This is a genomic window from Vibrio stylophorae (assembly GCF_921293875.1).
Taxonomy (GTDB): Bacteria; Pseudomonadota; Gammaproteobacteria; order Enterobacterales; family Vibrionaceae; genus Vibrio_A; species Vibrio_A stylophorae.
Genome location: NZ_CAKLDI010000001.1, coordinates 1,095,018 through 1,152,688 on the forward strand (window position 1 = coordinate 1,095,018; position 57,671 = coordinate 1,152,688).

The 57,671-nt window shown below is 47.2% G+C and carries 48 protein-coding genes, 1 tRNA gene and 1 other RNA gene (2 of these 50 cut by a window edge); 31 read left to right on the forward strand and 19 right to left on the reverse strand.

All coding sequences use genetic code 11. The annotated features are described in order from the left end of the window. Positions 1-495, forward strand: the 3' portion of a protein-coding gene (gene motY / locus L9P36_RS05035) for a flagellar protein MotY (RefSeq protein WP_435532729.1). Its footprint begins 381 nt before the window's first position; 495 of the gene's 876 nt are visible here — the last part of the coding sequence; its start codon lies beyond the left edge, outside the window; the stop codon is at positions 493-495. A 102-nt stretch (positions 496-597) separates the two neighbouring features. Here motY and L9P36_RS05040 read toward each other — a convergent pair whose 3' ends face one another. Continuing rightward, positions 598-1,023, reverse strand: a complete 426-nt coding sequence (locus L9P36_RS05040) for an HIT domain-containing protein (RefSeq protein ID WP_237465435.1) — start codon at positions 1,021-1,023, stop codon at positions 598-600. Between the two features lie 141 nt (positions 1,024-1,164). On the opposite strand from L9P36_RS05040, the gene L9P36_RS05045 reads away from it, so the two are divergent. Then, positions 1,165-1,779 (forward strand): DUF924 family protein, encoded by a 615-nt coding sequence (locus L9P36_RS05045; RefSeq protein ID WP_237465437.1) that lies wholly within the window; start codon positions 1,165-1,167, stop codon positions 1,777-1,779. An 88-nt stretch (positions 1,780-1,867) separates the two neighbouring features. On the opposite strand, the gene mnmH is transcribed toward L9P36_RS05045, so the two are convergent. Next, positions 1,868-2,971 carry a tRNA 2-selenouridine(34) synthase MnmH gene (gene mnmH / locus L9P36_RS05050; protein WP_237465438.1) on the reverse strand — a complete coding sequence of 368 codons (1,104 nt, stop codon included), beginning with the start codon at positions 2,969-2,971 and terminating at the stop codon, positions 1,868-1,870. A gap of 470 nt (positions 2,972-3,441) precedes the next feature. On the opposite strand from mnmH, the gene L9P36_RS05055 reads away from it, so the two are divergent. The 5 genes from L9P36_RS05055 (at position 3,442) to L9P36_RS05075 (ending at position 9,376) form a co-directional block, all read left to right on the forward strand. Then, the gene (locus L9P36_RS05055; protein ID WP_237465440.1) at positions 3,442-5,682 is read left to right on the forward strand and encodes an NADP-dependent isocitrate dehydrogenase; all 2,241 of its coding nucleotides are present in this window, start codon (positions 3,442-3,444) and stop codon (positions 5,680-5,682) included. A gap of 210 nt (positions 5,683-5,892) precedes the next feature. Then, on the forward strand, positions 5,893-6,294 hold the full coding sequence (locus L9P36_RS05060; RefSeq protein WP_237465442.1) for a hypothetical protein: 402 nt from the start codon (positions 5,893-5,895) through the stop codon (positions 6,292-6,294). A 243-nt stretch (positions 6,295-6,537) separates the two neighbouring features. Next, a complete protein-coding gene (locus tag L9P36_RS05065; protein ID WP_237465444.1) occupies positions 6,538-7,068 on the forward strand; it encodes a hypothetical protein in 531 nt (176 codons plus the stop codon). Positions 7,069-7,257: 189 nt separating this feature from the next. Then, positions 7,258-7,818 carry a hypothetical protein gene (locus L9P36_RS05070; protein ID WP_237465445.1) on the forward strand — a complete coding sequence of 187 codons (561 nt, stop codon included), beginning with the start codon at positions 7,258-7,260 and terminating at the stop codon, positions 7,816-7,818. A gap of 277 nt (positions 7,819-8,095) precedes the next feature. Further along, entirely contained in the window at positions 8,096-9,376 is a 1,281-nt protein-coding gene (locus tag L9P36_RS05075) for an MgtC/SapB family protein (protein ID WP_237465447.1), read from the forward strand. Between the two features lie 59 nt (positions 9,377-9,435). Here the strand turns inward: L9P36_RS05075 and trbK are convergent, their stop codons facing one another. Further along, on the reverse strand, positions 9,436-9,678 hold the full coding sequence (gene trbK, locus L9P36_RS05080; protein ID WP_237465449.1) for an entry exclusion lipoprotein TrbK: 243 nt from the start codon (positions 9,676-9,678) through the stop codon (positions 9,436-9,438). A gap of 423 nt (positions 9,679-10,101) precedes the next feature. On the opposite strand from trbK, the gene L9P36_RS05085 reads away from it, so the two are divergent. Then, complete coding sequence (locus L9P36_RS05085; protein ID WP_237465451.1) at positions 10,102-10,929, forward strand: hypothetical protein; 828 nt, start codon at positions 10,102-10,104, stop codon at positions 10,927-10,929. A 68-nt stretch (positions 10,930-10,997) separates the two neighbouring features. Here L9P36_RS05085 and argS read toward each other — a convergent pair whose 3' ends face one another. Continuing rightward, positions 10,998-12,731, reverse strand: a complete 1,734-nt coding sequence (argS, locus tag L9P36_RS05090; protein ID WP_237465452.1) for an arginine--tRNA ligase — start codon at positions 12,729-12,731, stop codon at positions 10,998-11,000. A gap of 289 nt (positions 12,732-13,020) precedes the next feature. Here argS and L9P36_RS05095 point away from each other — a divergent pair, with 289 nt between their 5' ends. Next, positions 13,021-13,605: a VOC family protein gene (locus tag L9P36_RS05095; RefSeq protein WP_237465454.1), complete on the forward strand. Its 585-nt coding sequence runs from the start codon at positions 13,021-13,023 to the stop codon at positions 13,603-13,605. Between the two features lie 292 nt (positions 13,606-13,897). Here L9P36_RS05095 and L9P36_RS05100 read toward each other — a convergent pair whose 3' ends face one another. The 6 genes from L9P36_RS05100 to cmoA all read right to left on the reverse strand — a co-directional run bounded on the left by L9P36_RS05100 (position 13,898) and on the right by cmoA (position 20,439). After that, on the reverse strand, positions 13,898-15,058 hold the full coding sequence (locus L9P36_RS05100; protein ID WP_237465456.1) for a MalY/PatB family protein: 1,161 nt from the start codon (positions 15,056-15,058) through the stop codon (positions 13,898-13,900). A gap of 231 nt (positions 15,059-15,289) precedes the next feature. Beyond that, complete coding sequence (locus tag L9P36_RS05105; RefSeq protein WP_237465458.1) at positions 15,290-16,288, reverse strand: alpha-L-glutamate ligase-like protein; 999 nt, start codon at positions 16,286-16,288, stop codon at positions 15,290-15,292. A 3-nt stretch (positions 16,289-16,291) separates the two neighbouring features. Then, positions 16,292-17,797 carry an inactive transglutaminase family protein gene (locus L9P36_RS05110; protein ID WP_237465460.1) on the reverse strand — a complete coding sequence of 502 codons (1,506 nt, stop codon included), beginning with the start codon at positions 17,795-17,797 and terminating at the stop codon, positions 16,292-16,294. Positions 17,798-17,805: 8 nt separating this feature from the next. Next, positions 17,806-18,597 (reverse strand): ATP-dependent zinc protease family protein, encoded by a 792-nt coding sequence (locus L9P36_RS05115; RefSeq protein WP_237465462.1) that lies wholly within the window; start codon positions 18,595-18,597, stop codon positions 17,806-17,808. A 69-nt stretch (positions 18,598-18,666) separates the two neighbouring features. After that, entirely contained in the window at positions 18,667-19,641 is a 975-nt protein-coding gene (gene cmoB, locus L9P36_RS05120; RefSeq protein ID WP_237465464.1) for a tRNA 5-methoxyuridine(34)/uridine 5-oxyacetic acid(34) synthase CmoB, read from the reverse strand. A 60-nt stretch (positions 19,642-19,701) separates the two neighbouring features. Then, a complete protein-coding gene (cmoA, locus tag L9P36_RS05125; protein ID WP_237465465.1) occupies positions 19,702-20,439 on the reverse strand; it encodes a carboxy-S-adenosyl-L-methionine synthase CmoA in 738 nt (245 codons plus the stop codon). Between the two features lie 320 nt (positions 20,440-20,759). On the opposite strand from cmoA, the gene aspS reads away from it, so the two are divergent. The 3 genes from aspS to ruvC all read left to right on the forward strand — a co-directional run bounded on the left by aspS (position 20,760) and on the right by ruvC (position 23,959). Then, positions 20,760-22,538: an aspartate--tRNA ligase gene (gene aspS, locus L9P36_RS05130; RefSeq protein WP_237465467.1), complete on the forward strand. Its 1,779-nt coding sequence runs from the start codon at positions 20,760-20,762 to the stop codon at positions 22,536-22,538. A 156-nt stretch (positions 22,539-22,694) separates the two neighbouring features. Continuing rightward, the gene (locus L9P36_RS05135; protein WP_237465469.1) at positions 22,695-23,441 is read left to right on the forward strand and encodes a YebC/PmpR family DNA-binding transcriptional regulator; all 747 of its coding nucleotides are present in this window, start codon (positions 22,695-22,697) and stop codon (positions 23,439-23,441) included. Further along, positions 23,438-23,959: a crossover junction endodeoxyribonuclease RuvC gene (ruvC, locus tag L9P36_RS05140; protein ID WP_237465471.1), complete on the forward strand. Its 522-nt coding sequence runs from the start codon at positions 23,438-23,440 to the stop codon at positions 23,957-23,959. Before L9P36_RS05135 ends, ruvC begins: the two co-directional genes overlap by 4 nt. A 118-nt stretch (positions 23,960-24,077) precedes the next feature. On the opposite strand, the gene L9P36_RS05145 is transcribed toward ruvC, so the two are convergent. After that, positions 24,078-24,836 carry a DNA repair protein gene (locus L9P36_RS05145; protein ID WP_237465473.1) on the reverse strand — a complete coding sequence of 253 codons (759 nt, stop codon included), beginning with the start codon at positions 24,834-24,836 and terminating at the stop codon, positions 24,078-24,080. Between the two features lie 278 nt (positions 24,837-25,114). Between L9P36_RS05145 and cysB the strand changes: the two genes are divergently transcribed. Next, a complete protein-coding gene (gene cysB / locus L9P36_RS05150) occupies positions 25,115-26,089 on the forward strand; it encodes an HTH-type transcriptional regulator CysB (RefSeq protein ID WP_237465475.1) in 975 nt (324 codons plus the stop codon). 185 nt (positions 26,090-26,274) lie between these two features. Beyond that, positions 26,275-27,489, forward strand: a complete 1,215-nt coding sequence (locus L9P36_RS05155) for a methyltransferase (RefSeq protein ID WP_237465477.1) — start codon at positions 26,275-26,277, stop codon at positions 27,487-27,489. A 116-nt stretch (positions 27,490-27,605) separates the two neighbouring features. Here L9P36_RS05155 and L9P36_RS05160 read toward each other — a convergent pair whose 3' ends face one another. Further along, complete coding sequence (locus L9P36_RS05160) at positions 27,606-29,477, reverse strand: MFS transporter (protein ID WP_237465478.1); 1,872 nt, start codon at positions 29,475-29,477, stop codon at positions 27,606-27,608. Positions 29,478-29,486: 9 nt separating this feature from the next. Further along, positions 29,487-30,083 carry a TetR/AcrR family transcriptional regulator gene (locus L9P36_RS05165; RefSeq protein ID WP_237465479.1) on the reverse strand — a complete coding sequence of 199 codons (597 nt, stop codon included), beginning with the start codon at positions 30,081-30,083 and terminating at the stop codon, positions 29,487-29,489. 382 nt (positions 30,084-30,465) lie between these two features. On the opposite strand from L9P36_RS05165, the gene cspE reads away from it, so the two are divergent. Together cspE and L9P36_RS05175 are read left to right on the forward strand one after the other, a co-directional pair. Further along, positions 30,466-30,675 (forward strand): transcription antiterminator/RNA stability regulator CspE, encoded by a 210-nt coding sequence (gene cspE / locus L9P36_RS05170; RefSeq protein ID WP_237465480.1) that lies wholly within the window; start codon positions 30,466-30,468, stop codon positions 30,673-30,675. Positions 30,676-30,877: 202 nt separating this feature from the next. Continuing rightward, positions 30,878-31,117, forward strand: a complete 240-nt coding sequence (locus L9P36_RS05175; RefSeq protein ID WP_237465481.1) for a TIGR02647 family protein — start codon at positions 30,878-30,880, stop codon at positions 31,115-31,117. On the opposite strand, the gene L9P36_RS05180 is transcribed toward L9P36_RS05175, so the two are convergent. Then, entirely contained in the window at positions 31,114-31,386 is a 273-nt protein-coding gene (locus tag L9P36_RS05180; RefSeq protein WP_237465482.1) for a YkgJ family cysteine cluster protein, read from the reverse strand. The two genes, L9P36_RS05175 and L9P36_RS05180, sit on opposite strands and share 4 nt — an antisense overlap. A gap of 149 nt (positions 31,387-31,535) precedes the next feature. On the opposite strand from L9P36_RS05180, the gene L9P36_RS05185 reads away from it, so the two are divergent. Beyond that, positions 31,536-31,979: a YcgN family cysteine cluster protein gene (locus tag L9P36_RS05185; protein WP_237465483.1), complete on the forward strand. Its 444-nt coding sequence runs from the start codon at positions 31,536-31,538 to the stop codon at positions 31,977-31,979. A 62-nt stretch (positions 31,980-32,041) separates the two neighbouring features. Here the strand turns inward: L9P36_RS05185 and L9P36_RS05190 are convergent, their stop codons facing one another. Next, positions 32,042-32,575 (reverse strand): hypothetical protein, encoded by a 534-nt coding sequence (locus L9P36_RS05190; protein ID WP_237465484.1) that lies wholly within the window; start codon positions 32,573-32,575, stop codon positions 32,042-32,044. Between the two features lie 261 nt (positions 32,576-32,836). Here L9P36_RS05190 and L9P36_RS05195 point away from each other — a divergent pair, with 261 nt between their 5' ends. The 6 genes from L9P36_RS05195 to L9P36_RS05220 all read left to right on the forward strand — a co-directional run bounded on the left by L9P36_RS05195 (position 32,837) and on the right by L9P36_RS05220 (position 45,235). Then, positions 32,837-34,678 carry a tetratricopeptide repeat protein gene (locus L9P36_RS05195; RefSeq protein ID WP_237465485.1) on the forward strand — a complete coding sequence of 614 codons (1,842 nt, stop codon included), beginning with the start codon at positions 32,837-32,839 and terminating at the stop codon, positions 34,676-34,678. 301 nt (positions 34,679-34,979) lie between these two features. Then, a complete protein-coding gene (locus L9P36_RS05200; RefSeq protein ID WP_237465486.1) occupies positions 34,980-37,403 on the forward strand; it encodes a TonB-dependent receptor plug domain-containing protein in 2,424 nt (807 codons plus the stop codon). Positions 37,404-37,469: 66 nt separating this feature from the next. Beyond that, positions 37,470-40,292 (forward strand): M16 family metallopeptidase, encoded by a 2,823-nt coding sequence (locus L9P36_RS05205; protein ID WP_237465488.1) that lies wholly within the window; start codon positions 37,470-37,472, stop codon positions 40,290-40,292. Between the two features lie 75 nt (positions 40,293-40,367). After that, complete coding sequence (locus L9P36_RS05210; protein ID WP_237465490.1) at positions 40,368-42,131, forward strand: ABC transporter ATP-binding protein/permease; 1,764 nt, start codon at positions 40,368-40,370, stop codon at positions 42,129-42,131. Positions 42,132-42,329: 198 nt separating this feature from the next. Next, positions 42,330-43,874, forward strand: a complete 1,545-nt coding sequence (locus tag L9P36_RS05215; RefSeq protein ID WP_237465492.1) for a winged helix-turn-helix domain-containing protein — start codon at positions 42,330-42,332, stop codon at positions 43,872-43,874. Positions 43,875-44,092: 218 nt separating this feature from the next. Then, complete coding sequence (locus tag L9P36_RS05220; protein ID WP_237465494.1) at positions 44,093-45,235, forward strand: outer membrane protein assembly factor BamB family protein; 1,143 nt, start codon at positions 44,093-44,095, stop codon at positions 45,233-45,235. 69 nt (positions 45,236-45,304) lie between these two features. Here the strand turns inward: L9P36_RS05220 and L9P36_RS05225 are convergent, their stop codons facing one another. Both L9P36_RS05225 and L9P36_RS05230 read right to left on the reverse strand, forming a co-directional pair. Next, positions 45,305-45,871 (reverse strand): redoxin domain-containing protein, encoded by a 567-nt coding sequence (locus L9P36_RS05225; RefSeq protein WP_237465496.1) that lies wholly within the window; start codon positions 45,869-45,871, stop codon positions 45,305-45,307. Between the two features lie 219 nt (positions 45,872-46,090). After that, positions 46,091-46,792 carry a pirin family protein gene (locus tag L9P36_RS05230; protein WP_237465498.1) on the reverse strand — a complete coding sequence of 234 codons (702 nt, stop codon included), beginning with the start codon at positions 46,790-46,792 and terminating at the stop codon, positions 46,091-46,093. A gap of 239 nt (positions 46,793-47,031) precedes the next feature. Between L9P36_RS05230 and L9P36_RS05235 the strand changes: the two genes are divergently transcribed. From L9P36_RS05235 to L9P36_RS05270, 8 genes are all read left to right on the forward strand, one after another. After that, positions 47,032-47,122, forward strand: a tRNA-Ser gene (locus tag L9P36_RS05235). A 49-nt stretch (positions 47,123-47,171) separates the two neighbouring features. Continuing rightward, positions 47,172-47,302: non-coding RNA, RtT sRNA (locus L9P36_RS05240), on the forward strand. Between the two features lie 241 nt (positions 47,303-47,543). Then, positions 47,544-49,949, forward strand: coding sequence for a hypothetical protein (locus L9P36_RS05245; protein ID WP_237465500.1), 2,406 nt, complete (start codon positions 47,544-47,546; stop codon positions 49,947-49,949). A gap of 17 nt (positions 49,950-49,966) precedes the next feature. Then, complete coding sequence (locus L9P36_RS05250; RefSeq protein WP_237465502.1) at positions 49,967-50,671, forward strand: hypothetical protein; 705 nt, start codon at positions 49,967-49,969, stop codon at positions 50,669-50,671. A 347-nt stretch (positions 50,672-51,018) separates the two neighbouring features. Beyond that, positions 51,019-51,645, forward strand: a complete 627-nt coding sequence (locus tag L9P36_RS05255; RefSeq protein ID WP_237465504.1) for a DUF305 domain-containing protein — start codon at positions 51,019-51,021, stop codon at positions 51,643-51,645. Positions 51,646-52,180: 535 nt separating this feature from the next. Next, entirely contained in the window at positions 52,181-52,918 is a 738-nt protein-coding gene (locus L9P36_RS05260) for a basic amino acid ABC transporter substrate-binding protein (RefSeq protein WP_237465505.1), read from the forward strand. A gap of 7 nt (positions 52,919-52,925) precedes the next feature. Continuing rightward, a complete protein-coding gene (locus tag L9P36_RS05265) occupies positions 52,926-53,606 on the forward strand; it encodes an amino acid ABC transporter permease (RefSeq protein WP_237465507.1) in 681 nt (226 codons plus the stop codon). Beyond that, positions 53,599-54,324 carry an amino acid ABC transporter ATP-binding protein gene (locus L9P36_RS05270; RefSeq protein WP_237465509.1) on the forward strand — a complete coding sequence of 242 codons (726 nt, stop codon included), beginning with the start codon at positions 53,599-53,601 and terminating at the stop codon, positions 54,322-54,324. The genes L9P36_RS05265 and L9P36_RS05270 overlap by 8 nt, the downstream gene beginning before the upstream one ends. A gap of 108 nt (positions 54,325-54,432) precedes the next feature. Here the strand turns inward: L9P36_RS05270 and L9P36_RS05275 are convergent, their stop codons facing one another. Both L9P36_RS05275 and L9P36_RS05280 read right to left on the reverse strand, forming a co-directional pair. Then, positions 54,433-55,356 (reverse strand): M14 family metallopeptidase, encoded by a 924-nt coding sequence (locus L9P36_RS05275; protein ID WP_237465511.1) that lies wholly within the window; start codon positions 55,354-55,356, stop codon positions 54,433-54,435. Between the two features lie 378 nt (positions 55,357-55,734). Next, positions 55,735-57,671 carry the 3' portion of a hypothetical protein gene (locus L9P36_RS05280; RefSeq protein ID WP_237465513.1) on the reverse strand. 1,231 nt of this gene lie beyond the right edge of the window, so 1,937 of the gene's 3,168 nt are visible here — the last part of the coding sequence; its start codon lies off the right edge, out of view — the gene reads right to left on this strand; the stop codon is at positions 55,735-55,737.

A 57,671-nucleotide genomic window follows, 5' to 3' on the forward strand; every position in this document is an offset into this window, starting at 1 on the left:
GAAAAAGGGCGCATTCCAACCTTTAGTTATCAAGACTGGCAGCATCGTAATGAGTTGGTGCAAGTGGGCCTGTCACATGTTGGCTTCGCTGCGCCTTATCAAGAATTTAGCCAGTGTATTCATAAGCTATTACCTTATTCTTTTGAAGATATCGCTTTTACTGTGTTGCACTATGGTGTGGATAGCGACGAGCTCAATCCCGCGTCACAAAAGCGTTTGGGTCAAATTGCTGAGTTTATTCGCCATAGCACGGATATCTCTTTGGTGCTGGTGGCCACATATACCGATAGTTCTGGTAGCAAGGGCAGTAACCAAGCACTTTCGGAGCGCCGCGCGAAGAAATTGCAGGACTATTTCTTATCACTGGGCTTAGCGCCTGATCGCATTGAAGTGCAAGCCTATGGTGAGCGCAGGCCGATTGCGCCGAACGATAATCCGATTGGTAAGAACAAAAACCGTCGCGTGGTGATCTCGCTAGGTCGTAGTTTGCCGTAACCGATTTCGTGAAATTCACCTCAGTTTTTGAGTTAAAACATAAAAACCGCCATTTTGGCGGTTTTTTTATAAATATTGCTTTGATTTTAACCACGTAAGCGTTTAAATGCCGATGTTAAGCGATTGTTCAAAATCTGTTTTTAAGCACTCAATCAATGTAACGATTGTCGCATCATCGCGTTTTTCCCCACGGGTATTTCCCCAGACTGGACCGGGCCACGCGACATCGCCCTGAAAGCGAGCAATATGATGGATGTGCAGCTGCGGCACCATGTTGCCAAGCGCGCCAATATTGATCTTATCTGCGTTAAATCGAGTGCTAAGAACTTGGCTGACCATACTGGACTCATCAATGAGTTGGTGTTGCTGCGCCGCTGTTAGTTCATGGATTTCGCGAATATCGTTGATTCGAGGGACAAGGATCACCCAATAAAAATCAGCATCAGGCATCAGTAATGCTCGGCACAATGGTAAATCCATAATCAGGTGAGTATCCGCAGTTAGCTGCGGGTGTAGTTTGAAATTCATGTAACAGCTACCTCGCTGGTTAGATTTTGCTCACAAGCTCACAAGCGCTACTGGCGAAAGTGAAGAGAAGGCATATCTTTTTTTCATTATTCAAAAAAAACATACGAATTTTATGCTTCGCTGCTAAAGGTGAAAAGTTTTATGTCACAAGCTTATCAAGTTGTACTCGATTATTGGTTTGGTGAACTCAATGGGGAGATCACCAAAGACGATCAAATGCAAAAATGGTTCGCCGCAGATAGCGATCTCGATGATGAAATCCGCCAGCGCTTTCAAACCTTAGTTAGCGCCGCTGGCTCTGGCCACTTGGCGGACTGGGCGCAATCCCCGAAAGGGACGCTGGCTTTGATTATTTTGCTCGACCAATTTCCTCGCAATCTTTATCGCGGTTTAAGTGCGGCCTTTCGTTTTGATGCGATGGCGCTGGCCTATTGCCGCCGTGGTTTGGCACAGGAATTTGATATGGCGCTCAGCCCGATTGAGCGCGTCTTTTTCTACTTGCCACTTGAGCACTCAGAGCAGGTTGAAGATCAAGAGGAGTCGATGTTTCGTTTTGACCAACTGCGCAAAGTGGTGTCCACGCGCAATCGTCCTCTGTTTGATAATTTTTATGCCTATGCGCAGCAGCACCAATCCATTATTGATGAGTTTGGTCGCTATCCGCATCGCAATGCCTGCTTGGGTCGTCTTTCTACCTCGGAAGAGCGTCATTGGTTAGCCAAGCACCAGGGCGGTTTTGGTCAAAGTGCCAATTAGTGCACTTGCTGAAATGAGCCACGCTTTAAACGAGAAAAGCCACGCATAGCGTGGCTTTTTTGCTGAGCAGCATCACGGGAGTTAGGTGTTACGCTGCGTCAGCTTGATGGGTGAAATAGGCTTTCACATCGGCATAGTTGCCTTGGAAAATGATGCGATCTTTTTTCTGGTTGAGCTGATAGTCATACATCGGGTCGTAGTAATCACGCACCATGGGCTCAAGCCATGCGTAGTGACCATCCACTTGTTCCGTTCTCGCCTGTGTTTTGAGCGCTTGATTGAGCGCCAATGAAAGCTGCTCGTAGCGCTCTAAGCCGAGGCGGCGACGTGTTTTAAACAAGCTTTGTTGCAGGTATTCACAATAGTGATGCCAGCCAGCTTCTTCGCCAAAGGCTTGCTGATATTGCTGGTGCATCTGTACCACATACTCTTGGCAAAGACGACCAAGGCGTACCCCGAGTGGATCGTCAATAACCACAATCTCGGCTTGTTCCATCTTATGATAGAGGCTCAGCGGTAGGTGGCTGGCGCCGATATTGCGGCCTTCATCCTCGACAATAAAGCTGCGAAAGCCTTGCGCATTGATCTTAAGTGCATCGATGGCCAGCTGGTTTTCAAAATTGATTTGGGTGCTTGGCGCATTGACAAATTGGCCAAAAGCAGAGCCACGGTGATGGGCTGCGCCTTCTAGATCCAATCCATTGGCAAGTTCGTTGAGCAAAATCGTTTTACCATTGCCACTATGCCCGCCAAGCACGACCAATGAATTTTGCTGCATTTGTCGCTCAAAATCATCAATCAAAAAGCGGCGCATCGCTTTATAGCCGCCAGGCACATAGCGATAGTCTAAGCCACTTTCTTTTAGCCAGCTTTGCGTGATTTGCGAGCGCATGCCGCCGCGAAAACAAAAGAGATAGCCCGTTGGGTGCTGCTCACAGAACTGACGCCATGCTTGGACACGCGCGGCTTTGATCTCGCCGTGTACCAATTGATGCCCCAAGGCAATCGCAGCTTCTTGCCCTTGCTGTTTATAGCAAGTGCCCACTTGCGCACGCTCGTCATCGGTCATCAGCGGTAAGTTGGTGGCGAGCGGAAAGCTGCCTTTTGAATATTCGATCGGTGCGCGGGTATCCATCAAAGGACGGTCATGCACAAAAATATCACGATAGATTTCAATCGGTTCGCAAGTCATGTTGTTGGGTTCACCATGGGTTGGTGCGCAATCAAAGGCGCAGGCATGAACAATAAAGCATGTCATGCAGAAAAACTGGGCAAGGATAGGGCGAAACGCACCTTGGCAATGTGACTTAGATCACAAAAAATGGGCATCTATGGCCAGCGGCGATAATTAGCGCTGCAATTCGCTGGTTGTGGTCAAAAATAATGGATGCGTGTGAATGCGATGTAGCGAGCTGTAATAAATATGTATGCAAAATGCGCAACTTAGCGGTAAAATTTGCCTCGATGAAATGACAGACGGCGGAAATGGGCGAATCTAATAGACTAATTTCGCAGCATTGTTTAACGTAAGTGCCGTTTACCTTGTGCTCATGGGCTAAATCAAAAAAGCGGAGCACCTACAACAATAACAAGCGCATTTTGTTCAAAATGATGTTCATCATGGCGTTGCCAAGCTTGTTCGGTCAACAATAGGGAAATTTCATGCCTACACAAAAACCAACCATTATTTACACCATCACTGATGAAGCACCAGCGCTAGCAACCTATTCGTTGCTACCTATGATTCAATCCTTTACGGCTTCTTCAGGCATTGATGTGGTGACTCGTGATATTTCGCTTGCGGGTCGTATTATTGCGAACTTCCCAGAATACCTCACGCCAGAACAGCGGATTGGTGATGCGCTCACTGAGCTTGGCGAATTGGCGCAAACGCCGCAAGCCAATATCATCAAATTGCCGAATATCTCGGCATCGGTTCCTCAGCTTAAAGCGGCGATCAAAGAGCTACAAGCCAAAGGCTATGCACTGCCTGATTACCCAGCTGAGGCGCTAACAGATGAGCAGAAAAAGGTTCAGGCAACCTACGATAAAATCAAAGGTAGTGCGGTGAACCCAGTGCTGCGTGAAGGTAACTCAGATCGCCGTGCACCACTTTCAGTGAAAAACTACGCGAAAAAGAATCCACATCGCATGGGCGCGTGGTCAGCCCATTCCAAATCACATGTTGCGAGCATGAGCCAAGATGATTTCTTTGGTAGCGAAACCGCAGTGACCGTCAACGGTGCAACTCAAGTGAGCATTCAGTTTGTCGGCCAAGATGGCAGCAAAAAAACGCTGAAAGCGCCGTTTGCCTTGCTGGATAAAGAGATCATCGACAGTGCTGTATTGCGCAAAAAATCTTTGGTCGCCTTCTTTGAAAAAGAGATTGCCGATGCAAAAGCTAAAGATGTGCTTTTGTCGCTGCATATGAAAGCCACCATGATGAAGGTGTCTGATCCGGTGATTTTCGGCCACGCTGTTCGCGTCTTTTATGCCGATCTCTTTACTAAACATGAGGCGCTTTTTGCCGAGCTGGGTGTGGATGTCAATAACGGTATTGGCGATGTATACACCAAAATGGCGCAGCTGCCACAGGCGCAGCAAGATGAAATTGTCGCAGATATCGCCGCAATTTATGCCAAGCAACCAGCGCTTGCAATGGTGGACTCAGATCGCGGGATCACCAACTTGCACGTACCAAGCGATGTGATTGTTGATGCATCCATGCCAGCGATGTTGCGCTCTTCTGGCCAAATGTGGGGTCCAGATGGCCAGCTCAAAGATACCAAAGCGATGATTCCAGATCGCTGCTATGCCGGTGTATACCAAGCGGTCATCGATTTTTGTAAAGCCAATGGTGCCTTTGACCCATCAACCATGGGTAGTGTGCCAAACGTCGGTTTGATGGCGCAAAAAGCTGAAGAGTATGGCTCACACGATAAGACCTTTATTCTCGATGCCGCAGGCCAAGTGCAAGTGGTGACGACACAAGGTGAGGTGCTGTTGTCTCAATCTGTGGAAGCGGGCGATATTTTCCGTATGTGTCAGGTCAAAGATGCACCGATTCAAGATTGGGTCAAACTTGCGGTGACCCGTGCGAAAGCTTCAGGTGTGCCTGCTATTTTTTGGCTAGATCAAAACCGCGCCCATGACGCTCAGCTGATTGAAAAAGTGAAAGCCTACTTACCGCAGCACGACACTACAGGTTTGGATATCCAAATCATGTCGCCAGTTGAGGCCACTTTGTTCTCACTTGAGCGCATTAAAGCGGGCTTGGATACCATTTCAGTGACCGGCAACGTATTGCGTGATTATCTCACTGACCTGTTCCCAATTTTGGAGCTTGGCACCTCAGCGAAAATGCTATCGATTGTCCCATTGATGAATGGTGGTGGCCTATTTGAAACTGGCGCTGGCGGCTCTGCACCTAAGCATGTGCAACAGGTTCAAAAAGAGAACCATTTGCGCTGGGATTCACTTGGTGAGTTCTTAGCTTTGGCAGCATCGCTTGAGCATTTAAGTGTGGTGACTGGCAATGCCAAAGCGCAAGTGTTGGCTGATACTTTAGACGCCGCGACAGGCCGCTTCTTGGATGAAAACAAATCACCATCACGCAAAGTGGGTGAGCTGGATAACCGTGGTAGTCACTACTACTTGGCACGTTTTTGGGCTGAAGCCTTGGCAAGCCAAACGCAAGATGCGGCATTAGCAACTGAGTTTGCACCAATTGCGAAAGCTTTGGTGGAAGGCGAGCAAGCCATTCTTGCTGAGCTTAATGGCGCGCAAGGTGTGGTGGGTGATTTAGGCGGTTACTACCAGCCTGATTTTGCTATGGTCTCAGCGCTAATGCGCCCAAGTGCGACGCTCAATGCTGTATTTGAGCGAGAAGCCTGCCTCGCATAATCGATACTTAACTGAATTTAAAGCCCTTCGATGAAGGGCTTTTTTTATGTCGATAAATTCAATTCATCCTGCTGCACTTTATATTGTTTTACACTATTTATTCGATTTTATAAGGTGAACGATTCGTTTGAATCTATTGTTTTTACCGTTTTCATCTGGATGGATGCGAACAAGCAATATTCAATCTCTATCGACGCAAGGAGTGTGACGGTGGCTGATTTTATGACAGCTTCGAACCTGCAAGATCTCAAAGTAGGTTTACACGAACAATCCACAGTGATTGTGATTCAAGATTTAGGTCTGGCAAAAAGTATCGCCTTGGTGCATCGCATCTCCAATGGGATGGTGATCGCGTCACTTTGCCTTTTTTCCTTAGCGCTTTTGTGCTGGCTTGGGGTTATTGAAACCCTCACCGGTTTATTTATCGGTTTTGCCTTTGAACTTATGCTGGTGGCTTTGGTGGTGGGCGTGCTCGGTGTTTCTGTGACGTTTGACTACAAGGGGTATCATCTAAAATGGCTTGAGGGTGAATACCGCGGTGAGTGGATGGGGCGTCATATGAATGTGGCGGCTTGTGCTGTGCTGCAAAAGTTGAGCCGCACAAAGCTTTAGCTCGCTAAAACGACAATGGTTAGATACTGCTATTGTCGTTAGATAAAGCCATAGTCGTTAGATAAAATGAGTGAGCATCGAAAAAACCACTGTTTATCTCGTGAATTTGATGTGTCGTCACGCATGGATTGCGCGCCAATCAGAGCTCAGTCGATAAAATAGAGAAAGGCACCCAATTGTGATTTTCACTGGGGTGCCTTTTGTTATATTGCCTTGATTCAATCAAGCATCAGGGATATGACAATGAAACTCAAATTAGCAGCCGTACTGCTTGTCACAAGCTTTGGCGTCCATGCGCAATCAACCGTCTACACACAAAAAATGCATGATCATACGATGAAAGTGATGATCGAAGAGATGGATGCTAGCGGCGTGACACAAAAACTATCAGAACTGTCAGGAAAGTCTGCCAAGCAGGTTCGTAGGATCTCAGAGAATGGTTTTGATCGCTGTATGAAGGTTTATATCAATAAAGATGCGAGCCTAATGGGTGATGCGGAAGATGCTAAAATCGAGCAGTGTTTTGAGACGCAAATGCTTAAGGGCTTTGGTATTGATAAGCAAACCTTAGTGCAGTGGGAGCAGGTGCTTGAATCGGATGACTCACTGCAAACCCCAGAAGAACAAGAGATAGCAGCTCTCGAAGCTGAGATGGAACAGCTGTTCGAGAAAGACGATTTGTCTGAGAAAGATATGGAAAAATTGAAGCAGCTACAGAAAAAGCAGACTGAGCTGATGATAAAAATGGCACAAAAATATCAAGCGCCTGAATAATCAAGTAGCTGAAGAGAAAAGCGCCTATAGGCGCTTTTTTTGTTTAAGGAAAGCTGCTCTGTATCTTGATGTATTTATCAACAAAACAGTAATGAGGCGGTCACAAATAGAACAAAACGCCGACATATTTTATAAAATGAGGCGTAACCTGAGTGCGCGACGATATAACAACCGCATTAAGGATTGAAAATGAATATGAAAGTCTATTTGCTGCTATTTTTCTCTATCATTTCTACTGCTTGTGTCGGCTCACCTTATACCTATCATGTTGATCCAACACCGCTTAAAGCGGGTGAGTCTCAATATGTGTTGGGCAAGGTGGATGTCAAACTAACACTGGGCGAAGGGGCGATTACAGGGGATAAAACTTTTGCGAACCAAGCACAATTAGAAGCGGAATTTCGCAAGGATTTAACTGCTGCAATGAAGGCGCAGGGGATCCTTGCTGAGCATCCACAATCTGCCGATGGCACCTTGGATATTCAAGTGGACTACACCCGTAACTTTAATAACGGTGGTAAATCTCTAAATAAACCTCATGTGAAACATGCGTTTATCATTCATCACGATAATGTAAGCTTGGTGTCTATGCCATATTGCGGCTCTTATACCACTGATTTCGGTTCATTTGCTGAAGTTGATGCGAATGCACAAATCGCAAGCTTTGAATGGAATGAAAAAGATGAGCCACGTGACATTCAGCTTATCGCAGAAAAAATCATTCAAGATGTTGTGAAAGTAGGGGATTAAGACGCGACTACCAAGCAGTCGACTTTGTCGAAATAAAAAACCGCCATGTAGAAGGCGGTTTTTTATTGGCTGCAATATGGCGCTGTTGCCTTACTCTGCTGTTTCAGATACTGCTTATGTTTATACACATCGAAAAAATAGTGATTTAACTTACAAATCAGTTAGTTGAATCTTCGGTTGGCGGTGTTGTTTTAACCGATTCACAGTTCCCATAATGAAAAGACATACACTGAAAGTTAGGCAAGGATGTCACGCGATAAGCGTCATAGGGGGGAATATGGAAATCAGTGCGTGGATGACAGAGCAGCACACCATTTGGAATTTAATTATTTCGCTGCTGCTGGGCGCGATTGTAGGCACGCAGCGCGGTTGGGTGATGCGCAATAGCCAAGATGGCAGTCGCGTCGCCGGTATTCGTACTTTCTCGCTGGTGGGGCTACTTGGCGGTTTAGTGGGTATCTTAGGCCATTTACTATCGCCATTATTAATTGGCTTTGTATTGATTGCATTAGTGCTGCTGGCATGTATCGCCTTTTTTATTCAGCAGAAAAAGAGCGACGATATCAGCATTACTGGAGTGGTGAGCCTGATGGTCACCTATGTACTGGGCGTGCTGGCGGTCTCTGGACAAGTGGTGCTGGCCGCCGCGGCCGCGGTGATCACCGCCTTGGTATTGGATAATAAAAAAGAGCTGCACCAGGCACTACAAAAGCTGCAAGCCTATGAGTTGGATGCAGGCTTGCGTTTATTGCTGATCTCCATCGTATTGTTACCACTTTTGCCGAATCAAGGATTTGGTCCATGGCAAGCGCTGAACCCCTATGAGATTTGGTGGATGGTGGTGCTTATCGCCAGTATCTCTTTTGTCGGTTATTTTGCGATTAAAATTGGCGGCGCCAAGCGCGGCATTCTCTTTACCTCTGTGTTTGCTGGTTTAAGCTCATCAACAGCGCTGACCTTGCAATTTTCACAGCTCTCACGTGAGCAAAAAAGTATCAGTCCACTGCTTGCCAGTGGCATTTTACTGAGCTGCGGCACCATGTTCCCACGTTTAGTGATTGTGCTTTCCGTGATCAATCCGCAGTTAGTCAAACTACTATGGCCTGTGGTGCTGGTGATGATGATTGCGCTTTATTTGCCCGCATGGTGGATTTGGCGCACCAGTGATGTGGGGCTGGTGGAGCAGCCCAAGGAGCAAAGTAATCCGCTAGCGTTACAATCGGCGTTATTCTTTGGGGTGATATTGGCCTTGATTATGCTGCTCTCACACTTGTTATCAGACTGGTTTGGTAGCGCGGGGACTTTGATTTTAGCCGCGCTCTCAGGCATTACTGATGTGGATGCTATCTCCTTGGCTTTAGGCCGGCAAAGTACCCAAAGTTTGGCGGTGAGCACAGCTGCACTGGGTATTTTGATTGCCGCCTCAGTAAACACCTTCGTTAAAATGTGCATGGTGATCAGCATCGGTGATACTGCGCTCTGGCGACGCGTGATGCCAGTCATGCTTGGCTGTATTGCAGCAGGTGCTGCAACCTTTGTATTACTGAGAGCGGTTTAATTTAGCTTTGTTAGGCATAAAAAAACCGCCCGAAGGCGGTTTTTTTATGATCAATTATTTCATTTTGAGAAAGGATTGAATTCCATCGGTTCGCTTTTTTTCTTCATGGAAGATACTGATAATCTCTGACATTCCCAATAAAAATCGCCCTGCTGCTGGGGTGTGCCATCCTTTATTTGTTTGGTTACTTCTTGAGAGCGCTTTGATTTACTACAGTTAGCTTTGTTTACTTCTGGCATTTCATGTTCGCCACAACCAATCATAAAGATTGAAAAAACAGCAGCTAAAATGATTTTTTTCATAAACATATCCATTGTTGATGATCATAAAATTCGTCGCATCATACCCATACCACCATAAATCTGAACGAGATCCTGTGATGAGGTATGTAGAACGCGTGCATTAATCGAGATATATCAAATATCGGTTATGTAAAATAGATAGATGAGGTGGTTATTTTGTGCGGCTATACAAACTATTGGTATAGGGATTTGGAGTTAAAAGAAAATATAAGCATATTTTTATCTATGTAACGCGATCTTATTCAAGAGTTAATTCTTAATTGTGATATAGGTCAAACAAGATATCTGGCATAGATATCTATTTTGAATCTTCTGTGGATTATCTTGAGGAACCAAATGGTAATTGTGAACTATTTCATGCTGTAACACTACCTTACTTTAGTTAGACTATTTTAGTGTAACATTTGACGTGAAGAGGTCAGGATGAAATCGATTAACTTCTCTATAGGGCTAATATTATTTTTAACATGCGCTGCGCATGGCCGCGATCTACCTTTTGAGATTACACGCAATGAAACAAGAATAAATATTCAGCCGGACTTAACTTACACTTTAACTGAAGATGGTGTGATAACTACAACAACAAAGGATCCATGTAAGAAGAAAGGGTTGATTCGAATTTCTCAGCCATCAAGTCACGTTGCCATGTGTTATGCAAAAGACTACAAGTCAGCCTACATCATTGCTCATGAGAAGACGAAGGAAATACCGTTTGATTTGATTAATAAAACGGGTTTCAAGCTGCAGTACCCTTATATTATTGCTGATGGTATCTATCGTGATGGTCAAAAATATATTCAGGTGTATAACATTGATACTAAACTAAGTGATTTTTTCCCTAAGTCAATACATGACCCGGTTATGTCGAGTGTGTTTTATGATGATGTCGCTAGAACATTTTATTTCAGCAATGAAAATGAAATATATAAAAAGAATAATCATGAACCAGCGAGTAAAATTTCAGAACTAGATAATTTTTTAATTTTTCGTCATTCAGTCAAAAAGATAATATACAACCAAAACTTAAATGTAATTGCGATTATAAGTGATTATGGAACACGTGGACCTAGAAAAGTGATGTTAAATCTTATTGATGTCAGTAAAGGGGCGGTATTTACTTTTGAACTGTATAAAAGCACTTCAGGTGCGATTTATTCTGTGGTGCCAGATGGGAATGGCTTTACCTATCATTGTATAGATATTAATACAGGAGATTTTATTTATGGAGATGTGCGATGGGAATTACCTTAAATTGTTATGGAAATGACTCATAAAAAAACCGCCCGAAGGCGGTTTTTTATAACTGGCGCGGTAATCAATTACATACGCTCTAGGGTTTCGATACCCAATAGGTCTAGACCTTGTTTTAGGGTCTTGGCGGTGAGCAATGCCAGTTTCAAGCGGCTTTGTTTCACGGCTTCGTCTTCTGCATTCAAAATGGTGCAGGCTTCGTAGAAGCTTGAGAACAGACCGGCAAGTTCGTAAAGGTAGGCACACATCAAGTGTGGTTGGCCTTCACGTGCAACATTTTGTACCGCTTCTTCAAACTGAAGAAGTTTCGCGATCAGCGCTTGCTCTTTTTCATCAGTGATTTGAATCTCGCCAGTCAATTCTGACTCAGCAATACCCGCACGTTTGAAGATTGAAGAAACACGCGCGTATGCATATTGCATATAAGGCGCGGTGTTGCCTTCAAAGGCCAGCATGTTGTCCCAGTCAAAGATGTAGTCCGTGGTACGGTTCTTTGAAAGGTCAGAATATTTCACGGCAGCCATGGCCACTGCGGTTGCGATTTTCGCTTTCTCATCGCTGTCCATGTCTGGATTTTTGCTGTCAATCAGCTTAGCTGCGCGCTCTTGAGCTTCGTCCAATAGGTCAACCAAACGAACGGTACCGCCAGCGCGGGTCTTAAATGGACGACCATCTTTACCCAGCATCATACCAAAGGCATGGTGCTCTAGAGAGACGGTTTCAGGCACATAACCAGCTTTGCGCACGATGGTCCACGCTTGCATCAAATGTTGGTGCTGACGTGAATCGATGAAATAAAGTACGCGATCAGCGCCCAGCGTTTCGTAGCGATATTTCGCACAGGCGATATCAGTGGTGGTGTAGAGGAAGCCGCCATCGCGTTTTTGTACGATCACGCCCATGGCTTCGCCATCTTTGTTTTTGAACTCTTCCAAGAACACGACTTGCGCGCCATCATCTTCAACCGCGAGGCCTTTGGCTTTTAGGTCGTTCACGATTTGTGGCAGCATGTCGTTGTACATGGACTCGCCCATTACGTTGTCATTGGTCAATGACACGTTCAAACGGTCGTAGTTGCGTTGGTTGTGAGTCATGGTGATATCCACCAATTGGCGCCACATATCCAAGCAGTATTGATCGCCGCCTTGTAGTTTCACCACGTAACCACGTGCGCGCACTGCAAATTCTTCATCTTCGTCGTAGCGCAGTTTTGAGTCGCGATAGAAAGCTTCAAGATCGCTCAGTTCCATAGAAACTTCGCCAGACTCTTGTTGTACACGCTCAAGATTGGCAATCAGCATGCCAAATTGCGTACCCCAGTCACCGATGTGGTTGGCACGAATCACTTTGTGGCCCAAGAACTCAAGGGTACGCACAACGGCATCACCAATGATGGTGGAGCGAAGGTGACCGACGTGCATCTCTTTGGCGACGTTTGGTGCTGAATAGTCAACGACGATGGTTTGCGCATCAACGGCAGTCACGCCAAGCTTGCTGTCTGTAAGTGCGGCATCTGCCTGTTTAGCAAGCCATGCTTTGTTCAGGAAGATATTGATAAAACCAGGGCCCGCGATTTCAACTTTTTCTGCGATGCCATCGAGGTCCAAGTGATCGATCACTTGTTGCGCAATTTCTCGCGGATTGCGACCAAGTGCCTTGGCTACGCCCATCACGCCGTTGGCTTGATAGTCACCAAACTGTGCTTTTGCAGATTGACGAACAGCAGCGGCGCTGCCTTCAGGTGCGCCTGCAGCGAGCAGCGCTTGTTCTACTTTGTCGCTAATTAATGATTGAATATTCACTTGCAAACCCTTGTATTCACTTGAACGTATCCAGTGAATGAATCTTTGTAATTAAAATCTAAAGAGACAAATGTCCCCATCGACGGGCACCAACAGCCACACTTTTTGGCAAAGTCTGGGGGTGCTGCTTAAATATGCGTTGAGCGAAAGCTCAAGATAGTCACTAATCATACCCAAAGAAAGGGCAGTCGCGCCATGGGCAAATGGTGGATTGCACCTTTTTTTTCGCTTTTTTTCCCATGCATTTTACAATGCGCAATTATTCAAAAATATTCGTGACTGTAAAACTATGTCTCAACCATCATTGATTGCTCAGCTGACCGACTCATTACCTACCTTTGCTACGCGTTTGCAGGCCTTATCCCGCTTGTTGGGTTTACCCCTTGCTACGATGCAGCCTGACCATATAGCCCTTCGCGTCAATGATAATGCCTTAGCGCAAAGCTTGTTGACCCATTGGCAAGATTGCAGTGATGTTTTAAGCGACCAGATCATCAATGGTCGCCCCATTTATGTGTTGGCGATGCGTGAGCCTGTGACATTTGGCCCTTGGTCAACGGATGTCGTCGAGCTGCCTTTTGTTGGAGGCAAAACCTACCCAGAAGAGGGCTGGGAGCATGTTGAGTTTGTCATTGAAAGCGGCGCGCAAACCCCTGAGCAACTGTTAGCTGATTTGCAGATGCATTTTACCGCCTTTTACGAAAATTGGCCTTTGCTCAAAGCCCTTGGCGTGAAGGTGAAGCTCAGCTCACCGAGCGGTGAAGGTGAGCGGTTAGCCAATCCCACTGTCGCGTTTTCTTATCAAGGCGTGTGCATCAAACTGCACCCACATGCATTACGTGATGTGATTGCTAGCGAGCAAGCTGAGGCATAGCTTCAAGTTCATTCGGTCGATTTTGAGCGAAAAGCTTCGAAGAGGCGTTTTCCCCTTTGATTGCGCCTTGGCGCTGGGTATCTTGTTTGCATAAGCGGCAGGATGCCGCGAAAGATTTACGTATGTCGGGAACACATGTAAATCGGTGCAAAAGTACAAGATGCCATGGGTCAAGAGAAAGCGCAATCAGGGGCCAGTTCTTTGCTTACTTTCTTGCTGGCCAAGAAAGTAAGGCGCGCGCAGCGACATGCTTAAAAATGAAGGCGCATCCTCTGCGCCTTCATTTAAATCGTTAGTTTAATCCCGCAACCGCCGTTTTGATTCGTTTCACGGCTTCTTCTAAAAGCGCTCTTGTGCAACCAAAATTCAAGCGTACAAATTTGCTGTTACCAAAGTCACTGCCGGGTGACATACCGACGCCTGCCTTTTCAAAGAACAGAAATGGATTGGCGACAGGGAGGGCGCTGGCATCAATCCATGCCAAATATGTGGCATCAAATGGATGCAAAGTCAGGCCTTCAATTTGGTTGATTTCACGCAGCAGGTAATCACGGTTACCGCGCAGGTAATCGAGCTGCACATCGAGCCATGCTTGTCCTTTGTCATAGGCCGCCTCTGCTGCGGTGTAGGCCAGCACATTGAGGCTTGGCACAATGCCTTGGCGTGTGCGGGTAAAGCGCGCGCGAAGCGCTGGATTTGGAATAATCGCAATGGAGGCACCCAAGCCTGCGATATTAAAGGTTTTGCTCGGTGCGATAAGTGTCACGCTACGCTGCGCAGCATCTTCATTGAGACTGGCAAAGGGAATATGTTTGGCATCGGGCGACAAAATCAGATCGCTATGAATCTCGTCACTGCACACCAGTAAATCATGTTTTTTGGCAAAGGCATGCACTGCTTCAAGTTCCTCTCGGCGATAAACCGTGCCACCTGGATTGAGCGGATTACAAAATTGCAGCAACTTGGTTTGCTCTGTGATGCTCTGTTCAGCCTGATTTAAATCCATCAACCAGCGGTTGTCAGCTTGCAAGGTCACAGGGGCTTTAATCAGTTCGCGCTCCGCCAGTTTGGCTGAAGAGACAAAAGGCGGGTAGATAGGGCTTGGGGTCATAATGCTTTGCGCACTTTCGGTGAGTGCGCGTGCGGCCAAATTCAAACCACAAACCAAACCGGGCAAATAGACTAACCAATCGGCTTCAATGGTCCATTGATAGCGCGTTTGCATTCGCTCAATAATCAATTGGGTGAGGTGTTCAGGTGCATGGCCATAGCCAAAGACGCCGTGGTCAACGCGTTGATGTAGCGCTTCAATGACTGCCGGTGGCGAGCGAAAATCGGTGTCAGCCACCCACATTGGCAAAATATCTTGGCCTGCATATTTTTCCCACTTGTCACTTTGTGTGTGACGGCGCTCGACCACTTGGTCAAAATCAAAAAGGGTGGACTCAGTCATCTGTACTTCCCTATGTCTGGATGGCTACTTTCAAACTAGACTAACAAATTTTGCGCAAAGGAAAAGCGAAAAAATCGACAAACAAAGAGCGAAAGGCTATGCAATATAGCCATTAGTTATAGCGATTTAGAATCCTGATTCGAGATGCCTGTGGTATGGAGAGAGCGGATAACAATGATGCGTAATCAAAGGGTTATAAAGGGGTATTGTGACCAATAAAAAAAGAGCTCCTTAGAGCTCTTTTTCAACATGACCAAAATGGTGGGCGGAGAATTCGACCCGCTCTTTGGCGGTGCGGGCTGGCCCTTCATAACCCAGTCGCTCGATAAAACGCAGGCGAGGTAATAAGCCTTGACCGTTAGCGGTTTGAATCGCCAAGCCGGGACGCGCATTGAGCTCAAGTACCATAGGACCGCGCTGTTTATCGAGCACCATATCGGTACCGATATAACCAAGTCCGGTCATCTCCCAGGCGCTAGCGGCAAGCTCCAGTAGGCGAGGCCAATGCGGCACGGTTAACTCTTTGAGCGCGCGACCTGTATCTGGATGATGGGTGACAGGTTGGTTAAATTGCACTGCGCGAAGGGCGGTACCTGTGGCTAAATCAATGCCAACACCCACAGCACCTTGGTGTAAGTTTGCTTTACCATCAGAAGCGGCAGTGGATAGGCGCATCATCGCCATGACAGGGTAACCTTTAAACACGATCACGCGAATATCGGGTACACCTTCATAACTAAAGCCATCAAAGACATCATCAAACTCAATGAGCGACTCAATGATCGCCACATCGTTTTTACCACCCAGACTAAACAAGCCCGCCAGGACGTTGGTGACATGGCGCTGAATATCGATGCGATCGACTGTGCTGCCAGATGGTTTGGTAAAGACGCCATCTTGATGATGAGTGATCACCAAAATGCCTTTACCGCCACTGCCTTGCGCCGGTTTAATCACAAACCCCGCATGCTCGGGCAGCATATTGAAGATATGACGAATATCCCCTTGATTGCTGATCACCCCAAGTAGTTTGGGCACAGTCGCCCCCGCTTTTTCGGCAATCTGCTTGGTTTTGAGTTTGTCATCCACCAATGGGAATTTACTGCGGTCGTTATATCGGCTAATAAAGCCGATATTACGTTGGTTCATGCCCATAATGCCTTTTTTGCGTAATTTCGCAGGCGTGGTATAGCGGTCAAAAATATAGCGATTAAGTAAGCGTTGCAGCATAACTTAATCCTCAGCCAGTGGCTTAAAGCGGCGCAGTTCTGTTAAGCGATAACCTGTGTAGTTACCCAAAATCAGAATCAAAGCCAGCACCACAAATTGCAGGCCGATAAAGTTAAAGGTGAGATGGCGAACGATATCTGAAGTCATCGCCATATAGACCAAGACTGCAGTCAGTAGCGAGCCACCACCTTGCTTAATGACTTCTTTGGCGCCTTCCTCTTCCCATAGAATGGACATACGTTCAACGGTCCATGACAAAATGATCATTGGGAAGAAGGTGATGGTTAAACCTTCGTTGAGACCGATTCTAAAGGAGATTACGGTAAAGGCGGCGATGATAAAGATCACGCTGATAATGACCGCTGATATTCGCGCGACTAACAGTAAGTTCAACCGTGAGAGGTAGGAGCGAATGACCAAGCCTGTGCCGACAATCAAGAGGAAACCGATGATCCCGGTGAGCAGTTGTGTTTGCACAAAGGCTACGGCGATCAGCACCGGCATAAAGGTACCAGAGGTTTTCAGCCCCACGATGATGCGCAGGAACACCACAATCAATGCACCAATTGGGATCAGCATGATGGTTTTAAACATCGCTTGCTCTTCAATGGGCAGGCTATGAATCGAGAAGTTCAGTAGACCTTCAAGCTTGACGAGCTCATCAGTGGCTTGCTGCGGGGTGATCTCTTGAGTGATCATTGAAAACCAAATTTCACTATTGCGACCACCAACGACATCGAGTAAGGAATGTCCACCTTGGTTCCAAATAATTTGATGCGGGCCTTTACCTTGTTTGCCGGTCATTGGGTCAAATAGGTGCCAGGTTTTGCCATCCCATACTTGAATCATATCGTCGATGCTTTGACGACGACGGCCATCTTCTAAATTGAGTACGCCCACAATACGCGCTGGAATTTTCTCAAGCGTGAGCAAATCAAAGATCGCTTTGACCTGCGAATGGCTATTGAGAAGCAAGGCTGCGTTTTGGTTATCCGGATTGTTGAATAGTTTGATCAACTCACGGGTAAAGGTGGCGTTGTCTGCAGACTGATCTTTGGCAATGGTGATCAGCGCTTCTGAAGCGGTCATTTGTGGCGCAGTGAGACTGACCACAGGGAATTGTCCTGATGGCGGTTCAAAAATATCGCGCGCTTGGTTATCGGCAAGGAAAGTGGCTTTAAAGAAAAGTTGTTGTTTGCCGGTTGCTTCGCGTTTGGTCCACTCAGTGCGTGGACCATGACCGTTATGCACTTGCGCAACACCATAACCGGGTGATGAAGTCGACTCATCAATCAGAATATAGCCTGCTTGCTTTTGCGGTGTGGCCATAGAAACTTTGACGGGATCGCCATAGCTATCAAATTCAATACGGGCTTCAACTTCCCATACTTCGCGGCTTTCGCCGGGAGTCCAAGGTACACCATAAACATCGTGGCGGTACCAACTCATGGCGAGGCCAACCACCACCATGATGAAAATTGCAATATAAAAGGGGACGCGTGAGGTCATAGCGCTTGTTATTTGGTCTCAGCCGGAGCTTTTTCGCTGGGCTTTGGTTGTACAAATTGACGGCTTACGTCGACAATGGCGATATCTTTGAAAAACTCACGACCGAGCAATACGGCATATTCCATATGAGAGCGGTCGGCGAGGGTAAATTGTGCTTTTTCATGCACGCTGCCAAGGCGAATCCAAGCTTCAACCACAGGGCGACGCTCTACTTCTTCTGCCGAGGCTTGTTTGATTTTGACCCAGCGAACCAAAGGGGCTTCGACAATGGTCGGTTTACCTTGGTCATCAGCATGGCTCAAACTAAAGCGAATCCAAGTGGCGCCGTCGCGCTCAAATTCTTGAATATCTGTAGCATTAAGAGATGAAGTGGTGGCGCCGGTATCGATACGGGCTCGGTAGCTTTGCTTGGCAAAATCAACCCAAACCCACTCTTTGGAGCCGATGATGATTTTACCTTTGAGCTCAGCGGGGAGTTCAACGCGAGGTGCAGGAGGCACTTGATTGGAAGATTGTGCTTGTTGGGAGGCTTCCGTTTGCTCTTTGAGCTGGACAGTCGTTCGTTGTAAATGGAATAAGCGCTGATTGAGGCTCGCTAATTCTTGTTCCAGCGCTTCAATTCGATTGTTTTGCTGGACACTATTGGCTTCCATTGCGGCGCGGTTTTCATCCAATGACCGTTGTAGATTGGTTTCTAACTGGGTCATGGCCGCGAGCGTTTGCTCGTGTGCTTGTTGCGAGAGAAGCGTGCAGCCAGAGAAAAGCGGTAGCAATAAAAAAGGCAGACTGCGCCGTAACATCAAGATCTCCCAAGGGTTATCGTTAAACTCGAAGCATTATACGCAATCCTTCGAGTTTGATAATGGCTATCACGGTTTTTTTGCAATTAAAATTGCACGTTTAGGTGCCGGATAACCTTCGATTGTTTTGCTTGAATCATTTGGATCCAAATAATCAGGCAATGACTGATTGCGCATCCATGCCGTACTGCGTTGCTCATCGGTGCTGGTGACACATTCATCAACAATACGCACATCCACAAAGTCACATTTTTCAAGCCACAACTTGAGTGCTTTTGCCGATGGGAAGAACCATACATTTCGCATTTGGCCATAGCGGTCGATGGGCACGAGTACATCGCTTTCATCGCCATCAATGACCAATGTTTCCAATACCAGTTCACCCCCAGAGGTTAATTGGTCACGCAGCTGAAGCAGGTGATCAATAGGTGAACGACGATGGTATAACACACCCATGCTAAACACTGTGTCAAAAGCGTGTGAAGGAGTGAGTTGTTCGATGCCAAGTGGTAATAAATGCACCGGACGCTCGCGTCCAACCAACTGTTTGACTGTTTCGAACTGCATTAAGAACAGTGCTGATGGGTCAACGCCCACTACCATTTTGGCTTCTTCACCCAGCATTCGCCACATGTGGTAGCCATTTCCGCATCCCACATCTAAGACATAACGCCCTTTTAGTGGCGAAAGGTGCGGCAAAACGCGATCCCATTTCCAATCAGAGCGCCATTCAGTATCGATATGCACGCCGTGGAGATGGAATGGGCCTTTACGCCATGGGTGAAAGCTTTGCAGCAGATTCTCAAGCTTGGTTTGTAAACCTGCGCTTAACGGCTGGTCATATTGGCAGGCAACTTGCGTTTTTAGATCCACTTGGTCAGCGCTTTCATAGCTGGCGAATTTACGCAACACACGCAGCCACTGCGGCATATCACCATGGCGGTTGTCTTGGATCCAGCCTTCAAGCTCAGATGGCAATGTGGTGAGCCATGGGCTCAGGCGGTTTTTGGCAATTTGCTGATAAAAGTCAGAAAAATCGATCATGGGTTCAGTCCAATCGGGCGCTTGTGCAGGCCAAATCTGGCCTGCGGGCAAAAAATTGAGTTATTTAATGGCGAACATGGAGCCAAAGTTAAAGCATTGGAACCAAGTTTCGCTGTGGCTAAAGCCAAGGCGCGCAAAGCGCTGATGATGTGTTTGTGTGCTGTCAGGGCGCATCACATTTTCTAAGGCGCTGCGTTTTTGACTGATCTCAAGCTCGCTGTAGCCATTGGCACGCTTAAAGTCATGGTGGAGATCAATCAGTAGCTCATTGCTGGTTTCATCGGCAAAAGTGAACTTCTCCGACAAAATTAAAATGCCGCCTGGGTTGAGACCCTGATAAATCTTCGCCAGTAGTCGCTCGCGATCATCAGGGTTTAAAAATTGCAGGGTGAAGTTCAATACCACAACGCTGGCGTTTTCGATGCTGATATCGCGAATATCCGCCTCAATCACGGTGACTTTGGTGTCAGCGCGGTAGTTTTGGATATGACGCTGACAGCGCTCCACCATGGCACTGGAGTTATCCACGGCGATGATATGGCAGTTATCTACTTCGATATTGCGGCGCATGGACAAGGTGGCCGCGCCTAGCGAGCAGCCAAGATCGTAAAGGTTGCTGTCAGCCGTGGCAAAGCGCTTGGCAAGCATGCCAATGGCCGAAATGATATTGCTATAGCCCGGGACCGAGCGTTGAATCATATCGGGAAAAACTTCAGCAACATGAGCATCAAAGGTGAAATCACCCATTTTCTCAATCGGGGCAGCAAAAAGCTGATCTTTAGCGCTAGTGCGGTGCATGTTGAAACCTTATCAAGCCGCGTCAAAAGGGCGCGTATTGTAGAGAAAAAGATGGCCTTTGTCATGGCATGCAGTGGGAGATTCCGTTTTCTCTCAAACCATGGCACAGTGCCAGATCACAGCAATGGCGAAAAAAGCAGCATCCAGTGCGCAAATTTTTCGCCCGAGGATTTTTTCCATTATACTACCTTGTCTTTTTTCTCAAGAAGCTGGTGTTTGGCGATTATTTAAACAGTACTGGGATGGTCTGCTATGTCCCCAGTACATTAAATAAACAAATGTTGCCAAAACCGCCTTTATTAACCGTTGGAAATTTCATCATGCGTACCCAGTATTGTGGTCATCTAAATGCGTCTCTTGCAGGGCAAACTGTAGAGCTTTGTGGTTGGGTTAACCGCCGTCGCGATCTTGGCGGTCTTATTTTTATCGACATGCGCGATCGTGAAGGCATTGTTCAAGTGGTGATTGACCCAGATATGGGTGATGATTTTGAAACCGCGAACCAGCTTCGTAACGAATTCTGCATCAAAATTGTGGGTGAAGTGCGTCTTCGTCCTGAAAGCCAAATCAACAAAGATATGGCAACTGGTGAAGTAGAAGTGCTTGCCAAAGGCATCAGCATTATTAACCGCAGCGCGCCGCTACCACTTGATTTCAACCAAGTGAACACCGAAGAGCAGCGTTTGAAGTATCGCTACCTTGACCTTCGTCGTCCTGAAATGAGCGATCGCTTGAAAATGCGCGCACGTGCAACCAGCTTTGTTCGTCGTTTCTTAGATGAAAATGGTTTCTTGGATATTGAAACCCCAGTGTTGACCAAAGCGACCCCTGAAGGTGCACGTGACTACTTGGTTCCAAGCCGCGTTCATAAAGGCAGCTTCTATGCGTTGCCACAATCACCTCAGCTATTTAAGCAGTTGCTGATGATGGCGGGCTTTGACCGTTACTACCAAATTGTAAAATGTTTCCGTGACGAAGATTTGCGTGCAGACCGTCAGCCAGAATTTACCCAAATTGATATCGAAACCTCTTTCATGAGCGCAGAGCAAGTGCGTGAGAAAGCGGAAACTATGATTCGTGACATGTGGCAGTCGCTTTTGAATGTTGATCTGGGCGATTTCCCAATCATGCCTTATAGCGAAGCGATGCGTCGTTATGGTTCAGATAAACCAGACCTTCGTAACCCACTTGAGATTGTTGACGTTGCTGATCTACTGAAAGATGTCGATTTCAAAGTATTCGCTGATCCAGCCAATGATCCAAAAGGCCGCGTTGCGACCCTTTGTGTGACCGGCGGTGCGTCACTTTCACGTAAGCAATTGGATGATTACACCAAGTTCGTTGGCATTTATGGTGCCAAGGGTATGGCTTGGTTGAAAGTAAACGACAAAGACGCAGGTTTTGAAGGTATTCAATCGCCTGTAGCGAAGTTCTTGACCCCTGAGATTGTGGCTGAACTACTTGCGCGTACCAATGCACAAACTGGCGATATTCTTCTGTTTGGTGCAGATAGCGCGCGCGTTGTGACTGAAGCTTTGGGTGCATTGCGCTTGAAAGTTGGTCTTGACCTCGAGTTGACTGATTTGGCGGCTTGGAAACCACTTTGGGTGGTTGATTTCCCAATGTTTGAACAAGATGAAGAAGGTGGTTTGCACGCGATGCACCACCCATTCACAGCGCCGACTTGTAGCGTTGAAGAGCTTCAAGCAAACCCTGCAGTGGCAAACTCAGATGCCTATGACATGGTGTTGAATGGCTATGAAGTGGGTGGTGGCTCTGTGCGTATTCACAACGCCAGCATGCAATCAGCTGTATTTGAAATCTTGGGTATCAATGAACAAGAGCAACGTGAGAAGTTTGGCTTCTTGCTTGACGCACTTCAGTTCGGTACGCCGCCACACGCAGGCCTTGCCTTTGGTATGGACCGTTTGGTGATGCTCCTTTGTGGTACGGATAACATTCGTGACGTGATTGCATTCCCTAAAACCACGGCCGCATCTTGCTTGATGACAGATGCACCAAGCCCAGCAAGCCCAGCAGCGCTAGAAGAGCTTGCATTGAGCATTATCGCCGCGAAAAAAGAAAACGCAGGCGAATAAAAACGCCAAATGAAAAAGGGGGCAAATTTGCCCCCTTTTTTTATTTTATTTGATCCCATATTCGCCACAGACGAGCGGTGAGTATGCTGCTATTTTATGAGAGAAATCATTTGTTTGTTGAATCGGCAGTGATGCCTAAAAATAAAGGAGCGAATCATGGCTGGCCATAGTAAATTTGCCAACATTAAGCACCGAAAAGCTGCGCAGGATGCCAAGCGCGGTAAAATTTTCACCAAACTTATTCGTGAGATTGTGGTGGCAAGTAAAGAGGGGGGCGCAGAGCCTGAAAATAATCCTCGCCTACGGGCTGCAATCGACAAAGCGCTATCCAATAATATGACCCGTGACACCATTAATCGTGCGGTGAGCCGCGGTGCTGGTGGCGAAGGCGATGATAATATGGAAACCGTGATCTATGAAGGTTATGGCCCTGCGGGTACAGCGGTGATGGTGGAGTGCATGACCGACAACCGTAACCGAACTGTGTCTGGTGTGCGCCATGCGTTTTCTAAAGCGGGTGGCAATTTGGGCACCGATGGCAGCGTGAGTTATCTCTTTGAGAAAAAAGGGGTGATCTCCTATGCGCCGGGTCTAGATGAAGACGCCGTCATGGAAGCTGCGCTTGAAGGCGGCGCCGATGATGTTGAAACCAATGATGATGGCAGCATCGATGTATTGACCACGCCTGCTGAGTTTGGGCCGGTGAAAGATGTACTGGATGCCGCAGGTTTTACCGCTGACAATGCTGAGGTGACTTTGGTGCCATCCACAAAAGCAGATCTGGATGCGGAAACTGCACCCAAATTGCTGCGTTTGATTGATGCATTGGAAGATTTAGATGATGTACAAGAGGTCTACCACAATGGTGAGATCTCAGATGAAGTGGCAGCAACATTAGAATGAGTATTATCTTAGGGATTGACCCAGGTTCTCGTATTACCGGTTATGGCGTGATTCGCCAACAAGGTCGCCACCTGACCTATTTGGGCAGTGGCTGTATTCGTACCAATGTCACTGAGCTGCCACTGCGCTTAAAGCAAGTGTATGCCGGTGTCAGTGAAATCATTGCGCAGTTTCAGCCTGATGCCTTTGCCATTGAGCAAGTGTTTATGGCGCGCAACGCTGATTCTGCGTTAAAACTTGGTCAAGCACGGGGCAGTGCGATCGTTGCCGCGGTTAATCATGACTTACCTGTTTCAGAATATGCCGCGCGTTTAATTAAACAAGCCGTAGTGGGTACAGGGGCTGCCGATAAATCGCAAGTGCAGCAGATGGTGATGTCGATGTTGAGCTTACAGCAAAAACCACAAATTGATGCCTCAGATGCCTTAGCTGTGGCTATTTGTCATGCACACACCAACCAAACTTTATTGTCATTGGCTGGCCAAGCCAGCGGTTCACGCCGCGGTCGTTATCGTTAGTGGTAGTGCACGTATACGTGTGTGAATACAGTGATGAAACCATCGTGATTTAAGCAATAAGCATGATTTAAATAATAAAAAAGCCGCATTAGCGGCTTTTTTTATTACAAACAGAGCATTACCATTTTTTCTTCGGCTGGAAGAGCTCATCAATATCGTTTTTAGTGCTTGCTTCCATCTGCTCGCGTTCCACATTATTTTGCTGCGCACGTGATGCTGAAAGCTCATCAAACATCATTTGTAGTTTTTCACGGGCTTGCACGGAGTAGCTGTCGTTTTTGGTAGCGACAAGTTCGAGCGCTTTTTTCAAAAGCTGCTGCGCCGTACCGATTTGGCCTTTTGAGTGGGCTTCGCGTGCACGTTTAATGACGTTTTCAATATTGATCTTGATTTGCATCACTTCAAGGCGACCCAACTCTGCAACATAGGAAGCAGTGGCAATGTTGCCTTTAGAGTGCTCGGTGCGCACCACAGTTTTTAAACGCTTCACCAATTGCAGTAGGGCGATGGCTTGGCGATCCGTATTGGGCACTTTAAATGGTTGACCATCACCGTTATAGGTTTGCTTGAGCTGCTCAATTTGTGATTCAAGGTTGCTAATACGAACTGGAAGGCTGCGATCTTTTGGCGCAATAGAACGCATCTCTTTGAGCGCATCAACAATTCGCATATTGAGACACACCAGAAGATCCTTGCTAAAAGGAATATGGTTGGCGCTACCAATGAGCTCTTCGGTTGCATCAATGATGGCGGTGTACTTTGCCATCTCTTTGCGTTTGTTGGTAGCAACACGTTCCCGTTGCTGAACGATGAGGTTATACCCCACGATCAGAATGAACAGCACTACGATAAGAGAAACAATAAGAATGGTATTCATGAAGCGCTTCTTGATTCCTTAACCTTCGCTCAATTAGCCTTTACCATACCCTAACAGGGGGGTGTGCGCCCAGAGCAATGTATGTTTTGTCTGCATTATCACACCATGTTACTGGATTGGTAAGAAAAAAGAGGATTAATTCTCACGAAAATGATTAATCGCGTGACCTCCATATGCTTTTTCGCTATTAATAGCCGCTACACATTGGTGATACTGTTGCCAATCTCTCCCATAAACGCTGAAGTTTTAATTGCGAAGACAAGGATGTACAACCAGTTATGAAATTACAGCAGCTGCGATATATCGTCGAGGTGGTCAATCACAACCTCAATGTTTCGGCGACCGCCGAAAGTTTGTACACCTCACAACCAGGCATTAGTAAGCAAGTACGCATGCTGGAAGATGAGCTGGGCATCCAGATTTTTGAGCGCAGTGGTAAGCATCTTACCCACGTCACACCTGCCGGTGAGGCCATTGTCGATATCTCTCGAGATATTCTTGCGCGCGTGAATAGCATTAAGTCGGTTGCTGGCGAGCATACGCATCCTGAGCGCGGTACGCTGCACATTACCACCACCCACACGCAAGCACGTTATGCACTACCACCAGTGATTCAAGGCTTTACTGAGCGCTATCCTCAAGTGGCATTGCATATGCACCAGGGAACGCCAAGTCAAATGGCCGAGTCGGTGGCCAAAGGGGGCGCTGATTTTGCCATCGCGACAGAAGCCCTGCATCTTTATAACGATGTGGTGATGCTGCCTTGTTATCACTGGAATCGCTCCATTGTAGTGCCCAAAAACCATCCTTTGGCGCAAAAATCCAATATCTCGGTAGAAGATTTAGCCGCCTTTCCATTGGTCACTTACGTCTTTGGTTTTACAGGTCGCTCTGAGCTTGATGTCGCTTTTGGTAAAGCAGGTCTTACGCCACGCATCGTATTTACCGCGACGGATACCGACGTGATAAAAACCTATGTACGTCTTGGTATGGGGGTTGGGGTGATCGCATCCATGGCCATTGATAAAAAGCTTGATAATGATTTGGTGGCCATTGATGCCAGTCATATTATTGATGCCAGTACCACCAACATCGGTTTTCGTAAGGGCTCTTTCTTGCGTACTTATATGTACGATTTTATCGAGCGCTTTGCCCCGCATCTAACACGACCTGTGGTGGAAGAGGCGATTGGCAAAAAGAACAATCAAGAAGTGGCCGCGATGTTTGCTGATATCGAGTTGCCAATTCTCTAATGTGACTATCTACCTCGCTATCTAAAAGCCTCGTTTTACGAGGCTTTTTGTTTTTTGCATTCAGGGTGCTGAATTTCCATGCGGCCGTCACAATATCAAAGCCCTATTGACTGATTTATTGATTGAGCTTGCTGTTGAATATTGAATCCGTACAATCCTTGATAACCCCATTTATGAGTATGGCTATGACAGATTCATCGGATCTTTTTTCTCGCTTTAATGTGCTGGACCAGTTACTGAGCCAAACGCAAAATCTTTGGCAGCAGCGTCCCTTTCATTGGCTAGATTTACCGTGGCGTCAAACGCATCCTGCGCTTTGTACATGGCTCGATGAATTGTCGATGGCTGATCTTCAAGCCCTAAAAGAAAGCGATAGCTTGATGTCTGTGCTGCATGCATGGATCCCTGAGCTGTCATTGCTGCACTATTTCAGTGAGCTACCCACCATTTCACCGCAACATATCACACTGCCTGCGCGTATCGAGACTGGCGTACCCGGTCGAAAATGGCAGCAGGTTTGCGCTTTTGCAGGTGCGCTAACGCAGCCACATCCAAGACCTTGGCTAGAGTGGTGCGCAGGGAAAGGTCATTTGGGGCGTGTCCTTGGCATGATGAGTTCGCAGCCTGTGGTGAGCTTAGAGTGGCAAAAAAAACTGTGTGATGATGGCAATCAAATGGCTGAGCGTGATGGCGTCGCGCAAACATTTGTTCATGGTGATGCTTTTAGTGATTCGGGTCGTGCGCTTTGTCAAAGCGCGCAAAGCGCAGTGGCGCTTCATGCCTGCGGCGATCTGCATGTCACTTTGATTCAAGCTGCCAGCCAAGCGAAAACGCAACATATTGCCATTTCCCCTTGTTGTTACCATTTGATTCAATCTCCGCGTTATCAGCCACTTTCACAAGCAGCGCAGCAAAGTATGCTGGTACTTGAAAAGGCGGATTTGAAACTCGCCCTGCAAGAAACCGTGACCGCCGGACAGCATACTCAGCGCAAAGGTGCGCTAGAGGTGAGCTATCGTCTCGGCTTTGATGCCATGCAGCGCCACGCGCTTAATCACGATAGCTATATGCCGCTACCCAATGTGCAAAAATCTTTGCTACAAGAAGGTGAAGCAGGTTTTGCTGATTTTTGCCGTTGGGCGGTGGCACAAAAAGCTGTGGCGATTGATTTAGATGATTACGACTTGGCAGCATTTTTAGCGCAAGGGCAAGCACGCGCAGCCTTGGTTGCAAAAATGGAACTGATTCAGCAGGTCTTTCGTCGCCCATTAGAGCTTTGGCTTTGTTTGGATCGTAGCTGTTATCTTGAAGAGCAAGGCTATCAAGTTACGCTCTCAACCTTTTGTGAGCGTGCACTGACACCGCGCAACATTTTGATTGAAGCGACCTTAATTTCATAACCCTATTGTTTATTAGACGGTTGATTGGACGGGTTGCTTCTTGGGACTGGCCATCAGGCGAAAAACGAATTGAATGCAGCGAGTGAACTCAGAGGGTGCGAACACCCTCTGAGTTCTTAGCGCTCTTTACCACGTAATTTCAATACTATCTCTCGTAGATCTTCTAAATCATGACTTCGCGCATCGACTGGCGCACCGGCGACAATGGTCACCTTTGACCAAAAACGGCAAGGCCATTTCACAATCGCGCGCCCACCATAGCGGCTAAAAAATCCACCCCACAAACCGCGCAACGCCATGGGGACGACGGGGACGGGCGAGCGGCGAATAATCAGATGAATACCGCGTAAAAATGGGCCCATGTCACCGTCATAGGTGAGCTGACCTTCGGGAAAAATACAAACCAATTCGCCATTGAGGAGCGCCTCATCGACCTTGGCAAAGGTTTGACGCAGCGCTTTGGTGCCATCGTTGGCATCCACTGGAATCACATTGGCTAAATTGAAAAAGGCGCGCAGTACGGGCGTTTCTGAGATCTCTCGGTCCATCACAAAGCGAAGCGGTCTTGGCGCCGCGCCTGCCAGTAAAAGTGCATCCATATAGCTCACATGATTACAAATCAGCAAAGCGCCGCCTTCTTCTGGAATGTGGTGCAAATCTTGGTGGCGTACACGATACAAACTATGACTGAGTCCCCAGACCACAAAGCGCAGTGCAAAGTTAGGGAGCAGCAACAGAATATAAGCCGCTATGAGTGCATTTAATCCGGCAAGCAGTAGGAAAAACTGCGGAATCGACCAGCCGAATAGCCCCAAAATAACGATGCCCAAACCTGCGCTGCCCACCATAAAGAGTGAGTTCATAATGTTATTGGCGGCGATAATTTGCGCGCGCTCATTTTCTTTAGCGCGCTGCTGCATTAAGGCATAAAGCGGCACAATAAAAATACCGCCACTGACGCCAAGTGCCGTGAGATCGAAGAATAAACGATAGAGCGATGGCTCAGCTAAAAGCGCCTGTAAGCCATGCAAGTTAAGCGGCGCATCGGGCACTGCAAAATAAAGGTCAAAACCAAAGAGCGCTAAACCAATGCAGCCAAAGGGTACGATGCCAATCTCAATACGATGGTTAGAAAGTCGATCGCAGAGCAAAGAACCAAGGGCAATACCAATGGAAAAGAAAGCGAGCAAAATGGAGACCGCTGATTCGCTGGCGCCAATATAGCTTTTGGTGAAATGAGGAATTTGCGTGAGGTAGCAAGCACCCAAAAACCAGAACCAGCTAATGCCCAAAATCGCTTGATAGATACTGCGATCTTGCTTGGCAAGTTGAAGGGTATGCATATTCATAGCGATGGGACGCCAGCGTGTGGGCGCGGCATCTTTGGCGGCAGGCGCTTTCGGGATCCCTAAGGCGCAGACATAGCCCAGTAGCGCAAAAAAGAGGACGGCACCCGCGGCAATACTAAAGCGCGCCTCGTGCTCTGCAATAAATGAAGCCAAAATAGTGCCCAGCAAAATAGCAACGAAGGTTCCGGTTTCCACCAGTGCATTGCCAGGCACCAGCTCTTGCGACTTGAGGTGCTGCGGCAAGAGTGCATATTTTACCGGACCAAAAAATGCAGATTGCGTCCCCATGGCAAAAAGTAGGAGTAACAGCGCCCAATAGCTTTGGTTGATAAACGCATAAGCAGCTAACGCCATGATGATTACTTCAGCAAATTTTATGCGGCGAATGAGTTTCGATTTTTCGCACTGATCGGTGATCACCCCGGCATAAGCTGAAAAAAGGAAAAAGGGCAGAATAAATAATCCTGCTGCCAAATTGGTCAAAATGGGACTACTCAGTCCAAGCGCCTGCGGTGCGGCATAGGCAAAAAGAATCAGTAGGCAGTTTTTGAAAATATTGTCGTTTAATGCGCCCAAGGCTTGAGTAAAAAAATAGGGCGAAAAACGCCGATTTCGCAAAAGTTGAAAGGTGCGAGACATGCGTCTTCCTTATTTAGACCAGCTTGCTAAGTAGTGCTGTAATAAATTATCAATGAGATGTCCGGCATCCACAGGTTGCGCGGTAAAGAGTTTATCGTCCACTGCCAATAGAGTGATGCCATGTACGCCAGCCCAAAGGACCCGACTTGTTTGCATGGTGGCCTCGGCATCGAGCTTTGGTCCAAGTTTAGCGACCATGGTTTCAATCAACCCCAGCAGATGATCAATGCGATGTTGCTGCCAGCTGGGTAACTGCTCGCCGCCCATGGAGTGGGCAAAGACCAATTGCCAGGCATAGGGATTCGCCTTGGCAAATTGCAAATAACATTTGGCCATCACTCGCAGTTGCTGCTGCGGGTCATTTTCGATTTCGACCGCAGCGGTAATCTCCGCGGTTAAACGATCCACAATGGTGCTCACCACATGCAGTAATAGCATGTCATAGCTGCCAAATAAGTTAATCAAGGTGCTGGGAGCATAACCTATCATTGCCGCAATCTTACGAAGGCTCAGAGCATGATAGGGCTGGTTCTCTAGAAATTGATTCACTTCCGTTAAAGTGATGTGAATCAGCTGCTCGTGGGTGTGATCGTTTCTTCTAGCCATAACATCCTGTACTTGATTGACATTCCAAAGGCGTGGCAAATAAACACTTAATTGTCGCGCTACTGAACGCGGATTGAACAGTGTTCGATTATCATCATTCGCTGTTTGATTGCAAGTAGGGCGCGCTAAGCTGAGAGTCACGTAGGGATTCGTTGCAACACACGCTCTTGATTGAGCCGAAACTGAGCACTCATTGATTTATGTGATATGCCTAATAACTTTACTTTTTCCTCAGAATAAGGAGGGAATAAGTGGATGCGGATGTTAAATTTCTGAGTAATACTTGTGCAGTATTTGACCAGTTTGGTAGGAATTATCTTACTGCAAGGTTTCAAATATTAGCTCGAATGGAGCGTGCTCTACACCAAGAATAGGATTACTCATGTCAAAAGTAACTGGCCAAGTGAAATGGTTTAACGAAACAAAAGGTTTTGGTTTTATTCAACAGCAAGACGGGCCGGATGTGTTCGTTCATTTCAGCGCGATTACGGGTGATGGCTTTAAAACACTCAAAGAAGGCCAAAGGGTCGAATTTGAAGTGCAAAATGGTCAAAAAGGCCCGCAAGCCAGTCAAGTTTCAGCGGTTGCTTAATCGTTGTTCAGCTTTATACAAGGCGTCGATGATCGGCGCCTTTTTTGTTTGTTTGATTTTTCATCGACATCGCAGGCTTGCTGTCGCTAAATCAGTAAAAATGGGCGCTAGCGCATGAAAAAAAGCAGAGAATCTCACGGTCTTCACAGTAATTTTGGCCAGCTTTTTCTAAGCTAACTGAAAATAAAGTGAAGGAGGCGCTATGCCCTTAAACCAAGAACAACTGACTGAGCTAAATCTACTACTTGCCTTTGACCTTGACTCCATGCATCAAGGGGTAAAAGTGTCGAGTCACGAAGCGCCAAAACAAGCAGAAGCTATGGCTCGCTTGCATGCAAAAGGGATTGTGACCGAAGTGGATGGCGGTTATCTCACCCATATGGGGATTGAAGCAGCAGAGCGCGCGCATAAGCTTTGCGCCATGCTTAAAGAAGGCTATTAATTCACCATTCGCACGTCAATTTGAGTGCAGTTTTCTAAATCCGTGAGTGTGGCCAGCGCCTGCTCGCGGGTTTCTCCGCAAACCCACATTTCTGCCTGAAACTGTCCACATACCGCAGGGCGCTCCTTTTGGCCAAAAAGCTTACATAGATTGTCTGTATTCAGCTGTTTACAGCGTTCTCCCGCTGCTTTTCCATTTGGGTGAAGCGGGTAAGATGTTGAAATGCTAGGCGCAATACAGCAAGCGCCACAACCGAGACGACAATCCATCACAAGGCTCTTTGAAATCAATGGGGGCTGCACGCTACCATATCAGCATGAAATTACAAGTTGCGAACATAGCTCGCCTTGAGATTTGGCAACGCGCAGGGTATAAATGCGCCGCAATTTTAAATCATCGATCAACGTAGAGAGCCCCTATGACCGCAGCAGTTCCCTTTTGGCAAGCCAAGTCCCTCGAACAAATGAGTGATAGTGAATGGGAATCGCTCTGTGATGGTTGCGGCAAGTGCTGCCTGCATAAGCTGATCGATGATGATACCGACGAGCTTTACTACACCAATGTCTCTTGTAGTTTGCTTGATCATCAAACCTGCAGCTGCAAAGACTACGCCAACCGTTTTGAATCTGGCGAAGAGTGCTTAAAGCTGACCCGCGATAAAATCGACGAATTCAACTGGCTTCCTGAAACTTGCGCCTATCGCTTACTTGCAGATGGTGAACCGTTGCCTGAATGGCACCCGTTGATCACTGGCTCGAAAGATGCCATGCACAAAGCGGGCGAGTCTGTACAAAATAAATGCGTGTATGAAATTGATGTTATCGATTGGGAAGATCACATTTTGAATCATCCCAATCGTTGATTAAATGAAAAATAAAAAAGCGCCTTGGGCGCTTTTTTATTGGGTTCTATGTGTCGTGAGCCTTAGTAGGTATACCAAATCTCACTAAAGTAGGTGCCTGATTGTTTGCCAGATTTACCTTTCCCATCTTCAGCGTATTCAAGCTCAAGCAGTGGCATATCCTGCGTGTCACTTTGATAGATTACAATGCTGACAAACTGGGCTTCATGTTGCTGCTGAATTTGCTGCGCTAAATGAGCGGCAGTGGCAAGAATTTGTTCATCGCCGTTAAGCGTTGCTTGGTATTTTGCATCGACGAGTTTGCGCCGTGCTTGCTTGCTTTCTTTTAAATCGATGAGCTCTACGGGCTGTACTTGTTCGCCCAGGCTCAGCTCTTGAATATAGCGGTCACGGTCTGTGCCTTTGCTATCGACCGCTTTTTGCGCATCTGTGAGGGGCGATCGTGGCAGGTTCACGAAGACGACCAAGGCAACGGCGATCAGTGCCGCGATGGAAACAATTTTACGTTTACCAGCCGCATTGCAATGGCGACATTTTTTGTCTTGGTCCATGAGAAGATGGTTGCATTTGGGACAGCGAGCGGTGCGTTTGTTCATACTCATCCTTAAGTCCTATCGAAAGCAAATCTATCAAGTTCATCATAGCGGATCGTTGCGTAATTGATATGGTTCGCGAAATGGAATTATTTGTCTGTGAATCAGATCGATAAATATTTTTTGATTCGATCAAGTCGGCGCTTTTCGTTGCAATTCTTGCGTGATCGCCGTTGTTGTTTACTCTTTTGAAATTCGCGGGTTATATTTAGCCTTTGTTATTGATATTTTTATATTTTCTATCAACGGATGATGGATAAATCATTGACTCACTCCCTTACGCGAGCGGCTACGGATGCCATCCGTGTCGATGCCGCAACACTTCAATTCGTGAAGTACATAAAACAGCTGGCTCATGCTCAAGCACAGGTCCCCATGGATGTGGAAACCATAGAACAGCTTGCGAATGCGCAATATGGTCCTGCGTTATTGGCGCTTGCACGCCTTTATCAGCATGGTGATGAAAATTTAGCTATCGCGGCCGATCATCTACGTGCCTTTTCTCTTTTTGCGCAAGCTGCAGCGCAGGGCGAAGCCTGGGGTTATTTTTCGCAGGCATGGCTGGCGGATCATGAGCTCAAAGGCGACTTTAATGATGCGCAAATTGTGGCTTGGTATGAGGCTTCGATTGCGGATTCACAGCAGGCTGCGCAATTGGGTTTGCACTGGGCCTACAACAATCTCTCAAATTTCTATTTTGCTGGGCGCGGTGTTGCGCGAGATGTTGATAAGGGCCTTGCTTATTTGCAGCACGCCGCATCACTAGGCAATGTGATGAGTCATCATCTGCTCGCGCGCATTTATGCCTATGGTGAGCATGGGATTGAGAAAAATGCAGCGCTGGCATTTCAATATGCTTTGGCGGGTAGCAATCGCGGTGGAGATGCCTGCGGTTTTTTATTGGGTGAGTTTTACTATCAGGGATTAGATGAAGGTGATTTTCACCTAGCGGTCAATTATGACAAAGCAAGATTACAGTTTTTAGACCATTACGATTACGGGCGAATCAATGCATCTTTGCATTTTTACTTAGGGTATTTGCTAAGTTTGGCGCCAGAGCAGTATCCCATGACGCTTGCCCTTCGAGAGTATGGACTGGCGATTCTGGGCGGCAATCGCTCTGCCTGTCGTAATTTGGGCGATCACTATCGTGATGGCGATGGTGTGCCTGCTGATTTGAAAAAGGCTGAGTTTTATTATTGGTATGGCGCAACAGAGCTGAAATATGAGGTGTGTTGGCAGCGTTTGATCGATCTTTATAAAGCGCAGTCCGAGCCAGACTACGAGCTGCTTTTTTCCTGTTACCAGCAAGCGGTTTCGCAGGGGCATATGGCTTTTTATTTTGATATGGGCACGGCTTATTTTGAAGGGTGGGGCGTCACGCAAGATACCGAGCTCGCTTTTGCATATTGGCGCTTAGCTGCGCAAGAGCAGCACCCAACAGCGGCAAAAAATTTAGCGATTTGTTATCACAATGGTTTGAACTGCCAAAAGCACCTTCCCCGCGCTGTCTTTTGGTATCAAAAAGCGCTAGCGATTGTTGAAGATGCCGTGGTTTATTTTGATTTAGGCTGCGCTTATCAGGCATTGCACAATCAACAGGCGGCATTTGAGAGTTTTCGCGCGGCAGCTGAGCTCGGACTGACACTGTTAGCGAAAGAGAAGGATGGACAGCAAATATTAGATGATACGCAAAAGGCGCAAATTGGCGGTCATCTAGGGCACTATGCGTATTTGCTGCATCAGGGGGAAGGGGGCGAAGTTAACTTGCAGCAAGCTCTGAATTTATATGAGCTTGCTTTGTTGTTAGGGGATGAAGAGTCGGCCTTTTGGCTCGCGCAACTGGATGTCCTATTGGATTATCCTCGTGGGCAAATTCGCACCTTTGCGCTATGGCAGCAAGCACTTTCATCCTACCCCAAGTCTTGTCACTACCAGCTAGCGCGCTGTTATCACCTAGGCGCTGGTTGTGAGATTGATTTAGAGCAAGCAGTAGCCCATTACCAACATGCATTGGCGCTCGGGTGTGAACATTCAGAAATGTGCCTTAGGGTACTACTTGGTGATCAAAAGTTGCATCAGAAGTTGATGCAGGGGCACCCCTAAATATTTGGGCAGGCCATGGCTTATCCTCGGTAGGAAGCCTTTTGTGTTGTTCGCTAAATATTGGCGTTGAGATTGCGTGTCTGAATATCCTCTGTTTTATAAACCAGCGCTTGCTGGTTTTTTATCACTATTTTCCAATATAAAATTCAATCAGATGCATATCATAACCATAGATTTTGCATGGTTTTTGTTCTGTTAATCAAAATACGAGTGATAATAGTTATCAATGGATTGATTATTTTTTTGAGTGTGGCAAGATGCGCGCAAAAATGATAACCATTCCCATTACGCCGTAGGATTTATGGACAAGCATCTCAAATTGACGCCCGTCGCGCTGGGGATTTTAAGCGCACTTTATGGTGGCTTTGCCACTGCTCAAGAACCAAGCAAAGTTGAAGAAGTTCAAGAACAAGAGGTGATCACCGTAACGGATAGCGCTATTACTCTTGATCGCACTGAACTTGAAGAATCGCCAAAAGATAACCCAACGCTTTCACAAGTCTTGAAACACCACCCGCGCGTGGGCATTGATGATGCACAAAAATCGATGCAAGGAGGCGATTTAACGCCGGAAGAGATCTCTTTAGCGGGTGCGCGCCCACACCAAACCAAATACACCATTGATGGGGTGGGGGTGAATAATAGTACGACCTTTAGCGGTGATAGTGATACTTCTGGGTCTCTGGCCTCTGGCCATACATCAGGCTATTTTGTAGATACCAATTTGCTTGATGGTGTGGAAGTGCTTGATCACAACATTAGCGCTGAGCATGGCGGTTTTACGGGTGGTGTGGTGAATGCAGAGCTGCGTAAACCTACTGAAAAATTCACCATCGATTATAACTATCGTATGAGTGATAGTGATTGGAATGCTGCACAAAAAGTAGGTCAGAATTTCCAAAACCATTACGGCAATCCAATGGATGGTTCAGGTAAATATCAGCCGAATTATCAAAAACGTATGCATGCACTGCATATGGGTGGCGCGATTAGTGAAAATCAAAAACTCGCGATTAATGTCAGCCATCAGGTTTCAGAAATTCCGCTTGCGCTGAGTAAAGATGTCGATCAGCGCATGGACAATATTTTTGTGACGCACGTGTGGGAGTCTGGCTTGTGGCAAACCACCACTGATTTTCGCTATGCCGATCATCAAAGTAATAATTTTTCGAATGATGCTCGTAATGATAAGGCACCACAAGGAAAGAGTGAGACGGTCAACTCGCATTCTGGGATTGGTGGGACTTTTAAAGTCGAGCGTTTATTGTCGCAAGGGCGTTGGGAAACGTCACTTTCCTATGATCATTTAAAAGATCAGCGAGAGGCTGATACCAATTATCTTAAAACCGTGACTGCTGCAGAAGGGAACTATGCAGAAGGTACTAATGGCAATTTGCAACAAGAACAAGATGCGGTTCAGCTAAAATCGACACTGCGCCTTGACCCAATTATCTTCGGTGACATCTCGCATCAAATTAACATGGGTGTAAATGCAAGTTATCAAACTGCGCGAGTATATCGTCCTGAAGAATTTGTTGCATATAACTACAACGGTTATAAAAATTACCTTTCAGTTATCAATTATTATGCAGCGGCGAACTACTCAGCGAACTCTCAAGAATATGGTTTGTTTATTGATGATCAAATCCATTGGGATCGTTTAACGTTGAATTTAGGCGGACGCGTTGATCATTTGAGTGTGTTTGAGCAAACTGTCTTTTCACCACGCTTAAGTGCTAGCTGGGACTTTGATTGGACTAAAACTAACCGTGTAACCTTGGGTGCATCACGCTATTACAGTGCTAATTTGCTGGGTTGGGCATTAAAAGCAGAGCAAGGTAAGTTCCACAAATCAGCCAATAAATGTACACCGACGGATGGTAACTGGGACAATCTAGACCCCAATAATTTAACGTGCCAAAAAACAACGCAATATAGCGCGTATAAATTAAATCATGCAGATATTCCTTATGCAGATGAATTAACCGCAGCATGGGCTGTTGATGTGAATAACTTCGCTGTTGAAACTGTTTACCTTTATCGTATGCAGCGCGATGGTTTGACTTATTCAACAGACGCAAAGACCAACACCGCAACGGTTCACAACAATGTCGAAAGTGACAATCATCTCGTGAGTTTAGATATCACCACCATTGATCCTTATCACTTCCTCGGCGGCGCTTTGAGTGCTAACTGGAATGTGGCTTATGATCATCGCCGTGGTAATGGGGATATTGACCGAAACTTTGGCAAAAGCGATCACTTAGGAAGTGGCTATCAAGATGAATGGGTGGTGATGGATGGCCAGTTAATGCGTGTCACTGAAATGGACACTAGTGGTTATCAATCTCCAGTGAAGAGTAGTTTGAATTTGATCATGCACTGGAATGATATGGGTTTGGTGTGGAACAACCGAATCAATTACCAGCAAGGTAAGAAAGCGTCGGCATGGACAGGTCAAACAGACGTCATTATTGATGGTGAGTCAGAAAGTGTTGAAAGTTTGATGACCAAAGAGCTGACAGACTTGGTGACATGGGATATGTCTATGCATTGGACTCCAAACCAATTTAAAAACCATGTGGTATTTGGTATGAGCGTGACCAACCTATTGAATCGCCAAGAAGTGATTTCTATGTCTGGTATGCAGCTTGGTAGAAATATTCCAGATGAACACTACAACGCTGGCCGTCAAATCTGGCTTAACGTCAATCTTCGTAACTAATTCAACATTATTTTTTAATTTTATACACATAGTGCGGCGCAGTGATTGCGCCGCTGTGAGCATTCAATGAAATATACTTCTCTTCTACTGGCGGCGTGTTTGGCTTTGGCGGGCTGTCAGCAACTAGGTATTGAGTCTGGCATCGGTCAACATTCAGCGTTGCAGGATGCACCACTCGCCAAACGTGCGGACATGGTGCAAGGTCAGTTGGCAAACGGTATGCGCTATATCTTTGTGCACAATGATCGCCCAAGCGATCGCGTCTCTTTGCAATTAATTGTGCACGCAGGCTCTTTGGATGAAGCTGATGATCAGCAAGGTATCGCCCACCTAGTGGAACATATGGCCTTTAATGGCACCACAGATTTTCCAGCCAATACGCTGATTGAGCACCAAGAGTCGCTCGGTATGGTATTTGGTCGTGATGTCAACGCCATGACTGAGTACTACACCACCTCATATTTTCTGCATTTACCAAATAATTCAGAAAAGATGATGGATGAAGGCTTTCGCATGTTATCTCAGCAAGCGAGCGCCTTAGTCTTTGATCAAGCTGAGCTTGAAAAAGAGCGTCCAGTGGTTGAAGAGGAGTGGCGTCGTGGCCGTAATATGATGGCGCGTCTTGGCTCTGCAAATCGCAAGATCTTGCTTGCGGGCAGTCGTTTTGGCGAGCGTGACCCCATCGGTGATATGGACCTTGTGCGTCATGTTGATGCCAGCCGAATTGAAGCATTTTGGCAAGATTGGTATCACCCAAATAATATGACGCTGATTGTGGTGGGTGCGACCAGCCAGCGCGAGATTGAAACCATGCTCAATCGCTATTTTGCGCCGCTTGAAGCGAAAACATTGCCTGCCCGTCCTGATTTAAAAGTGACGCTAGATAATACCACCCGCATCGAAGTCATTGCTGATCCAGAAATTACCACTGAAGTGCTTTCCTTTAACTTTCGCCAGCAGGAAGCACAAGCTCATACACAAGGTGAGCTTCGCGCGCAGCTGTTAAACCAAATGGCCATTCAGGTTTTGAATAAGCGCTTGCGTGAGCAATATCAGGTGCCAAGTGATGCGGTGAGCAAAATGATCATGATGGCCCAGCCGCTGGCGACGGATTATCGCAATAACCGTTTAATGGCTTTGCTGGTGGATCAAAATTACCAAGCAGCCATTGATGAAGCCTTTATGCAGCTTAGCCGTTTTGCCGCGCATGGTTTTAGCCAAAGCGATTTAGATACGGTTCGCCAAGAGATCAACAGTCGCTATCAGCAAATGGCTGATGGTCAGCGTGACACCACCAATGGTCGCGTGATGATGTCGATCTTTAACCGTCTTCGCACCCAAGCGCCCATCACTGATGCAGATGAATATGCTGCTGTGGTTGCCAAGCTGACGCAATCTATCACCTTAGATGAGATTAATGCGCAGGTTGCCAAGATGGTGGTGACGCAAAATCCGTTAGTCATTGCGCAAATTAAGCCTGAGCACCAAAGTGCGCTGCCGACAGCTGCGGCCATTGATGCGGCATGGCAAAAAGCCAAGGCCAATCCACCTGCTGCAACAAAGGCCATTGAGGTGGTTGATCGCTTGATGTCTGATATTCCAGCACCAGCCAACATCATTGCCCATGAAGTAAAAGAGGGCGCGCAAGTCTGGACTCTGGCCAATGGTACCCAAGTGTGGTTTTTGCAAAGCGACGATACGCCAAATCAGCTCATGGTACGTTATCAAGGCTGGGGCGGTAGCCAGCATCTACCCAAAGAGCTGCGTCGAAGCGCTTATCAACTGCGTCATATCAGTAAATTTGGCTATGGTGGTCTCAATAGCGATCAGTTAGCGATGATCAATGCACCTTATCCAAACCGTTTGATGACCTTTATCACCCAAGATAGCCATGGCTTTATTGGTAGCAGTGACAAAGCATCTTTTGAGAACTTGCTACAAAATCTGTATTTGCAAGTCACGAAACCGCAAACCGATGAAGCTCTTTGGAAAGCCACGCAGCAGCTACTTGAGCGCGGCATTGAAGGGCGTTTGACCAGCGCAGAAGGCCAGTTTAATACCGCGATTGATGAAGTTCGTTACGTCAATAACCCGATGTTACTGACCATGACAAAAGAAGAGTTGGCTGAGATTAACACGACCAAACTCATGCAAGCTTGGCAGCTTTTATTTGGCGATGCGACGGGTCATCAGCTGATTGTGGTGGGTAATGCAGAGCCTGAATATGTGATTGGTTTGGCGCAGCGTTATATCGGCCAATTACCTGTGAAGACGGGCGCGCAAGCACACCACTATGCGCCGGTGAAACTACCTGCATTTGCCGGTGGCCGCCATGCGATCCATATCGCAGCGGGCAAAGAGCCCATGGGTGTGACCAGCCTGATCTTTAATCGCGCTGAAAAATACAGTGTTGAGACGGAAAACCAAGTGGGCTTGCTCAGTCGCATTATCGCAAATCGTATGCGTGAATCACTGCGTGAAGCCGCTGGCGGCGTTTATACCGTGCGCTTTGGTATTCGTCTAGACCGCGAGCGTGACCAAGCCTATGGCATGGTGAGCTATAGCCATGATCCAAAACGTGGTGATGAGCTAAAAGCCATGGCCTTGGCTGAGCTTGCCACGATTCAAAAAGAGGGCGTGAGCCAGCAAGAGCTCGATGAAGTGATCGCCCAAAGTAAGCAATCCTTGGTGGCAGATAACATCGGTGATCGCCAGCGCATGACTTGGCTGAAAGATGCCGCGCAATACGGCGATAGCATGGATCCCGTGGCAGATTATGTGCAATGGCTCGATATCGTGACGCCAACGATGCTGAACTCCACCATGCGCCGCGTGCTCAATACCGAAAACTGGATTGATGCGACACTTGTGCCTGCACCAGCCAAATAAGGTTGAACATTTAAGGTTAAATCAAAAGCACAGGCGAATGGATGTCGCGTGTGCTTTTACTCATTTAGGTTGAATATGTCTGTTTTAAAACAGTTTGCGCAGTTGGCAAAACCCTATTGGTTGAGTCGTGCGAGTGTGTGGTCTTGGCTGATTTTTGCAGCAACTGTGGCACTGTCACTGTTGTTGGTGCAAGTAACGGTGACTTTAAACCTCTGGAATAAAGAGTTTTTTGATGCCCTTGCAGCGCTTGATGGCCCACTGATTTATGATTTGTTGGTTAAATTTATCGGTATTGTGGCGCTTATCGTGGTGATGAAGGTTTATGCCAAATGGCTACAACAGTGGGTGGAAATTCGCTGGCGCTCTTGGTTGACTGAGCGCTTGGTGAGTCGATGGATGAGTCAGCAAAATTTTTACCATCTGACCTTAACTGGAGAGCCTGATAACCCAGATCAGCGTATTGCCGAAGACATTAAATTGCTCACCACAGATACCTTGGAGTTGATTTTAGGCTTAATCAAAAGCGTGGCAACCTTGGCCGCCTTTAGTGTGATTTTGTGGAATCTCTCCAGTGGCTTTTTGTTGCCGCTTTTTGATGACATCAAGATCTCAGGTTATTTGCTTTGGTTGGCATTGATCTATTCCGTGCTGGGCGCCTTTGTTACCCATTTCTTTGGCCGAAAACTGCACCGTTTGTTCTATCAGCAGCAAAAGCGCGAAGCGAATTTTCGTGCCAAATTGTTGCGCAGCCGCGATAGCGCAGAGCAAATTGCGCTGATGCAAGGGCAAGCCCGAGAGCAAGCGCAGCTCAATGAGCGATTTGATGCGATCACCACCAACTGGAAAGCGCTGATGGGGCGTGAGAAAAAGCTGGGGATTGTGGTCAATACCTATCATCAAATTGCAGCTATGGTGCCTTATTTTGCGGCCATTCCTGCCTTGATGGCAAAAGCCATTACCGTGGGGGGATTGTTCCAAGTGAAAATGGCCTTTATGAAGGTCTATGCCTCTTTAAGTTGGTTTATTTTCCGCTACGATGATTTAACCCGCTGGAGTGCCACTGTCGTGCGTTTAGGGCAATTCTTACAAGCCATGGAAGCTTGTGAGCGTCAGCAGCAAGCGAAACAGAGCGAGCCAGCCAAACAAGATCAGAAAACTCAGTCAGCACAACCAACCACTGCGCTCGCATGGCAAGGGTTAAGCGTGCAACGCCCTAATGGTCAGCCTCTGCTACATGATGTGCATTTAGCGTTAGCAAAAGGTGAAGCTGTGATGGTGCGCGGGCCAAGTGGTTTGGGTAAATCAACACTTTTACGTACCTTAGCTGGCGTCTGGCCATTTTATGAGGGTGATTATCAGCAGTCGCAACCCGGTGTGTTATTACTACCGCAAAAACCTTATTTACCGCAAAGCAGTGTACGAGAGTGTTTAAGCTATCCGCATTTGGCTGAGCTGGACGATGGCGTTTATCAGCGTGCTTTGTCTTTGGTGGGTTTGGCGGATTTAGCTGACGATCTATCGCAGGTTCGCGAATGGTCACTACAGCTCTCTGGTGGTGAGCTGCAAAAACTGGCGCTTGCCCGCGCCTTGGTGCAGCAGCCTGACACCCTGATTTTGGATGAAGCCACCAGTAGCTTGGATGAGCCAACGGCCTACAAATTACTGGCCATGGTGCGAGAGCAATTGCCGCATAGCCAAATTTTGATGGTCAGTCATCAAAGCCACCTGCTTAGCTTGTTTGATCGCGCCGTGGACTTGACGCAGTTTGCCCCTCAGAACGACGAACAGCAGTCAGAACAAGCATCAACAGAAATACCAATGCAGCCTGCGAGCGTATAACCAAGCAGTCTTTCTGGAAAATTTGGAATCGATAAAAAGCGATGCACAGAGCATCGCTTTTTAGTTGGCATTTCGCGCTGAAACAATAGGTGGCGGTTACGTTAAATTTGGCATCGCTCGATACAAATGCGGTGTGCCGCTTTTCTTTTATTTGCGCCTTGCATTTAATTGTTTGCATGTGAATGCAAGGATGCGTCGATGGAATATCAACTGGGTGAAAAGCACTATTGCAGTGTGCGCGGCGTATTGCGCCAAGCTCCGATAGATTCGAGTGTGAGTGCGCAGGAGATACAGCTAGAGCCCAAGGCAAGTGCACTGCTTAACTTACTGCTTACACATGCCGGAAAAACCGTGAATAAAGCGCAGATTTTAGCTGAAGTTTGGCGCGAGCGGGTGGTGGGCGAAGAGGTGATCTACGTGGCCGTGAATCAGCTGCGAAAAGCTTTGGGCGATCATCCTAAACAAGCACAATGGATAAAAACCATTTCAGGGCAAGGCTATTGTTATATCGGGCCATGCCAGCCACTTAACGCCAATGCGGATGTGTCGCATCAGGCTATTTTATGTGCCATGGGGGCCATGGCTTGTACAGAGCAAGCTGCGGCCATTACCCTGCATCAAGATATTTCACTGTCTTCTTCTTTACGTTATCTAAAGCGACTTCCAGTTGCGCTAAGTCTATTGGGGATCCTCGCATTATTGCTGCTATGGCTTGCGCATCCCTTATCTTTTTCTGCACCCACGCCAATGAATGAAGCCTTACTCGCTGACTTTCAAAAAGCGCGTTATCTACTGAGTCAGCCAAGTGATGATGATTATTCACAAGCGAAAACACTACTTAATCAAGTCATTGTGCAAGCCCCGGATTTTGGACCAGCCTATTTAGAGCTTGCCAGTGCAAAAATCGCAGGCCTGTATCAGCATGATCCGCGCATTTGGCAACAGCAGGCGGAGATTGAAACGCTTTTTTTAAAAGGGTTATCGCTTGCGCCTGAGCACCATTTTGCGCAGCAGCGACTGGCCAATTTCTATTTTTTAGTGCAGCGCGATCATGAGAAAGCGCGTCAGCACTTTGAGCGCAGTTTGCCCAGCGTGGATGGCCATTTCTTCTATAGTCAGTTTTTGCTGGCCATGGGTGATTTTACCGGCGCAATGACGCAATTAGAGCATTATATCGCGCTCTATCCGCAGGGTTATTCAAAAGAGAGTGCTGCTTGGCTGTTTACCATGAGCGGGCGCTATCAAAAGGGGCTAGCAGAGCTTGAAAAACTTGCGCCTTATGCCGCCGAGCAGCGTTATTATCACGTGTCTCGACAAGCCATTTATGAGCTTACTGGCGATCATGATCGCGCCTTTGCAGAACTGACATGGCTTATGAAGGACGCAGGCTATGATGATGAAACCTTGCGCCATGTTGCTGGGCGTTATCAAGCGCAGGGGCTGGAAGGTGTCTATGATTGGCTCGCTTTTGACGATACGCAGCAGCTTGATTTAGGTCAGTACCAGCCGCCGCTATCAAAGGCGCGCTATGCCATTGGCGCCGGAGAGTATGATGCTGCGCTGACTTGGCTTGAGCAAGCGGAGCAGCAACATCATACCGCCTTGCTTTGGCTGGCAGTAGACCCGAAATATCGCCCGCTTTACCCACAACCGAGATTTCATGCGCTGCTGGAAAAATTGAATTTATCACCCATTCAAGTGATGCCAGAATCCACGTCACCCAGTGAAAAACGGGCACTTTAGATTGTTTTAGAATCCTTAAGCTTGGTTTTCAGGACTTCTTTTCTTGTCTTTCTTAGCCTCCTTTGTCAGTACGAATGTTCGTATGACGCGATGTCGATAGTGGTTTGATCGATACCGAATAAGACAAAGGAGTTGCTATGTTTTCTTTCTCATTATCTTCACCGGTCCCTTTACGCAGGGAGCGAAAAACGCGATACGCTTTGAGCGCTTGCTTGCTCATGCTGTGCTGGTTTGGACTTACCCATGATGCCAAGGCAGAGGTTGCCCAAAGCAAAGAAAATTTGATGACACCGCTTTGGCAGGTCGCAACTGAGGGGCAAATTTGGTCTTCGCCCGCAGTGGAAAAGGGGCGCATCTATGTGGGCAGTGATGATGGTGATTTTTATGCCATAGATCAGGCCAGCCAAACTGTGCTTTGGCGCTTTGCCACTCAGGGCAAAGTGCGCGCCGCGCCAGCACTAGATGCAAAGCATGTCTATTTTAGTAGTGATGATGGTTACCTTTATGCACTGAATAAAGAGAGCGGTCAGGAGGTTTGGCGTTTTCATCTTAATGATGGCGATGTACCGCGCATTGGACCGGCAAATCATGCCCCTTGGGTGTTTGACTATGAAAAATCATCACCGGTTCTTGCCAATGGCCGCTTGTTTATTGGTAGCGCCGATCAACATTTTTACGCCATTGATAGCCAAAACGGCAAACAAATTTGGCGTATACAAACCAATGGGATGGTGCGCGCAACGCCAAGTCTGGGTGACAAGGTGGTTTATATCAGCAGTTGGGGTGGGCGTGTTTATCAAATTGACCAAACCAGCGGTCAAATCAATTGGCAATTTGATACCGGCAGTCCCATTGTCTCTCGCGTCGTCGCGGTGGGCGATAAGCTTATTGTTGGCGCGCGTAATGGGGTGCTCTTTGCACTGAACGCACAAGGTACTGAGCAGTGGCGCTTTACGATGCCAGAGGGCTCTTGGGTTGAGTCATCGGCTGTGGTGGATAGCGATCAGCGCCATTTTTATTTGGGCACCTCTGATGCCAAAATTTTGTATAAATTTGATAGTCAGACCGGCAAGACGATTTGGCAAACCACGCTTCATGGCTGGATTTGGGGGACGCCGCTGCTCTATCAAGGCCAAGTCTATATTGGCGCCAGTGGTGCCAAAGAGTATTGGACGCCAGTGACCCAAGGCTTTTTCAAAGTAAATACGAAAACCGGCCACACCACCAAGTTATACACGCCAGCCAGTAGTCCAACGCACTATGTACATGGCGGTGTATTTGCCACACCTGCGGTGCAAAACAATCAGCTGATTGTCGCGGATCTTGACGGCAAGGTGTATGGGTTTGCGCTAAGTCAGTGAAAATAACCGGTTAGCAATGAAAAAGGCGCTCTCAGCGCCTTTTTTAATATGTTGAGATAGCCCGAAATATCAGCTTTCAAGGGCGCAATCGTTGTAGTGCGCGGTGCCGCGAATCGGGTAGTGATTGTCGGGGTCGCGAATCCAAGTGAGGCCGGAAACCAGCGCTTCTAAGTCTGGGCGGCTAAATGGGTTGTTGCTGAGATCCACCACTTGAATATTGCCTGCTTCATTGACCACAAAGAGTCCCGGTTCTGGGAAGTCATGGTCGGTTTCCTGCGGCGAGCGGGGTATGGAAATATACAGGCCAAGTTGGTGCATTTGTGGTTTTGATAGACCATAGGCGATGGGGAAATTGACGCTCAGTTTCTCTTGATGGCGCGCAAGTTGCTCGGCGCTATCTGCGCTGACCGCAATAATATCGACACCAATAGCTTTGAGTTGTGGTTTAAAGCCAGCCAAACGATTGAGAAATTTGGTACAAAGCGGGCAATGGGCACCGCGATAAACCACGACCAGTTGCCAATCACAATCTTCTTGGGGGGCCACCAATAATCGATTTTGTCCCTCGGCGAGGCTCACATGAAATTTAGGAAAGGGGGTTGAAGGGTGACATTTGGGCGTATAGTCGGTCGACATAGCGGCTCCTTGTGCTTGATTTTAAAGTGAGTATAGCAATTGCAAGGCGGGCCAAATTGGAACCCCCTTGTTTTCAGTCAAATTGTGAAGTGCTGAGTGAAAGCGATGCGCAAATTGAGTGAGGCTGTCGATTCATTGCCACGTAATTTGCACAGACTAAGAAACCCCACTATGTCCTTTCTATTTCGGCGCCGTTTAGAAAGGGGTGAGGGCCGCTGTTCAGCGCGGTATTGCAGGCAGATCGAAAAGCAGCACTTGAAAGGCTTGATTGGCAATCAGCGTTAAGTTGGACTCATGGCTTAATTTGATGCCGTCACCAAAGCGCACTGCATGGCCGTTGATTTGACCATCGCCTTTCACCACATGCAGATAGTAGTGGCGCTCGGGGTGCAGCGGCCATTCAAATGGCTCGCCTGGATTGAGCTCAATTCGGGCAATCTGCGCATCTTGTTTGATCGTGAGGGTTTCGCCTTCACCAGATGGCGTGACGATCCATTGTAGACCCGTTTGGCACGGAAAAGCGCGCTGCTGGTAGCTTGGCGGCGTTTGCTCAACATTGGGGTGCAACCAGATTTGCAGGAGTTTTACCGGCGCATCCTCATGGTGATTGTATTCGCTATGAAAAATACCGCGGCCGGCGGACATGAGCTGAAATTCGCCAGCCTTGATGCGCGCTTCGTTACCCTCGCTGTCACGGTGGCTTAACTCGCCTTGCAATACATAGGTGAGGATCTCCATATTGCGATGGCCATGGGTTGCAAATCCGCCTTGCGGCGCGATCCAATCATCATTAATTACCCGCAGTGCGGAAAATTGCACATGGTTTGGGTCGTAATAGTCGCCAAAAGAGAAACTGTGGTAACTCTTAAGCCAATCAAGTTCAAAATAGCCGCGTTGATCGCGTGGGCGTCGTTCAATCATGTTGATCTCCAGAAACTACGTGTTGTTCTCAGTCTAGAAGGGGCGAGATAAAACTAACATCGATGAATCTTGATGAGCATCTTCGAAGAATTTGAACAAAATCCATTCTGATTTTGCTGAACAAAAGGGCTCAGCAATAAAAATCACAAAAATATGCTGTCTTTTTGTGCAAACGGCGCGTCAGAGTCAAAAAAGGTGTTTACAAGATTTTCTCCCCTCAGTAATATACGCCCCGCAACGGAGAGATGGCTGAGTGGTTTAAAGCACCGGTCTTGAAAACCGGCGTGGGTTTATAGCCCACCTAGGGTTCAAATCCCTATCTCTCCGCCACATTAAAAAAACCGCCTAATCAGGCGGTTTTTTGCTTTCTGGCGTTCCTAACGCGCTGTTAGATATAGGGTGTGAACCCTAGCTAGGGTTCAGCCGAGCGAAGCGAGACAACAACGGCTCTGCCGTTGGCCCGAAGGGAGAGGGCGCGTAGCGACCGAATCAATCCCTATTGCTCCGCCACCTTAGAAAAGGCCGCTGTTTTACAGCGGCCTTTTTGCTTTCTCAGCATTATTTTCTACCGGGCTGTGGCGCCTTCTTTTTCAAATATCTGTCATTGAGTCCATCATTTCGATTTTCTTACGTTTGCTCTGGATAGATTTGATGACATTCAAAGGGATACGCAATGGACGTAGCGCTATTCTTTCTCCTTATTGATAGATAGAATGATAAATATATCTAATAAAAATAAAGAGTTGTATCTATGTGCGGTCAAATTGACTTCAGAGCGCTTGCGACGATCCCTGATGATATTCACAGCCAACTAAAGCAGTTGGGGGATTATGACGATCCCTGTTTGCTGTTTATTTATAGCGATGCAGAAAAGGCGCCGATGCAGGCGATTGTGCAGCAGGTTTATTGTTCGCAAGGGCAAACCGATGTGTTGTTGTATGCCGTAACCGAGCAGTTGAGTTTTAGTTATCTATTTTGTGATGCCAAGGCAGCGATTGCGTTAGCGCAGCAGTTAACGACTGCGCTGAATGCGCATGGTATGGCATCCAAGGTGTCGCTTTTTCGCCATAATTGCCTTGGCGACATTGCGCAAACTTATCAATGGGGATTGTTACAACTATCCAATTTGATGGCAGATACATCTTGTTATGCGGTGAATGATTTTACGGATAAGGCAAATTGGCCAGGTATTGCGCTCTATCGAGAGGCTGATAAAAAAGCCAAAGCGCAGGCACAGCAAATTGAAATCGATGCCTTTGCAAAGCAGCATCCATTACCAGAATCCCTTGCAAATTTTCCGCCATCGCTCAAGCAGCTTTACCCCTTTATCGTGGCGCTGCCGCAGGGGGAGGTGCTGTGGCACTATGTGTTGACTGGCGAGCATGAGGCCGCATTACGTCAGCAGCAAATTTTTGAGAATTTAGATGCGGTATTGGTGATCCGTCATGCCAAAACGCATGCGCTGGATTTTTATTATCATATTTTGCGTTGCTGCGCGCAAAGCGCCATTCCTGCACAAAACACGATTTTGTCCGATCTCGATGATATCTTAACGCCACTTGCAAATGAGCTCTTGCTACCGGATGTGACCAGCTCGGTGAAACAGGCATGCTTTATTCGCATCGTTGATATTTTTTATCATCTATTTGATCAGCAAGATCTACCCAAAGCACTCTATCAGATGATGGTCGGAGACAGTGATACACGCTGTTTGAGCGACGCTGAATTTCACCGCCGTTATACCCAGCCTGAGCGCATCGTTGCTGAGGGATTATCGGCAAAGCAAAAGCGACAAATCGACGAGATATTGGATACGCTCGAGGATTACGATTGCTTCAATTATAACGATTACCTTGAGATTGAACGCGCCTTTGATGGCAATCGCCAAGCCTACGATTTTAAGCTGTGGATGCGTGAGGATGATGAGCAAATCCATAGTCGATTGCTGGGGGCGATATTACTGGATTTTGACCGCACTCATCAGCGAAACGATCATCTGACCCAAGCCTTAACGGAATGGGTTTGTGCGGGCTTAAAAGAAGATGTGCTAACGCAAATTGAAGCTGCGAGTGATAATTTCGCACAAAGAGCGCTTGCCCAAGGTCTTTCTCAAAGTCTTTTCGACCATTTAAAGGCTTGGCTGGATGCTGGTGACATCAGTGAATTGCCAGCATTGGTGCAAGCTTTGCAACAATGTCTCAAGCAAGAACGCTCTGGGCGTTGGTATCAGCAAACGCCAACCATGGCGCAACCGCGGTACAAATTGTTTGATGATTTAGATCTATTTTGGCCGGTGCTCGGAACCTGTTTTTGGCTTTATCGCGCGCAATCAAATGCTTTTGCCAAACGTGTTATTTTGCTGTCCATGGCCCTTGCGCCGCAGGCGACACTCGCAGCCATGTCGCGCTGTTATCGCCAAGCAAGAGGCGGCTTTGCCAGTGAAGCGCATCAAAATCATTTCAATATGCAGCTACTGGAATTGGGCATCTCCTATCTTGACCAAGTGGCTTTTCAAATCGCGCTTTGCATGGATGATGGTGACAAGCTTATCCAGCTAATACAGCGATATAACGATTTGGATGATGACGAGCGTGCGCAGTGGCAGGGCGCGATCAATCGCTTATCGCCCTATAAGCGGGATTATTTCTATCTACATGCCTATCGCTTGTCTTCTCAAGTACCTGAGCCATTGCGTGAAATGCGCCAAACTGTGCTGAATGAATTGATGACTGTGGTTTGCTTTGATATTCAAGACGCGCCGATGCTGGCTGATGCAGCAGCAAAGCTCATTGATGGTGAGCTGAGCTACAGCGTTTTTCAAGCTTTGACGCAAGGTAAAATCGATAGTGAAGAGTTTGCGCTTGGCAATGATATGTACTGTTCATTGGCCCCGAAAATTTTGCCGCAAATTCTCACTGAATCTGATCAAGACAAGCAGTTACGCTGGCTCAAACTGATGTGCTGCGATCCCCATCGCGGACGCAAATTACAGGCTGATTTGCTTGAAGCCTTGTTCTTTGACCGAGTGCTTGCTGAGGGACATTTGAGTTTTCAAGATCGCCTCACGATTGATTTGGATGATTTAACGGCGCAGTGGCAAGCAACATGGCAGCAATTTTACGCCGATATGTCCGCAAAACTGCAAGCGATTCACTAAGTGCAAGGGAGAATAGAATGTTAGATATACAAGGTGTTTTAAGTGAGTATCTGCCATTGCAGTTAGTGAGCTTTGGTGATGTGTATGCGGATGAAGCGGGCGATCCCAATGCATGGCTCGATGAATATGATTTTGTTTGGCAGCCAGTGACGAGCGATGGCGATATGCCGCAGCTTTATTTGGGTGATGCACCCATGCGCTTTGCGCCAAAAGATCGAGGCAAAAAAGCCAGTTTGCAAAAACGGCTCAATCAGCAGCCACTGCGTATGCCCATGATTTCAGATTGTTGGGGGAGTCAAAGCCTAATGATCACCAATGAGTTGGCCGATCAATTGCATTTTTCTGATGTATTAGGGGTGACGCGAACGCCCGCTCAAATTGAAGATGCAAGCGGATCACTGCATGGCGGTTATACGGCGTTCTCCTTTCATAAGGCATTTTTGCATGATCGCGTGACCCAGCGTTTTGAACAGATTCCAGTAGAGTTGCGTCCGATTATTCGTTTGAGGCTGGTCAAACATCGCACTACCTATTTGATACACCAATCGCTACTCAAACACTGGCTTGCGCAAGGTGTTGAGGATCTCAGTGATGACTTCGATGATGCCTATTTGCAGCTTGCGAACCTTCTGCAAGCGCGCCGTTATAGTTTCCATTGTGGTACGCGCAGCTTCGCGAATATGGATGATTTCCAACACAATCGAAATGGATCTGTATATTAAGGTGTACTGCGATCTCGTAGTCATCAGTGTGATAAAAAGCCCGCCAATGAGCGGGCTTTTTATCTGTTGGAAACAACAGATTTGATGTGGTAGCGTGACGCAGAGGTGCTTGTGCGGATAGGGTCGTGACGTTAAATCGGTAACGAGAAGGTAGCGCCGTGAAAGTCGTAAAAGTAAACTGGCGTGACGGCATCATATAGGCGGCAAGTTTGCATGATTTGAAGACTGCCAGCATGCTTGTCTGTGCTATTTCTGAGTATTAATAATAAATCTATAAATAATCTTTGACCTTCCATTCGCTGGATGCTTCATGATGCATTCGTTTTCAAAATAACGAGATCAAAATCATGAAAAAAGTCCGCCTCTCTCTACTCCTTGCTGCTCTTTTGTCATCTTCTGCTGTGTTCGCGCATGACGCTCATCATGACGAATCACATGGCATCTCCGCGTCACAAGCCATGATGCATGACTCCATGACGGCGATGCATGGTATGCACACGCTAAAATTAACCGGTATGCCATCTTACGATTTTGTTGCCGGTATGCTGCCGCACCATGAAGGTGCCATCGTGATGAGCGAGAAAATTCTGCCATCTTTGACTGACCCACAAATCAAGCAACTGGCTGAAAATATCATCAAGAGTCAGCAGCATGAGGTGGCCTTTATGAAGCAATGGCTTGCGGATCATCAAACCATCAATCCAAAAGATGTAAATATGAAAGCATCTGAAGCGATGATGAGTCAGTCCATGGCTGTCATGCATGGCATGATGACGGTGAAACTCACCGGTAACCCAAATGTGGACTTTGTACAAGGGATGCTACCGCACCATGAAGCGGCCATTAAAATGGCTGAAGTGGTGATGCCATATCTTAAAAATCAGCAAATCAAAACCTTTGCACAAAACATCATTACCGCTCAGCAGCATGAAGTCGCCTTTATGAAAGCTTGGCTTGCAACGCAGATCAAATAGTTGACTGATGCCATAAAAAAACGCAGCGTATGCTGCGTTTTTTTATACCTTGAATCGCCTTGAAAATAGCTTCGCTATGGCCACGAGATTGCCTTGAGATAGCACTGTCAGGTGTCATGGCAATGGAGAATTACCCCTATAAACCATCCGTGCCTAATGAATAAATATTCTATCTCTGCTGTTTTCTATATTTTATGGATGATTTAACCGCACATCCCTTTTCTTGAAGTCAAAAATGCCAATTTAAAGCATCGAATCTTTCATTTATCTGGCAGCGCTGAAAAATGCGTCCAGTCGAACCGCTTTCTCTGTGTCTCTCAAGTCTGAATTCATCTATGCATCTTCATCAAGGTACGAGTTAGCAGAGGGATAATATCGCTTCATTTGTTGCAAAATAGTTAAGTAGAGATTGGTTAATGGCGAGTGGCAGTGAATTAATTTGAATTTTAAATCAGCATATGCGCATAAATATTGATTTATTTTTATCTCTGTATATAGTCGAGCACTGTGAATTATTTTTAAAAAGGATTTTAAAATGAAGAAGTCATTAACAGGGTTTGTTTGTCTTGGCGTTGCAGCAGTTTTGACCATGAGCGGCTGTGGCAAAAGCGATGATGTGCTGGTGGTAGGCACCAATGCGGCGTTCCCTCCCTTTGAGTATGTTGGCGGCGTCAATGGCGATGAAATTAAGGGCTTTGATATCGATTTGGCTGAGCAGATTGCAAAGGATGCGGGTAAAACGCTGAAAATCGAGAACATCAAATTCGACTCGCTGATTGTGGCGCTCAACTCAGGCAAAATCGACATGATTGCATCAGGAATGACCATCACCCCTGAGCGCCAAGCGAATGTGGATTTTTCAACTGCATATTATGAAGCCACGCAAGTGGTTTTGGTCAATCAAGACAATGACAGCATCACAAGCGTTGACGATCTGAAAGATAAGCATATTGCGGTGCAATTGGGTTCAACAGGTGATTTGATGGCCAAGAAATTGAGCAACAAAGTCACTGCGTTTAATACCGGCTTTGAAGCTGTGATGGAGCTTAAAAATAGCAAAGTGGATCTCGTGCTATTTGATAGTGAGCCAGCGGCCAGTTTCTTGAAGAAAAACCCACAACTGAAAATGATTGAGCTTGATTTTACGCCTGAGTTCTATGGTCTTGCTGTGGCGAAAGGTAATACCGAATTGCTCAATAGCATCAACCAAACGCTACAAACCATGAAGCAAAATGGTCAATACGACGCACTTGTTGCTAAACACATGAAGTGAGTTGCTGATGATTGATGCAATCAACACCTCTTTATTTACGCCAATCGGTGAAGACGGTTTAGTTGGCATTTATCTGATTCTCAATGGCTTGAAAGTCACATTGATTGTGACTTTCTTTGCCATGGTGATCGGTTCGGTTTTGGGTGTGATGACCACGCTGATGAAGATGTCATCGAAGTGGTATTTACGCTGGCCAGCGCACCTTTATGTCAGTGTGATTCGCGGCACTCCGGTTGTTGTTCAGTTAGTCATTCTTTATTTCATTGTCTTGGCATCGATGGATGTCGATAAAATTACCGCAGCAATTATTGCTTTTGGCTTAAACAGTGGCGCGTATATTTCAGAAATTATTCGCGCTGGTATTCAAGCGGTTGATAAAGGGCAAATGGAAGCGGCGCGCTCTCTGGGTTTGCCTTACAGCGCGTCAATGAAAGAAGTGATTTTGCCGCAGGCGATTAAGAATATTCTGCCATCGCTTGGCAATGAATTTATCGTGCTGCTGAAAGAAACGGCGGTCATTGGTTTTATCGGTGGCATTGATTTGATGCGCGCGGGTGAAATTATTCGTAGCCGAACCTTTGAAGACAGCGTGCCGCTTTTTAGCTGCGCCATCATCTATTTGCTACTGACTTATTTCTTTACCTTTATGTTGGCGCGATTTGAAATGAGGTTGAAACAAAGTGATTAAGATCGTTGATTTACATAAGAGCTTTGGCGACAACCAAGTACTCAAAGGGATTAGTGAGCAAATTCATCAAGGCGAAGTGGTGAGTGTGATTGGCCCTTCAGGCAGTGGTAAAAGTACCTTTTTGCGCTGTATGAACCTGCTGGAGCAGCCCAATCGAGGTGATATCTTGATTGAGGGCGAATCGATTACGGCGCCTGGTGCTTGCGTTGATAAGTTGCGACAAAAAGTGGGGATGGTGTTTCAAAACTTTAATCTATTTCCGCATAAAACGGTGCGTCAGAATATTACGCTGGCGCCAGTTAAATTAAAGCTGATGTCGCAGCAAGTCGCTGATCTTGAGGCCGATCGATTACTTGAACAAGTGGGTCTTAGCGATAAAGCAGACGCCTATCCATCGAGCTTATCTGGCGGGCAAAAACAGCGCGTTGCCATCGCCAGAGCATTGGCGATGAAGCCTGATTTGATGCTCTTTGATGAGCCAACCTCTGCGCTTGATCCTGAAATGGTGGGCGATGTGCTCGATGTTATGAAATCATTGGCCCAAAATGGGATGACCATGGTGATTGTGACCCATGAAATGGGATTTGCCCGTGATGTTTCCGACCGTGTGATTTTTATGGATGGCGGGGTGATTGTTGAGCAAGGCGATCCAGAATCTCTCTTTAGTCATCCGCAAGAGTCCAGAACTCAAGCCTTTTTAAGTAAAGTGCTGAGATAATTGGCTGGCTTAAGTCTAGCTATTTAAATGTGCAAGTATAAAAAACGCAGCCTCGCTGCGTTTTTTGTGTCTAGATTGATTCGTCTTGATTATGGTGTTTCATAAACACTATTTCAAGCGCTGAGCGAGCACATAATCCAAACCACCCATAATTGCCGCCACTTGCGCGCGATTACACTCATCATCGGTGACTTTAGGGCTATCAGGATAGACCTCTGTAGTGGTGTGGTACTGACATTGCGTGATGTTGCCTGAAAGACCAAGTTGGGTCATGGGATACAAAATCACCCCGTTTTGCACCATATCTGAGCCAATCAATTGGCCATTTTTATCGGCGGGCGCGATGTGCGTGACCTTGGCAACCGAGTCGATGACCGCTGCTTGAAAAGCCAGCTGCGGATTTTCGCTATCGCCCACAGTGTAAAAACCATCTGGAATAGTGTCTGGCTCATAAGTGATGCCATCACGCGCGGCAAGGGCAGGGCGAAACTCAGTTTCATCTGTGTCTGTGGTTTCGTGGAGATCAATATGAACCAATACCTCGCCTAAACCCTGTGCCAATTGCCAAAGGGCGGCAGACTCTTCTGCTGGGCTATTGGCATAAAATGAGCGGTTAGGATCGATAGCAAGCGGGTTCCAGCGGTTGATCGTTTCATAACCCCAAGGGCTGACACAAGGTGCCACCACTAGGTTGAAATATTGGCTATAGTGCTCGCCTTGCTGATCCAAAAAGGCCAGTGCGCCTTGCACGCCGCTGGTTTCATAGCCATGCACGCCGCCGCTGATTAATACGGTTGGTTTGTTGGTATCCCAGTGTTTGCTTTTGATGCAATAGAGCGGAAAACGCGCTGGATCGTAAGAGAGGGCGCCATATTGCTCGACCTCAAAACGCGTTTTGAGCGCTTCAATTTTGGGTAAGACTTCTTCGCTGTAAAGGCGTTTCACTTGGGCTAGGGCACGCCATGCTTGGCGCTCTGGCTCGCCCCATTTTTGACCTGGGATGCCAATTGGAAATGTTTGTTCTGTTTGCATCGTTTTATTCTTTCTTTTACGAGATTTGTCTCAGCATAATGTCGTGCTGTGCTGAGTGTAAATAGCTGATTGCAATTACGCAGCCTTGAGGCTGTGGTGATTTGGCACATTTTGCTGCCAGTGGCTGGGTATAGCGCTGTTTTTCGCCAAGAACAGTGTTACTTGCTGCAATATTCAAGCGCGCTTGATATGGGCAAACAAAAGCCCGCATTGGGCGGGCATTTGATTGGAATCATGATGAGAATCATGACGTGAAAAATAACATTGAATTGCACAGTTGGCTCAGACAAATTGTTGGCTCAGGCAAATGTTGGCAAAGCAAATGTTAGCAAAGCAAATGTTAGCTAAGGTGAATCGAAGCCTTTGCATGGGCACCCATCAAGCGGGTGCCGGTGTATTGCGCGCCGCATCTGTGACTCGCGTTGTATCGGTTGCCTCTGTTTTATTTGCCGTCAATGCCTTATCTGCCGCAAGGGCTGCTTGCCGCTCTTTTTCTGAGGCGATGGCGACTTTCATCGTTTCTGCTTGTGGTCTTGGCTGCGGTTTTAATTGCAATTGATTGGCTTCAAGCAACGCCGCTTGTACCTTGGTCAGCGGTTTGACTGATGCTATGGGTTGATTTTGCTCGCGCGTTATACGTGCCGATGGCATCTGCTGCGGCCATGCTGTGGCTAGCTGTTTGACTGCTTCGACTTGCTGCGTTTGCGCTGGTGTCAGCGCTTGTGCTTGCACTGTTTGTTTTGCCGCTGCTTGCAGATGTGTTACTTCGGTTATTGGCGTTGCCACAGTGGTATGTATTTCGGCTGTGGTTTGCTTTGTTTTGCCACTTTTCGGTTCGTTTTTGTTTTTATTGGCGTCGGCTTTGGTGTCGCACTGGGGATTCGTGGCCATGGTCAAAGCGGGCGCTGGCGTGTCTGCGCTCTGCGTGTTTGTATTTCCAGTCCCTGTTGTTGCCCTGTGCGTATCTGATGCATCCTCCAAGTCGGTATCTATCAAAGCTTCGGCTACCGCAGTCGTGGGCTTAGCCTCTGTTTGAGCAGGCGCTTGAACTGCTGCTTGCGCTGATGTTTGAACCGTAGATAAATCCATCTGATCCAGAATATGAAGCATAGATGCTGCGAGTTTTTCATCGCCAAACCAAGCTTGTAAACGTGAACCATGGCTGTGAAGTACATGACTGGGCGATTCGGTTGTGCTTGGCGCATTGCGACCAGCCGCTAAATAGAGGGGCTCGCACATGAGCAGATTGAGTTTGCTGACGGTCACAGGCTCATGCTGACACAGCAAATGGGTATATTGTCCTACATCAGCACTAATCGCGTGGGTTTCAAATTGAGACATGCGCTGATACCAGGCGGCGAGCTGCGCTTGTAGATGCTGCCAGCCAGCTCGAATGGCCTGCGTTTGCGCGCCTTGGCTTTCATGAAGCAGCGCTGTGCGCTGAACAATGGTTTGCTGCGCGCTATCTAAATGTGACAGCTGGACTTGACTACCGAGTTCCAGCAAACGCGTAAAGGCACCTTGAATGCCCTCATCGCGCACTTGACGTTTGGTCTCGCGCCACACTGCGCTGGCCTTATCGCTATACCAGCGTTTGGACTGATCTTCGTCAGATTGATTGCGGCCAATGGATTTGGCTGAAGCGGCTTGCTGCTGGCGAAAATAGAGCGAAATCACAAACAGCGCTAGCAAGCCGACCTGCAGTAAAGGCGCTGCGGCAAAGAGCTTGGCCATGGCCGCTGCAAAAATACCGCCGGTTAACACCGTGGTGATATTTAAGAAATTAAGCTGGCGCTGCGTGTGTCCCTGCGCCACATCTAAGCGCGCTACTTTTTCTCGTGCTTGCTCGCGTTGGTTGAGCAGTTGACGGGTTTGCTGCAGCGCGGTAATGGCGTGGGATTGCTCAGCATTGTAGCGCTCACTCAATTGACCAAGCTCGCCGCTGGCAATGGTTAGGCCTTGGTATCGGTTGACGATTCGCTGCGAGGCATGATGGAGCGAGCGGTAGTTTTGCCAAATTAAATAAGATAGAGAGACCGCATTTTCCTGCGGGTTTGCATCTAAATTGAGCGGACATAGTTGATGCGCTGGGTATTTAAACTCTCGCATCGCCCATGCGATATTTTCCGTGGTATCGCGATGGGTGGTGTTGAGAAAGGTGCGATTGCTGTGAAAAAGCAGCTCTTTTACTGGCGCAAAGTGCTCACCATAGCTGCGCTCAAGGCTGTCGCAAAGCTGCAAAAAATAAGCAAAATGCGTTTTTTGAATTTTGCTCAAACAGCGCAGCGCTTGCTCAACCAGCGCTTCGTCAGGTG

What these genes read in the sequence shown, in the direction of transcription:
- L9P36_RS05070 (WP_237465445.1), top strand. Translation starts at nt 7,258, where the DNA reads ATGAATATGAAAGTCTATTTGCTGCTATTTTTCTCTATCATTTCTACT.
- L9P36_RS05225 (WP_237465496.1), bottom strand. Translation starts at nt 45,871, where the DNA reads ATGTCGACCGACTATACGCCCAAATGTCACCCTTCAACCCCCTTTCCT.
- L9P36_RS05275 (WP_237465511.1), bottom strand. Translation starts at nt 55,356, where the DNA reads ATGCAAACAGAACAAACATTTCCAATTGGCATCCCAGGTCAAAAATGG.
- L9P36_RS05220 (WP_237465494.1), top strand. Translation starts at nt 44,093, where the DNA reads ATGCTGTGCTGGTTTGGACTTACCCATGATGCCAAGGCAGAGGTTGCC.
- cspE (WP_237465480.1), top strand. Translation starts at nt 30,466, where the DNA reads ATGTCAAAAGTAACTGGCCAAGTGAAATGGTTTAACGAAACAAAAGGT.
- L9P36_RS05165 (WP_237465479.1), bottom strand. Translation starts at nt 30,083, where the DNA reads ATGGCTAGAAGAAACGATCACACCCACGAGCAGCTGATTCACATCACT.
- cmoB (WP_237465464.1), bottom strand. Translation starts at nt 19,641, where the DNA reads ATGATCGATTTTTCTGACTTTTATCAGCAAATTGCCAAAAACCGCCTG.
- aspS (WP_237465467.1), top strand. Translation starts at nt 20,760, where the DNA reads ATGCGTACCCAGTATTGTGGTCATCTAAATGCGTCTCTTGCAGGGCAA.
- L9P36_RS05085 (WP_237465451.1), top strand. Translation starts at nt 10,102, where the DNA reads ATGAAATCGATTAACTTCTCTATAGGGCTAATATTATTTTTAACATGC.
- L9P36_RS05200 (WP_237465486.1), top strand. Translation starts at nt 34,980, where the DNA reads ATGGACAAGCATCTCAAATTGACGCCCGTCGCGCTGGGGATTTTAAGC.
- L9P36_RS05055 (WP_237465440.1), top strand. Translation starts at nt 3,442, where the DNA reads ATGCCTACACAAAAACCAACCATTATTTACACCATCACTGATGAAGCA.
- L9P36_RS05115 (WP_237465462.1), bottom strand. Translation starts at nt 18,597, where the DNA reads ATGTTACGGCGCAGTCTGCCTTTTTTATTGCTACCGCTTTTCTCTGGC.
- cysB (WP_237465475.1), top strand. Translation starts at nt 25,115, where the DNA reads ATGAAATTACAGCAGCTGCGATATATCGTCGAGGTGGTCAATCACAAC.
- cmoA (WP_237465465.1), bottom strand. Translation starts at nt 20,439, where the DNA reads ATGCACCGCACTAGCGCTAAAGATCAGCTTTTTGCTGCCCCGATTGAG.
- L9P36_RS05255 (WP_237465504.1), top strand. Translation starts at nt 51,019, where the DNA reads ATGAAAAAAGTCCGCCTCTCTCTACTCCTTGCTGCTCTTTTGTCATCT.
- L9P36_RS05110 (WP_237465460.1), bottom strand. Translation starts at nt 17,797, where the DNA reads ATGACCTCACGCGTCCCCTTTTATATTGCAATTTTCATCATGGTGGTG.
- ruvC (WP_237465471.1), top strand. Translation starts at nt 23,438, where the DNA reads ATGAGTATTATCTTAGGGATTGACCCAGGTTCTCGTATTACCGGTTAT.
- L9P36_RS05190 (WP_237465484.1), bottom strand. Translation starts at nt 32,575, where the DNA reads ATGAACAAACGCACCGCTCGCTGTCCCAAATGCAACCATCTTCTCATG.
- mnmH (WP_237465438.1), bottom strand. Translation starts at nt 2,971, where the DNA reads ATGACTTGCGAACCGATTGAAATCTATCGTGATATTTTTGTGCATGAC.
- L9P36_RS05260 (WP_237465505.1), top strand. Translation starts at nt 52,181, where the DNA reads ATGAAGAAGTCATTAACAGGGTTTGTTTGTCTTGGCGTTGCAGCAGTT.
- L9P36_RS05075 (WP_237465447.1), top strand. Translation starts at nt 8,096, where the DNA reads ATGGAAATCAGTGCGTGGATGACAGAGCAGCACACCATTTGGAATTTA.
- L9P36_RS05095 (WP_237465454.1), top strand. Translation starts at nt 13,021, where the DNA reads ATGTCTCAACCATCATTGATTGCTCAGCTGACCGACTCATTACCTACC.
- L9P36_RS05180 (WP_237465482.1), bottom strand. Translation starts at nt 31,386, where the DNA reads ATGGATTGTCGTCTCGGTTGTGGCGCTTGCTGTATTGCGCCTAGCATT.
- trbK (WP_237465449.1), bottom strand. Translation starts at nt 9,678, where the DNA reads ATGAAAAAAATCATTTTAGCTGCTGTTTTTTCAATCTTTATGATTGGT.
- L9P36_RS05175 (WP_237465481.1), top strand. Translation starts at nt 30,878, where the DNA reads ATGCCCTTAAACCAAGAACAACTGACTGAGCTAAATCTACTACTTGCC.
- L9P36_RS05100 (WP_237465456.1), bottom strand. Translation starts at nt 15,058, where the DNA reads ATGACTGAGTCCACCCTTTTTGATTTTGACCAAGTGGTCGAGCGCCGT.
- L9P36_RS05205 (WP_237465488.1), top strand. Translation starts at nt 37,470, where the DNA reads ATGAAATATACTTCTCTTCTACTGGCGGCGTGTTTGGCTTTGGCGGGC.
- L9P36_RS05135 (WP_237465469.1), top strand. Translation starts at nt 22,695, where the DNA reads ATGGCTGGCCATAGTAAATTTGCCAACATTAAGCACCGAAAAGCTGCG.
- L9P36_RS05265 (WP_237465507.1), top strand. Translation starts at nt 52,926, where the DNA reads ATGATTGATGCAATCAACACCTCTTTATTTACGCCAATCGGTGAAGAC.
- L9P36_RS05230 (WP_237465498.1), bottom strand. Translation starts at nt 46,792, where the DNA reads ATGATTGAACGACGCCCACGCGATCAACGCGGCTATTTTGAACTTGAT.
- L9P36_RS05185 (WP_237465483.1), top strand. Translation starts at nt 31,536, where the DNA reads ATGACCGCAGCAGTTCCCTTTTGGCAAGCCAAGTCCCTCGAACAAATG.
- L9P36_RS05065 (WP_237465444.1), top strand. Translation starts at nt 6,538, where the DNA reads ATGAAACTCAAATTAGCAGCCGTACTGCTTGTCACAAGCTTTGGCGTC.
- L9P36_RS05145 (WP_237465473.1), bottom strand. Translation starts at nt 24,836, where the DNA reads ATGAATACCATTCTTATTGTTTCTCTTATCGTAGTGCTGTTCATTCTG.
- L9P36_RS05245 (WP_237465500.1), top strand. Translation starts at nt 47,544, where the DNA reads ATGTGCGGTCAAATTGACTTCAGAGCGCTTGCGACGATCCCTGATGAT.
- L9P36_RS05105 (WP_237465458.1), bottom strand. Translation starts at nt 16,288, where the DNA reads ATGCTGCAACGCTTACTTAATCGCTATATTTTTGACCGCTATACCACG.
- L9P36_RS05155 (WP_237465477.1), top strand. Translation starts at nt 26,275, where the DNA reads ATGACAGATTCATCGGATCTTTTTTCTCGCTTTAATGTGCTGGACCAG.
- L9P36_RS05215 (WP_237465492.1), top strand. Translation starts at nt 42,330, where the DNA reads ATGGAATATCAACTGGGTGAAAAGCACTATTGCAGTGTGCGCGGCGTA.
- L9P36_RS05250 (WP_237465502.1), top strand. Translation starts at nt 49,967, where the DNA reads ATGTTAGATATACAAGGTGTTTTAAGTGAGTATCTGCCATTGCAGTTA.
- L9P36_RS05210 (WP_237465490.1), top strand. Translation starts at nt 40,368, where the DNA reads ATGTCTGTTTTAAAACAGTTTGCGCAGTTGGCAAAACCCTATTGGTTG.
- L9P36_RS05160 (WP_237465478.1), bottom strand. Translation starts at nt 29,477, where the DNA reads ATGTCTCGCACCTTTCAACTTTTGCGAAATCGGCGTTTTTCGCCCTAT.
- L9P36_RS05045 (WP_237465437.1), top strand. Translation starts at nt 1,165, where the DNA reads ATGTCACAAGCTTATCAAGTTGTACTCGATTATTGGTTTGGTGAACTC.
- L9P36_RS05040 (WP_237465435.1), bottom strand. Translation starts at nt 1,023, where the DNA reads ATGAATTTCAAACTACACCCGCAGCTAACTGCGGATACTCACCTGATT.